Annotated in this window: 35 protein-coding genes and 3 riboswitches; of the genes, 27 read left to right on the top strand and 8 right to left on the bottom strand. The window is 37.5% G+C overall.

The window, feature by feature from the left end; translation table 11 throughout:
- The first annotated feature begins 223 nt into the window (after positions 1–223).
- Entirely contained in the window at positions 224–592 is a 369-nt protein-coding gene (locus ABNX05_RS23715; RefSeq protein WP_349661944.1) for an ion channel, read from the top strand.
- A 53-nt stretch (positions 593–645) separates the two neighbouring features.
- Here ABNX05_RS23715 and ABNX05_RS23710 read toward each other — a convergent pair whose 3' ends face one another.
- Positions 646–933, bottom strand: a complete 288-nt coding sequence (locus ABNX05_RS23710; RefSeq protein ID WP_197142883.1) for a DUF2653 family protein — start codon at positions 931–933, stop codon at positions 646–648.
- Positions 921–1,382 (bottom strand): hypothetical protein, encoded by a 462-nt coding sequence (locus tag ABNX05_RS23705; RefSeq protein WP_079563637.1) that lies wholly within the window; start codon positions 1,380–1,382, stop codon positions 921–923. Before ABNX05_RS23705 ends, ABNX05_RS23710 begins: the two co-directional genes overlap by 13 nt.
- Positions 1,383–1,663: 281 nt before the next feature.
- Between ABNX05_RS23705 and ABNX05_RS23700 the strand changes: the two genes are divergently transcribed.
- The 11 genes from ABNX05_RS23700 (at position 1,664) to ABNX05_RS23650 (ending at position 18,200) form a co-directional block, all read left to right on the top strand.
- On the top strand, positions 1,664–2,677 hold the full coding sequence (locus tag ABNX05_RS23700) for a YdcF family protein (RefSeq protein WP_349661943.1): 1,014 nt from the start codon (positions 1,664–1,666) through the stop codon (positions 2,675–2,677).
- A gap of 398 nt (positions 2,678–3,075) precedes the next feature.
- Entirely contained in the window at positions 3,076–4,362 is a 1,287-nt protein-coding gene (locus ABNX05_RS23695; protein ID WP_349661942.1) for an SEL1-like repeat protein, read from the top strand.
- Between the two features lie 596 nt (positions 4,363–4,958).
- A complete protein-coding gene (locus ABNX05_RS23690; RefSeq protein ID WP_349661941.1) occupies positions 4,959–6,248 on the top strand; it encodes a protoglobin domain-containing protein in 1,290 nt (429 codons plus the stop codon).
- A 280-nt stretch (positions 6,249–6,528) separates the two neighbouring features.
- Entirely contained in the window at positions 6,529–7,917 is a 1,389-nt protein-coding gene (locus tag ABNX05_RS23685) for a protoporphyrinogen oxidase (RefSeq protein WP_349661940.1), read from the top strand.
- Between the two features lie 125 nt (positions 7,918–8,042).
- Positions 8,043–8,142: riboswitch (SAM riboswitch) on the top strand.
- A 96-nt stretch (positions 8,143–8,238) separates the two neighbouring features.
- Entirely contained in the window at positions 8,239–10,086 is a 1,848-nt protein-coding gene (locus tag ABNX05_RS23680) for a bifunctional homocysteine S-methyltransferase/methylenetetrahydrofolate reductase (protein WP_349661939.1), read from the top strand.
- The gene (metH, locus tag ABNX05_RS23675) at positions 10,079–13,510 is read left to right on the top strand and encodes a methionine synthase (RefSeq protein ID WP_349661938.1); all 3,432 of its coding nucleotides are present in this window, start codon (positions 10,079–10,081) and stop codon (positions 13,508–13,510) included. Before ABNX05_RS23680 ends, metH begins: the two co-directional genes overlap by 8 nt.
- 79 nt (positions 13,511–13,589) lie before the next feature.
- On the top strand, positions 13,590–14,090 hold the full coding sequence (locus tag ABNX05_RS23670) for a GNAT family N-acetyltransferase (protein ID WP_349661948.1): 501 nt from the start codon (positions 13,590–13,592) through the stop codon (positions 14,088–14,090).
- A 413-nt stretch (positions 14,091–14,503) separates the two neighbouring features.
- Positions 14,504–15,535 (top strand): Delta(5) desaturase DesA, encoded by a 1,032-nt coding sequence (gene desA, locus ABNX05_RS23665; protein ID WP_349661937.1) that lies wholly within the window; start codon positions 14,504–14,506, stop codon positions 15,533–15,535.
- Positions 15,536–15,673: 138 nt separating this feature from the next.
- A complete protein-coding gene (locus tag ABNX05_RS23660; protein ID WP_432760169.1) occupies positions 15,674–16,822 on the top strand; it encodes a sensor histidine kinase in 1,149 nt (382 codons plus the stop codon).
- 16 nt (positions 16,823–16,838) lie between these two features.
- Positions 16,839–17,450 (top strand): response regulator, encoded by a 612-nt coding sequence (locus ABNX05_RS23655; RefSeq protein WP_349661936.1) that lies wholly within the window; start codon positions 16,839–16,841, stop codon positions 17,448–17,450.
- Between the two features lie 195 nt (positions 17,451–17,645).
- Positions 17,646–18,200: a methyltransferase gene (locus ABNX05_RS23650; RefSeq protein ID WP_349661935.1), complete on the top strand. Its 555-nt coding sequence runs from the start codon at positions 17,646–17,648 to the stop codon at positions 18,198–18,200.
- A 124-nt stretch (positions 18,201–18,324) separates the two neighbouring features.
- Here ABNX05_RS23650 and ABNX05_RS23645 read toward each other — a convergent pair whose 3' ends face one another.
- From ABNX05_RS23645 to ABNX05_RS23635, 3 genes are all read right to left on the bottom strand, one after another.
- Positions 18,325–19,299: a proline dehydrogenase family protein gene (locus ABNX05_RS23645; protein ID WP_349661934.1), complete on the bottom strand. Its 975-nt coding sequence runs from the start codon at positions 19,297–19,299 to the stop codon at positions 18,325–18,327.
- A 78-nt stretch (positions 19,300–19,377) separates the two neighbouring features.
- Positions 19,378–20,130: an ABC transporter permease gene (locus tag ABNX05_RS23640; RefSeq protein WP_349661933.1), complete on the bottom strand. Its 753-nt coding sequence runs from the start codon at positions 20,128–20,130 to the stop codon at positions 19,378–19,380.
- The gene (locus ABNX05_RS23635; protein WP_349661932.1) at positions 20,127–20,858 is read right to left on the bottom strand and encodes an ABC transporter ATP-binding protein; all 732 of its coding nucleotides are present in this window, start codon (positions 20,856–20,858) and stop codon (positions 20,127–20,129) included. Before ABNX05_RS23635 ends, ABNX05_RS23640 begins: the two co-directional genes overlap by 4 nt.
- Before the next feature lie 104 nt (positions 20,859–20,962).
- Between ABNX05_RS23635 and ABNX05_RS23630 the strand changes: the two genes are divergently transcribed.
- Positions 20,963–21,463 (top strand): methylated-DNA--[protein]-cysteine S-methyltransferase, encoded by a 501-nt coding sequence (locus ABNX05_RS23630; protein ID WP_349661931.1) that lies wholly within the window; start codon positions 20,963–20,965, stop codon positions 21,461–21,463.
- Between the two features lie 93 nt (positions 21,464–21,556).
- On the opposite strand, the gene ABNX05_RS23625 is transcribed toward ABNX05_RS23630, so the two are convergent.
- Positions 21,557–22,852 carry an ammonium transporter gene (locus tag ABNX05_RS23625; RefSeq protein ID WP_349661930.1) on the bottom strand — a complete coding sequence of 432 codons (1,296 nt, stop codon included), beginning with the start codon at positions 22,850–22,852 and terminating at the stop codon, positions 21,557–21,559.
- Positions 22,853–22,865: 13 nt separating this feature from the next.
- The gene (locus tag ABNX05_RS23620) at positions 22,866–23,207 is read right to left on the bottom strand and encodes a P-II family nitrogen regulator (RefSeq protein WP_197142910.1); all 342 of its coding nucleotides are present in this window, start codon (positions 23,205–23,207) and stop codon (positions 22,866–22,868) included.
- Positions 23,208–23,519: 312 nt separating this feature from the next.
- Between ABNX05_RS23620 and ABNX05_RS23615 the strand changes: the two genes are divergently transcribed.
- Both ABNX05_RS23615 and nadE read left to right on the top strand, forming a co-directional pair.
- Positions 23,520–24,980 (top strand): nicotinate phosphoribosyltransferase, encoded by a 1,461-nt coding sequence (locus ABNX05_RS23615; RefSeq protein WP_349661929.1) that lies wholly within the window; start codon positions 23,520–23,522, stop codon positions 24,978–24,980.
- Positions 24,981–25,002: 22 nt separating this feature from the next.
- Positions 25,003–25,827: an NAD(+) synthase gene (nadE, locus tag ABNX05_RS23610; RefSeq protein ID WP_349661928.1), complete on the top strand. Its 825-nt coding sequence runs from the start codon at positions 25,003–25,005 to the stop codon at positions 25,825–25,827.
- Here the strand turns inward: nadE and ABNX05_RS23605 are convergent.
- Positions 25,774–26,199, bottom strand: coding sequence for a hypothetical protein (locus tag ABNX05_RS23605; protein ID WP_349661927.1), 426 nt, complete (start codon positions 26,197–26,199; stop codon positions 25,774–25,776). The genes nadE and ABNX05_RS23605 overlap by 54 nt on opposite strands.
- 57 nt (positions 26,200–26,256) lie before the next feature.
- On the opposite strand from ABNX05_RS23605, the gene ABNX05_RS23600 reads away from it, so the two are divergent.
- The 12 genes from ABNX05_RS23600 (at position 26,257) to ABNX05_RS23545 (ending at position 40,269) form a co-directional block, all read left to right on the top strand.
- Complete coding sequence (locus ABNX05_RS23600) at positions 26,257–26,577, top strand: NAD synthetase (RefSeq protein WP_349661926.1); 321 nt, start codon at positions 26,257–26,259, stop codon at positions 26,575–26,577.
- A 376-nt stretch (positions 26,578–26,953) separates the two neighbouring features.
- Positions 26,954–27,592, top strand: a complete 639-nt coding sequence (locus ABNX05_RS23595) for a nitrous oxide reductase accessory protein NosL (protein WP_349661925.1) — start codon at positions 26,954–26,956, stop codon at positions 27,590–27,592.
- Between the two features lie 61 nt (positions 27,593–27,653).
- The gene (locus ABNX05_RS23590; protein ID WP_349661946.1) at positions 27,654–28,925 is read left to right on the top strand and encodes a right-handed parallel beta-helix repeat-containing protein; all 1,272 of its coding nucleotides are present in this window, start codon (positions 27,654–27,656) and stop codon (positions 28,923–28,925) included.
- Positions 28,922–29,374: a nitrous oxide reductase accessory protein NosL gene (locus ABNX05_RS23585; RefSeq protein ID WP_349661924.1), complete on the top strand. Its 453-nt coding sequence runs from the start codon at positions 28,922–28,924 to the stop codon at positions 29,372–29,374. Before ABNX05_RS23590 ends, ABNX05_RS23585 begins: the two co-directional genes overlap by 4 nt.
- Positions 29,374–30,186 (top strand): ABC transporter permease, encoded by an 813-nt coding sequence (locus tag ABNX05_RS23580; RefSeq protein ID WP_349661945.1) that lies wholly within the window; start codon positions 29,374–29,376, stop codon positions 30,184–30,186. The genes ABNX05_RS23585 and ABNX05_RS23580 overlap by 1 nt, the downstream gene beginning before the upstream one ends.
- A 227-nt stretch (positions 30,187–30,413) precedes the next feature.
- Entirely contained in the window at positions 30,414–31,094 is a 681-nt protein-coding gene (locus ABNX05_RS23575) for an ABC transporter ATP-binding protein (protein WP_349661923.1), read from the top strand.
- Positions 31,095–31,329: 235 nt separating this feature from the next.
- Positions 31,330–32,274: an AAA family ATPase gene (locus ABNX05_RS23570; RefSeq protein WP_349661922.1), complete on the top strand. Its 945-nt coding sequence runs from the start codon at positions 31,330–31,332 to the stop codon at positions 32,272–32,274.
- Complete coding sequence (locus ABNX05_RS23565; protein ID WP_349661921.1) at positions 32,271–33,452, top strand: DUF58 domain-containing protein; 1,182 nt, start codon at positions 32,271–32,273, stop codon at positions 33,450–33,452. The genes ABNX05_RS23570 and ABNX05_RS23565 overlap by 4 nt, the downstream gene beginning before the upstream one ends.
- Positions 33,449–35,635 carry a transglutaminase TgpA family protein gene (locus tag ABNX05_RS23560; protein WP_349661920.1) on the top strand — a complete coding sequence of 729 codons (2,187 nt, stop codon included), beginning with the start codon at positions 33,449–33,451 and terminating at the stop codon, positions 35,633–35,635. Before ABNX05_RS23565 ends, ABNX05_RS23560 begins: the two co-directional genes overlap by 4 nt.
- A gap of 36 nt (positions 35,636–35,671) precedes the next feature.
- Positions 35,672–35,773, top strand: a riboswitch (purine riboswitch).
- Between the two features lie 149 nt (positions 35,774–35,922).
- On the top strand, positions 35,923–37,473 hold the full coding sequence (guaA, locus tag ABNX05_RS23555; protein ID WP_349661919.1) for a glutamine-hydrolyzing GMP synthase: 1,551 nt from the start codon (positions 35,923–35,925) through the stop codon (positions 37,471–37,473).
- A gap of 344 nt (positions 37,474–37,817) precedes the next feature.
- On the top strand, positions 37,818–38,486 hold the full coding sequence (locus tag ABNX05_RS23550; protein ID WP_349661918.1) for an MOSC domain-containing protein: 669 nt from the start codon (positions 37,818–37,820) through the stop codon (positions 38,484–38,486).
- 243 nt (positions 38,487–38,729) lie between these two features.
- A riboswitch (purine riboswitch) is annotated at positions 38,730–38,831 on the top strand.
- Positions 38,832–38,964: 133 nt separating this feature from the next.
- Positions 38,965–40,269 (top strand): NCS2 family permease, encoded by a 1,305-nt coding sequence (locus tag ABNX05_RS23545; protein ID WP_349661917.1) that lies wholly within the window; start codon positions 38,965–38,967, stop codon positions 40,267–40,269.
- The last annotated feature ends 493 nt before the right edge of the window (positions 40,270–40,762 follow it).

Below are 40,762 nucleotides of genomic sequence, written 5' to 3'. Positions count from 1 at the left end.
GCGGCAGCAACAAATGTTTTAACTGTGCGAAAGCGAAGCGGCAGCAACAAATGTTTTAACTGTGCGAAAGCGAAGCGACAGCAACAAATGTTTTAACTGTGCGAAAGCGAAGCGGCAGCAACAAAGCGCCCAGCCAGAAACGGAAATCAACCCCACGTTATGGCAAGAAACGAATTTAGAATTGTAATAACGCTGAAGTGAAAATGGATCAAAGGAGAATGCGATGCTGTCATTTATTTTATCTGCAAAAAGATTGTTAGTAGGCATGTGGAAGTCATTCAAGCGTCCACAATTTCTATCTTTGTTTACAACATTATTTTTTATCATTCTTTCAGGGACAATGTTTTATAAAGGAACGGAAGGATGGTATTGGATTGATGCCATGTATTTTGCAGTAGTGAGTTTAATTCCAACCGGTGTTGAGACGGGATTGTATCCTACTAGTAATTTTTCAAAGATATTTACGATGATTTATTTAATCGTTGGAACAGGCGTCATGTTTATTACGCTATTAATGCTCGGCAGATCAATAGTCGATTTTACAATTGAGGAAGAAAAGAAAGAACAAGCAATAAAACGTCTGAAAAAATAAAAAAGCAGTTCAATAAATCTATAAGATTTACTGAACTGCTATTCTTTACTTAGTTACGATAGTCTAGCAATGATGCCTTCTTCATCGTCTAAGACTAATTCGATTCCTGTTGAAAATGGATCACCATGTAGGACGTCTTTAATCCATACACGTAGTGCACCAATCATTGCTGATGTATTGAACATCTCGACTTGACCATTCGTTTCAACTTCTGCACCGAAGCCTGCGTCATCATCGTATGTTAGTTCTACAAGTACATCCTCAGGGCGAATGTTTTTATAGTAAGCCTGAGATAAGCAAATTGCATTTATAATATCTTGTTCATTAATTATTTGTGCCATTGTGCTTCCTCTTTACGCTTTTTATCTTTAAACATATTAACAATTTTTACAACTAGCATTATGATAACCATGATGGCTGCAACGTTAATTAATAAGCCTAAAATATTACCAAGCATACCCATACCACTGAAAAGACTTCCGAATAATAAGCCAGCTAAACCACCAAGCATTAAGCCTTTCATAAGACCACCTGAGAAGAAGCCGCCTTTCTTAGCTGTTGAATCCGTTTTGTTTGTGCTTTTATTTGTTGTTGCATTATTTTGATCTTTAGATTTATCCTGAGATTTTTGGAAATTAGAGCTATTGTTATTATTATTGTTTGAGAAGCCTTTTTTACCTGACTTATAGGATTTAGCTTCTGCAGTTGGTGTATCTGAGATGAACAATGTTGCACCTACAGTTGCAAACATAAGTGTCGCTGCAAAAAGAGCGGCAAGAATTTTTTTCATTACTTACATTCCTCCAATATAATTTTTAGTTTTGTCATAAACTAATCTAATAGTAATTTTACATGAACCATCTCGAAAAATAAAATAAACGCTTTCATCAATTTAGGTATATGCACAAATTTGAACAAGTAGTGACAATGTTAATCCAAATGTTGGACATGCATTACTTATATCGTTAATTGTAGTGGAGGTTGGACGTCCGCCCCTAGTAGGAACGGAATTCAATCTTGAGTTAAGAGGATAAGCCTTAAAAGGGTATATGGAAAGAAAGGAGTGAAACGATGATTTCAACATTACTACTATTAATTTTAATTTTTTTAATTTTTTATATAACGGAAAGAAGACGTTTTTTCAATGCAGTAGTGCTGGGTCTTGTAGGGTTGTTTATTTTAGGCATTATACTTAGTCATCCTGTATTTCTCCCGAATGAGCAGGGGATTGTGTCGAAGATGGGTATAGTCGTAATACTTGGAAGTTTCCCGAGTATAATGTTTATTTTATCGATAGCTACGTTTTTTAATAGTAAAGTTTTACTTGAAAAAGAAGGACGTAAAGTACGAAATCTATTGTTAGCTGTTTTTGGTTTGAGTTTTTTTATTATGATGATTTGGTATGTATTTGTGATTTTTATGAATATCGAAAATAATCTTTGGCATATTCTTTTCTTCTATGGGTTCTTGGTTTTCGGATATACAATGTTTTTATATACAAGCATAATGGCCTACGCTACTCTATATCATTTTACGCCTATCTTTTATGAGCCTAACTATATTATTGTGTTAGGGTCAGGACTAATCGGAGATAAAGTACCGCCGCTTTTAGCTAGCCGTTTAGACGAGGCAGTAAAGCAGTTTAAAAAGTATGATGAACGACCTTACATTATCGTCTCAGGTGGACAGGGAAGTGATGAAAAAGTATCAGAAGCATATGCCATGAAAAAATATATAGTTGACGAACATCAAATACCGTCTCAAAAAGTATTTATGGAAGATCAATCGACAAATACTGAGCAGAATATGGCATTCTCTAAAGAAATTATGGATAAACATGCTCAGGGGAAAAAATATCGATCCTTATTCGTAACAAATAATTTTCATGTTTTTCGTGCAAGTATTTATGCCAAAAAGGTGAAGCTTGATGCACAAGGTGTTGGTTCAAAGACAGCCTTTTATTATGTACCTAATGCATTTACTCGTGAATTTATTGGTTTATTAGAAATGTATAAATGGATTCATGTCACTGTCTTTTTGTTTATTACATTGTTTATTGGCTTATTATTAAGAGCATATGTGTAACCAATATAGAGCTGTCTTCCATATAATAGTGGCAAGGTGCATTTTATTTCCATTCAGTAGAAGACTTCCACTTCAAGGTGGTGAAATGAATGCGGACGGGGTTCCTTTTTTAGAGTGTGTCTAAATACCTACTGAAATAGAGGGGCTCAGTTTAAGAGTGCCACGTCCTGTGGCAATTGATCTGTGCGAAAGCGCAGTGCAACGTAGCGACAGCAACAAATGTTTTCTGTGCGAAAGCGCAGTGCAACGTAGCGACAGCAACAAATGTTTTCTGTGCGAAAGCGCAGTGGCAACGTAGCGACAGCAACAAATGTTTTCTGTGCGAAAGCGCAGTGCAGTAGCGACAGCAACAATTATGCCAAGGCGAAATTGATAGTAGTGTGCGAGGGGGAAAACGAATGTATGGGCAATTTTTAGCAAAAAAAAATAAAGAGCGAATAGTGTCCCTACAAAAGCTCGCGCAAACGCAAGATACGTGTTTTGCGCAAAACATTGATTTGATAGCAGTCAAAGAAGTACAGTTAGCAGCCGTGCACAAAATTGTATATCAAGTTGTGCAGGGACTATTGAAAAAAAAACAACAACGACATTTACAAATTATACATCCAGAACAGACACAGTCAGTACAGGAGAATGTGCTAACGCTTTTAGCTGAATATGATGATTTACTGCGTGAAGCAATTCCACTCCCTATCTATATTTTCATTTGGCAAATTTCTTCATTGGAGAAGTTAGCTAATTGCGTTGAAGTTGTTGATGATGTACTTGATATATTGGAATGGTATTTTATTCATCAAAATGAGCAAGTTGAAGCATTTGACGAAGAAGTTCTTGATCATGAAGTAATCATAGACTTATACAAAGATGCCATCGAGGAACAGGATGCGGATGCACAGTTTCAACTTGGTGATTATTATAGTGCTATCGACGGGACATATTTCCAACCAGAAAAGTCTGTGAAGTGGTTCGAGTTAGCAGCATCACAAGATAATGCTGATGCACAATATGCTCTAGGTAATTTTCACTTTGAAGGTATAGGTGTAGAAGAAAACTATAACATGGCTTTTTCACTGTACGAGGCTGCAGCAAAGCAAGGGCATCCGGATGCCGCGAATAATTTAGCGGATATGTATTTTAACGGTGAGGGAGTGCCAGAAAATTTGGTACTTGCGAAGAAGTGGTTCGAATTTGCCGCACAACATGGTGTGGCAGAGGCCATGTTTACACTCGGAATTATATACGAGCAGGGATTAGGAGTCGACAAAGATGAGGAGCAAGCTTGTAGCTATTATAAAAAATCTGCTGAAGTAGGCTATATTGAGGCACAATATAGGTTTGGAGGAATCTATCTAGAGGGTCGGTTAGGGCAACCGAAAGATGTGAACCGTGGATTATATTGGTATGAAAGAGCAGCGAAGCAATATCATGTCGATGCCTTTTATGATTTGGGTTTTATTTGGAGCCAAGGGTTAACAGGTATACGGAATATTGAAAAAGGTATTCATTGGTTTAAACAGGCCGCCCTTCAAGGTGATTCGGAAGCAAAATTACAACTAGGGCACATATACAATAAAGGGGAAGGAATAGCTAGAAATATTAACGAGGCTATAAAATGGTATGGTCTTGCAGCAGATGCTGGAAGTGCGGAAGCGGCAATTTTACTGCAAGAATTGAAAGGGGAGTAAGTATTTTTTATTAAAAAGTAATAGGTTTTTAGATTCAATTATTACCCTTTTTGATATAGATATTAAGTTTTAGTTCTGTTGCTATGAATGAGTATATATTACCAGTTGTGGTTGGCCGTTAAAATATCAATATAATAAAGTGGTATTACCTCGAACTAAAACAAAGGAAAAATAAGCATAAAAAAAACAGAGATGATGTCAATTGGCTACCCAAAAGTATTGTGGTAGCTTTTTTGCTGTTTTAGATAATAAGTAAGACAACAGGTACTTTTTGTTCAATTAATGTAAAAAAATGTAATTATAAAAATTGACAGCTATTTATAAAATGTATAAGGTATATGAGGGATTTTGAAAGGTAGTTAGTAGCGATAGCTAATTATAAAGTTACCATTTTTAGTTGATTTAACAAAGGGACAGAGTCATAAGTAATACTGAGGGTGTTCTCACTAAAAGTTAGGGATGACAATTCCACAGGAAGGCGCCTAGCCCGAATGGAAATCAACTGTACGTTATGGTGATGTTTTTTTATTTTTAAGTGAATGGAATTAAATTTTTCTCAGCTTTTAAAAGTACACGGCATGAAAGAGGGTAAATGTGTGATTTTTCAAAAACAGAGAAAGACAACGGCGTTAGATTTAGAGCAATACATTGTAAAAATGGATATAGCGAATCGCAATTCAATAAAAAAGCAAATTGATTTGCTTAAATTGACGAAGCGGGATTTACAATATTTAAAAGCCTTTCAACCTTTTGTAGAAGGCAATATTGATAACATTGTTAATCGATTTTATGAAATGATTGTAACTGAACGTACTCTAGTAGATATTATTAATAAACATAGTTCTGTAGAGAAGCTGAAAATTACTTTAAGACGTCATATTATTGAAATGTTTAATGGTACGATTGATGATGATTTTTATCAAAGAAGAGTTAAAATTGCTAAAGTACATGTACATATCGGGCTTAAAACACAATGGTATATTTGTGCTTTTCAAGATTTAACGGCATCATTTATTGACTTAGTTGAAGAACATGTTCATCATCCAATGGATCAACTTAATACAATTAGGGCTATCTCAAAAATATCTAATTTTGAGCAACAGTTAGTTTTAGAGGCTTTTGAGCATACCATTGAGCAGCTTCATGAAAAAATAGAACGTAGAAAAGAAGTAATAGAGAAAAAAATCGTAGCGTCTTCGGAAGGTCTTGCCACAATATCATTGGAAACAAACAACTCGTTTCATCGCTTAAGTGAACAATCGGATGAAATTAAACAACTGGCAAAAAAATCACTTCAAGTGTCGACTATGGCTGAGAGTCAGGCATTAGAAGGTCGTGAACGATTAAAGAATCAATCGCAAAATATGAGTAATATTATTGATTCGCTTGATGGTATAGCGGAAAATATTACACAGTTGGCAGATATGTCAAGGGAAATGGAATCGATTATGAATGTTGTGACAAATATTGCTAATCAAACGAACTTGTTAGCTTTAAATGCGGCAATAGAAGCGGCTCGCGCTGGAGAATCGGGTAAAGGCTTTAGTGTTGTTGCAGATGAAGTGAGAAAACTATCGATTCAAACAAAGGAATCTGTCACATCGGTTGCGACTTTATTACATAAAACGAATGAGCGGACTGATAAACTTGTTCACTCGCTTAGTAATATTCAAGAAGAGGTAACTTCTGGTGAGGAAAACATGGTTCAAACGGAAGGCCAATTTACTAATATATTGGACGCTATGACCGAAGCCAAAGAACAAAATGGACAGATGGAAAAAGAAGTACAAGCAATAGTAGAAGTACTAAGTCAATTAGGTATTGCTTTTAATGAAGTGAAAAATTCCGCTGAAGAACTAGCTAGCTTTGCACAAAATTTAAATTAATGAAGTGAAAAGCAGGAGACAAAGAAAAATAAAGATGCTTTACACTGTAGTGTATAATAACACTATATCAACTGTTAATATATACGATCCGCTAGGTAGATAAAAATACCGGTGAAAATATGCTGTTAAATTCAATATATACTAATTGAACATAGAAAAGAATGGAGCTATCCTATGCGCTGGATAGCTCCATTTTTGCTAAATTTGTAAAGGGTTTAACGTAATTTTCGATAAAAAAAGTTTATACTGAAATAAAGAACTAAAAATAGGGGCGGTTAATATGAAAACAGTAGTTGTATTAGGTGGCGGAATTACGGGTTTGTGTACGATGCATTATTTACAACGTCAAGTTCAGGAGAAAAACTTAAATGTAAAGCTAGTACTCGTTGAAAAAAATACATACCTTGGTGGTAAGCTTCACTCTGCATATGAACAAGGCTTTATCATGGAAACAGGAGCAGATTCTATAGTAGCGCGTCATAAAGGTGTTATGGAGTTAGTAGAAGAACTTAATTTTGAACAAAATCTTGTGTATAACGAAACGGGTGTTTCGTATATTTTCACAAATAATGAGCTACATGCTATCCCAGCAGATTCAACGTTTGGTATTCCTATGAGCTTACAATCTCTAGAGGAAAGCACGCTTGTATCAGAGAAAGGTAAAAAAGAAGCATTAAAGGATTTAACCATGCCAAATGAAGAATTTACAAAGGAAAGTTCGATTGGAGAATTTTTAACGTACTATTTAGGTGAGGAGCTTGTTCAAAACCAAATAGCGCCCGTACTTGCAGGTGTATACTCGGGAGATTTAAATCAACTTTCAATTGCTTCCACTTTACCGTATTTAATCGATTACAAAAATGATTACGGTAGTATTATTAAAGGCTTTGATGCAAACAGGGAACAATTTTTGAAAGCCGCCAATAAAAAATTTATTTCATTTAAAAATGGTTTATCGTCATTAATTGATCGACTTGAAGAAACATTAACGGATGTAGAAATTATAAAAGGGATTGCCACTATAAGTGTTAAAAAGCAGGAGAATCAGTACTCCGTTACATTAGCAAACGGTAAAATAATTGAAGCAAATCATGTTGTCATGGCACTGCCAAATGAAGCGGTACAAAGCTTATTGCAGGATGAATCTTTGAACGGCTATTTTGAACAATTCAATACTGCATCCGCCATTACGATTTACTTAGGGTTTGATGTACCAGATAATAGATTACCCGCGGATGGAACAGGCTATATTGTGTCACATAATTCGGATGTTATTTGTAATGCAGCAACGTGGACAAGTCGCAAGTGGAAACACACGTCAGCAGAAGGAAAATTACTTGTACGACTTTTTTATAAGAGCATTAACCCTGAGTATGAGAGATTGCGTTTGATGTCAGATGAAGAGTTAGCAGCGGTTGCTCTAGAAGATGTAAGAAAAAGCTTGGGGATTGAGGAAACACCAACAATTGTGGACGTGACAAAATGGATCGACCAAATGCCAAAGTATGATTTGGCACATCGTGAAGCGTTGCAAGGTCTCGTACAAGAGCTTGAGAAAAACTATCCGAATTTATCAATAGCGGGTTGCTCTTATTTCGGAGTGGGCATAGGTGCGTGTATTCAAAATGGTAAAAAAATTGGTGAGGAGCTTGCTGAAAAACTATCGTAATTGTTTGATTTAAATCAAAATATGGTATTTTTCGTGAGATTTTACCTCTGTTCTGTGAAATAGTCTTGACTCAATCGTTCGTAAACGATATGATTCTTTTAATTATTTAAAAAATTCATACAACATTCTTATCAAGAGAAGCTGAGGGACTGGCCCTGTGAAGCTTCAGCAACCAACTTATTGTCAGGTGCTAAATCCAGAGGACCGTAGTGTCGAAGATGAGAAGGAAAAACAATGACGAAACGTTAAAGCCTTCTTTTTATGTAAAAGAAGGCTTTTTGCATTTTAATTTTTATAAATAAAGGAAGAGAGGCTAGTTTTATGGGATTGCTTGAAAGGTTAAAAACGCATGTTCTTACAGCAGATGGTGCAATTGGTACAGTTTTATATGGCTATGGCTTGGAGTATTGCCACGAGGAAATGAATATACAAAGACCTGAATTAATTGAAAAGATTCATAGAGAGTATATAGCGGCAGGTGCCGATATTATTCAAACGAACACTTACGGAGCTAATGCCATAAAATTAGCCCGCTATGGATTAGAATCTCGTGTGCAGCAGTTTAATGAAGCTGCTATAACGATTGCAAAACGAGCAGCGGCAGATGGTGGACAATTTGTTTTAGGTACTATTGGGGGAATCCGTGGTATTCGAAAAAGCGACGCAACGTTAGAGGAAATTTTAGCAACAGTTGATGAGCAGGCAACCGTTTTACTTGCAGGAAATCCAGATGGCCTTTTACTTGAGACATATTATGATTTTGAAGAGTTAACAGCGACTTTAGCAATGCTACGAGCTAAAACGAAATTACCGATTATTGCTCAAGTTTCTATGCACGAACCAGGAATTTTACAAAATGGAATGAGCTTAAATAACGCTTTACATGAACTTGAAGCGCTAGGTGCTGATCTCGTAGGTGTTAACTGTCGCTTAGGTCCTCACCATACAATACAAGCATTTGAAGGTGTGGAGCTTCCTAAGAAAGCATTTATGTCAGCGTATCCGAATGCTTCTCTTCTTGATGTAGAGGATGGCCGTGTCGTTTATGAGTCGGAGGCAGATTATTTTGGTCGAGCAGCTGTAGAGCTTCGTGATCAGGGGGTACGTTTAATTGGTGGTTGCTGTGGTACGACACCAAAGCATATTGCTGCAGCGAAAAAGTACTTAGAGGAGTTATCTCCAGTCGAAGAAAAGTATGCAAAGCCAGAAAAAGTAGAGATTGTCCGTGAGGCTGAGCCAGCAAATTACGAACCATTACATGTAAAAGTAAAACGAGAACGCTCAGTTATAGTGGAATTAGATACACCAAGACATTTAGAAATTGAAGGCTTTATTGCGGGAGCAAGAAAAATATATGAGGCGGGCGCAGATGTAGTCATGATGGCAGATAATTCACTTGCTTCTCCAAGGATTAGTAATGTCGCAATGGGTGCCTTACTGAAAGAAACACACGGGGTACGACCGTTAACTCATATAACATGCCGAGATCGTAATTTAATTGGACTTCAATCACATTTAATGGGATTAAATGCACTAGGTATTCACGATATTTTAGCAGTGACTGGAGATCCGACGAAGGTGGGCGATTTCCCAGGGGCCACAAGCGTTTATGACGTATCTTCAATGGAGCTAATCCAATTAATAAAACAGTTAAATGAAGGTGTATCGTTCTCGGGGAAACCACTTCGTAAAAAGGCGAATTTCTCTGTAGCGGCTGCCTTTAATCCTAATGTACGTGTACTAGATCGCGCGGTATCTCGATTAGAGAAGAAAATTGAATATGGGGCAGATTATTTTATTTCGCAGCCTGTTTATACAAAGGAAAAAATCGTGGAAATATACGAGGCGACAAAGCATTTAGAAACACCAATTTATATAGGTATTATGCCAGTAACGAGCTATAAAAGTGCGGAGTTTTTACATCATGAAGTGCCAGGCATCAAACTATCCGATGATGTGTTAGCCCGTATGAAGGCATGTGGCGATGATAAAGAACGCGCAACACTAGAAGGGATTGCAATTGCCAAGGAATTAGTAGAAGTAGCAGCGGAATATTTCAATGGTATTTACCTCATCACACCATTTTTACGCTATGACATGACACTAGAATTGATGAAATTTATTGAGCAATTGGATGAACAGAAAAAAGGGGTAAGTATAAATGGCTAAGCACTTGATTGAAGAACAACTAGAGAAACGAATTTTAATTCTTGATGGCGCAATGGGTACAATGCTACAAAATGAAAATTTATCAGCAGAGGATTTTGGCGGCGAGGAATATGATGGCTGTAATGAAAATCTCGTGCTAACTAGACCAGATGTGCTTGAAAAAGTTCATAGAAAATATTTAGAAGCTGGAGCAGATATTATTTGTACAAATACATTTGGAAGTACTCCACTTGTATTAAATGAATATGATCTTGGTGCGAAGGCAGAAGAAATCAATACACGTGCTGTGGAAATTGCACGCAAAGTAGTAGATGAGTTTTCTACATCCGATTGGCCACGTTTTGTAGCGGGGGCTATGGGACCAACCACAAAAACCTTGTCAGTTACAGGTGGTATTACATTTGATGAATTAGAGGAAAACTTCTATGTTCAGGCCAAGGCATTAATCGAAGCCGGAGCTGACGTTCTGTTGCTAGAAACTAGTCAGGATATGTTGAATGTTAAGGCAGGAACATTAGGGGTATCTCGTGCTTTTAAGGCAACTGAAAAAGAGCTACCTGTGATGATATCAGGAACAATTGAACCGATGGGAACAACATTGGCCGGTCAAACAATTGATGCTTTTTACATTTCCATCGAGCATATTAAGCCATTATCAGTTGGCTTAAACTGTGCAACTGGACCAGAGTTTATGACGGATCATATCCGTTCACTAGCAGAGCTTTCAACAGGCTATATTAGCTGTTACCCGAATGCAGGCTTACCTGACGAGGAAGGCTGCTACCATGAGTCACCTGATTCGCTGTCACAAAAGCTAAAAGGCTTTGCGGAAAAGGGGTGGTTAAATATTGTAGGAGGCTGCTGTGGTACAACTCCAGCACATATTGCTACTATTCGAGAAGTGCTAAAGGACCAAAAGCCTCGTCAATTACCAGATGCCACACATGGTCATGTAGTTTCTGGTATCGAGCCATTGGTGTATGACGATTCTATGCGTCCGTTATTTATTGGAGAACGGACGAATGTAATCGGTTCTCGTAAGTTTAAAAATTTAATTATTGACGGGAAGTTTGAGGAAGCTGCAGAAATCGCGCGTGCCCAGGTGAAAAATGGAGCACATGTTATCGATATTTGTTTAGCAAACCCTGACCGCGATGAACTAGAAGATATACGTGGCTTTATGCAGGAGGTTGTAAAAAAAGTAAAAGTACCTCTTGTAATTGACTCGACAGATGAAAAAGTAATTGAGGAAGCACTTAAGTTTTCTCAAGGGAAAGCCATTATTAACTCTATAAACCTAGAGGATGGCGAGGAGCGTTTTGACGCAGTTTTACCGCTAGTGAAAAAATATGGTGCCTCTTTAGTAGTGGGGACAATTGATGAGCAAGGCATGGCGGTTGATCGACAGCGCAAGCTTGAGATTGCTGAACGTTCCTATAAATTGTTAACAGAAAAGTGGGGTATTGCTCCTGAAGATATTATTTTTGACCCATTAATGTTCCCAGTAGGAACGGGAGATGAGCAGTATATTGGTTCAGCACTTGAAACGGTAGAAGGAATTCGCCTGATTAAAGAAAAAATGCCACGTACATTAACGGTGCTTGGTGTAAGTAATATTTCGTTCGGATTACCACCAGTAGGTCGTGAAGTATTAAATGCCGTATATTTATATCACTGTACACAGGCTGGATTAGATTATGCAATTGTGAATACGGAGAAGCTAGAACGTTATGCATCCATTCCTGAGGAGGAAATTAAGCTAGCCAATGATTTACTCTTCCATACAAATGATGAAACATTAGCTGTTTTCACGGATTTCTATCGTGATAAAAAGAAGGAAAAAACAGAGGCAGATATTCCGAAAACAGTAGAAGGTCGCTTAGCTTACTATATTTTAGAAGGTACAAAGGAAGGGCTTATTGAGGATCTAGATGCTGCTTGTGAAATTTTCGAAACACCGCTTGATATTATTAATGGCCCATTAATGGACGGAATGGCAGAGGTTGGCCGTTTATTTAACGATAATCAGCTCATCGTAGCAGAGGTGTTACAATCAGCAGGAGTTATGAAGGCAGCAGTGTCACATTTAGAGCAATTCATGGAGAAAAATGAAGAGAGTGCTGGCAAGGGGAAAATGGTACTCGCTACTGTAAAAGGCGATGTGCATGATATTGGGAAAAACCTTGTCGATATTATTTTAAGTAATAATGGCTATAAGGTAATTGATCTTGGCATTAAAGTAACACCTGCTCAGTTAATAGAAACGATTCGTAAGGAGAAGCCAGATTTCATCGGGCTTTCAGGTTTACTTGTAAAATCAGCACAGCAAATGGTTATTACAGCTCAAGATTTCAAGGAAGCGGGTATTGATGTCCCTATTTTAGTAGGGGGAGCGGCATTATCTCGTCGCTTTACTGAAACAAAAATTGCTGGCGAATATAATGGTCCTGTCATTTATTCAAAGGATGCGATGCAAGGATTAGAGCAAGTAAATCGGTTAATGGGGGCAGATACACGTGCTGATTTCTTAGTTGAAATTGAGGAATCTCGCAAAAAACGCTTAGAGGCAGACGAAAAAAGAGCGGCTCGCCCGGCTAAAGAAGTAACTGTTAAGCCTGTACGCACGGTAAAGGAAGCTTCTGTCTTTCTTCCGGCTGATTTGCGACGCCATGTAAAGAGAGATTATGCTGTTTCGCATTTATATCCATATGTTAATATGCGGACATTACTTGGACATCACCTAGGCTTAAAAGGTCAAGTACAGCAGTTGCTTGATGCTGGCGATGCAAGGGCAACAGAGTTAAAAGATTTAGTCGACGATTATTTACAAAGTGATTTATTGAAGCCTTCGGGTGTGTATCAGTTTTTCCCTGCACAAGCCGATGGGGATGATGTCGTTGTTTATGATCCAGCAGATAGCAAAACAGAAATTGAACGATTTACCTTCCCACGTCAGCAAGTTGAACCGTTTTTATGTCTTGCAGATTTCCTGAAAACAGTTGAAAGTGGTGAAATGGACTATATTTCTTTAATGGTAGTAACAGCTGGACAAGGGGTTATGACGAAGGCTCGTCAGCTAAAAGATGAAGGAAAATTCCTTGAAAGTCATGCATTACAATCTACAGCACTTGAGCTTGCGGAAGGCTTTGCGGAGCGTATGCACCAAGAAATTCGTGATCAATGGGGCTTCCCGGATGCGACAGATTTTACAATGCGTGATCGTTTCGCAGCAAAATATCAAGGGCAGCGTTTTTCATTTGGCTATCCTGCATGTCCGAACTTAGAAGATCAAGAGAAATTGTTTGGCTTATTAAAACCAGAAGACATTGGTGTGCATTTAACTGAAGGCTTTATGATGGAGCCTGAAGCTTCTGTTTCAGCAATAGTCTTTGCACATCCAGATGCTCGGTATTTTAATGTGTAATGCTAGGAAAAGTGGTATAACTTTATGTGAAGGGGTTAAGGTTAAAGCCTCGGCATAATTGAAGTAGGACGTGAGCATGATGATTCGATTAATGGAAGAAAAAGATTTACCTGGTGTTTTAGATATTTACAATGACATTATTTTAACGAGCAAAGCCGTTTATCGATATGAAACTCAATCGTTAGAAGAAAAAAGACGATGGTTCAAGGAGCAGCAAACAATCGGTAATCCACTGCTAGTCTTTGACGTAAATGGCACAGTAGCCGGCTTTGCAACATATAGTCAGTTCCGTCCATATCCAGGCTATAAGCACACAATGGAGCACTCTGTATATGTGCATAAAGATCATTATCAAAAGGGAATAGCTATCCAATTAATGCATGAGCTTATCCGAATTGCTAAAGAGCAAGATGTGAAAACACTCGTAGCGGGCATTGATGGTGAAAATATCGGAAGCATTAAAGTACATGAAAAACTAGGCTTTGAATATGTAAGTACAATTAAAAATGCAGGCTATAAATTTGATCAATGGCTAGATCTTGCATTTTATCAGTTACAGTTAACTGAACCAAAAGTATAGAAAGTATTCGACATGACATATCTTTTCAGCTTGCCTGCTTATACTAATGATTGAAGATGAAATACGGGTTAAATAATAGGTTGATTGGAGTGTAGGCTGGGCGACTCCTAGGGGATCAGCAATAAAGGAACGACGGCTAAAAACATCACGTCCTGTGATAACGCCTTCGTGACCAACATCATGTTGGCCCAAGCGGCTCATCGGACGCCCCCCCAGGAAAGCGCCCAGCCGGAACGGAAATCAACTCCACTTTATAGTGATGAGCCATATTAATTTATATTTATTCCTAAACACATTACAAAAGGATATGACAAATGTCATATCCTTTTTATGATGTTTGCTTCTGTTGCATGATTGTACTCTTGTTTTATGATGAGGTCATAAGAAAAAAAGGAAAAGAGGGAGTAAATATAATGGCAACAGATAAAGAAAAAACAAAAAAACTGCGCCAAGACGTAGCACCATTTGCGAAATCTGATACGGCTAAAAGTATCTTCCAAATGGTTAATACGATTATACCTTTAATTGCTCTTTGGGTAGCTGGCTATATGTTAGTGGATGTTTCACCATGGTTAACAGCTGGGTTAAGTGTAATTTCTGCTGGATTTGTCGTACGAACTTTTATTATTTTCCATGATTGTACACACGGTTCATTTTTCAAAAATAAAAAAGCAAACGACTGGGTTGGTTTTGTAACTGGGGTGTTAACATCATTCCCATATGAAAAATGGAAACGTGAGCATACAATTCACCACGCAACTAGCTCGAACTTAGATAAGCGTGGTATTGGTGATATTGATATGATGACAGTGGAAGAATTTTTACAAGCATCTAAAGGGCAACGTTTATGGTATCGTTTTTACCGTAATCCATTTGTAATGTTTGGCTTAGGTCCACTGTTTATGGTGTTCATTTTAAACCGTCGTAATCGAAGTGATGCTAAACAGAAAGAACGTATTAACACGTATTTAACAAATGTAGTCATGGCAGGAATCTGTGCAGCCTTAATTTTCTTTATGGGATGGCAAGCATTTTTATTAGTGCATGGAGTAACATTGTTTGTGGCTGCTTCTCTTGGCATTTGGTTATTTTTTATCCAACATACGTATGAAGATTCTTATTTTGAGCATGACTCAGAATGGGATTATGTAAAGGCTGCTGTCGAAGGTAGCTCGTATTATAAATTACCAAAGCTATTACAATGGGTTACAGGCAATATTGGTTTCCACCATGTACACCATTTAGCTCCACGTGTACCGAACTATAATCTTGAAAAGGCGCATAATGACATACCGCCATTACACACTGCAACGACAATTACGTTACGTACAAGCTTAGAATCATTACGCTACAAGTTGTATGATGAAGAGCAAAGCAAGTTTGTAACCTTTAAAGACGTTAATGAAATAATTAAGCGAAAAGAAAGAGGCAGTTTAGCTGCTTAGTAGAATTTTTCAGCCATCTCTTCTAAGGGATGGCTGTTTTACGTAAACATTGTACAACAAGCGCAGTAAATATCATGTGCAGGCATAAAATAAATTTTCTTGTTATAATGAGGGAAAAGTAGGAAAGAGCGTGAGATTATGTTGAGGAAATGGCAAAGTATTATTCCGAATAGTCCAGTGCTCAGTATATATTTATGGATTATTTTCTGTTTCCTACCGTTTTTCTTCATTTTTAGAAAATCATCCTATATAGAAATATCAGTTGGTATTACATTTTTAATGCTATATTTTATTTTCTATCGGTTTTCCATGAATTCGAAAAACGGTCTTGTTTATATGTGGATTAGCTTTGAAATGGTTATTAATATCGTTATGACGATATTGTATGGCTATGTGTATTTATCAATTTTCACAGCTTTCTTCATTGGAAATCTTCGTAAACCGGTTGGCTTCTATATTATATACGGTCTACATATCGGTTTTACGGTTATTTCTACAGGTGTTGGCTTCTTCGTTGAGCTACATTTATTTTTATCACAACTACCATTTGTTGTTTTAACAATTTTAGCGGTTGTGCTTCTCCCGCTTACGATTTATTCAAAAAATAAACGCGAAAATTTAGAGGGTCAGCTTGAGACTGCTAATGAACGAATAGCTGAGTTAATTGTTTTTGAAGAACGCCAACGTATTGCTCGGGATTTACATGATACTCTTGGTCAAAAGTTATCGATGATAGGCTTAAAAAGCGACTTAGCTTCAAGATTAATTGAACGTGATCCACAGCAGGCTCTAACAGAGATTAAGGATATTCGTCAAACGGCGAGTATTGCATTAAAAGAAGTACGTGAATTAGTATCAGGTATGCGAACGGCTAGGTTTGAGGACGAACTTATGCGTATTGCCCAAATATTAAAGGCTGCTGAAATGGAGTTTGTATTTGATGGTGATAAAGATGCATTGCAAGTTCCACCGCTTGTAGAAAATGTATTATCCATGTGCTTAAAAGAGGCAGTCAATAATGTCGTTAAACATAGTGGTGCTACAAAATGCGAAATCGCCTTCCATCAAAATTTTAAGGAAATATATTTAGTTGTTCGTGATAATGGACAAGGAATCACCAAAAAGCAAGCTTGGAAAACGGGTAACGGATTAAAGGGAATGCGAGAACGGTTAGAGTTTATAAACGGTTCTTTTAAAATCGAAAGTGAAGAGGGCACTACATTAACAGTGTCGATTCCAGTTGCGATTACGCATCAGAAGGTCAAAGAAAATCTGAAGAACATATAGAAATGAGGACTGTGACATGATACGAATTGTAATTGCTGAAGATCAGGGTATGCTATTAGGCGCACTCCGTTCATTACTTAGTATGGAGGATGATATGGAGGTCGTCGGCTTAGCAAAAAATGGCGAGGAAGCATTGGCGCTTGTTGAAGAGCATCAGCCTGATATTTGTATTATGGATATTGAAATGCCAGTAAAAACTGGATTGGATGCTGCCGAGGAACTGCATGCCACAGGTTCTAATTGTAAAGTGATTATATTAACGACATTTGCAAGGCCAGGTTATTTTGAGCGTGCAAGAAAAGCCAGTGTTCGTGGCTATTTACTAAAGGATAGTCCAATAGAAGAATTGGCCAGTGCCATTCGCACAATTATGGACGGCAAAAGAATATATGCGCCTGAACTCGTTGATTTTGTCTATGAGGATGATAGTGAAAATCCTTTAACTGACCGCGAGAGCCAGGTACTGACACTCGTTGCAGAGGGCAAGACGACAAAAGAAATTGCTGCAGAATTGTTTTTATCGGCAGGAACTGTCCGCAACTATATCTCCACTATTTTAGAAAAATTAAATGTTGGAAATCGTATTGAAGCCATCGCTCGTTTTAAGGAAAAAGGGTGGAATAAGTAAGTAGCTTAAGAACCTAGCATGAATATCCTTATACCTAAGAAAGTGTTTGGATTAAAAAAAGACAAAAGGCATTGAATTATTTAAATTCGGTGCCTTTTGTCATATAAAAAATATATTAGCATATTGTATATTTTGACTATTAATGATAATATTTAGAAAAACACGATCGCTTTAATGGGAAGGGTGGAAATAATTGTGGGAAAAATTATGAAAGTTACTTCAACAGCATTATTAGCAACAACATTTGTCTTTACTAGCGCATATCCTTCAGCCGTTTTTGCTGCAAGCAACGATATGGTTGATCCAGTAGTTGGAACGGAGACATCTAGCTCACTACAAAGTAATATGGATCTAGCTGTTCAAGCGGCATTAGTCGGTCCTGAAATTAAAAAATTAAATGTACTAGGTCATGAATTTAATGTAAAACCAGCTTCTATTTCGAAAAAGAATGATCTAACAGTTGTAAATGGGCAGATTTCCCATCACTTAAGCTGGCGTCCGGATGATCAGTTATACTACCGTATTGATATAGAAAATGGAGAAGTTAAGCAAGTAGAGATTAAAATTGATCGTGGAGGTTGGACGAGTTTATCTGCTCCATTTCTTGCTACATTAGCACAAAAGAATGATATCCCGGTTACGCTCGAAATGATACAAGAACTTGGGCAAAAATTAGGTAGTTTTATTGATGGTAAATGGGAATATGCAGCTGAAGCAATTGTTTCAACTATTGCTTTACATGTTGAATAATATAAAACTTTAATCAGTGGGGGGTCATCCCCACTGATTATTTTTATGACACGCAGAGTTTGAAAATCCACAACTAAAGCCAGAAGCTTATTCGATTAAGCTTCTGGCTTCTTTATTGGAATCTTTATTTTTTACGTTTTGTTAAACGTCCAAGAACGAATGCACCTGCTGCTACTGCAAGGACTGTGTTCGTTTTTTTCGTAAATACTTGTTTTGTAACAAGATTAAGATTTTGAGGACGCTCCGCTAAACGGCGCATAAAGTAGCCGTACCAATCTTCGCCGAATGGTACATATACACAGAAGTTATAGCCTTCTTTTGCAAGCTCTTTTTGCAGATCTGTACGGAAGCCGTAAAGCATTTGGAACTCGAATTTATCAAGTGGAATATTATTGTCTTCTACAAAGCGTTTTACGTGTGCAATAACATTATGGTCATGTGTTGCGATGGACGTAAATTTACCATGTAGTAAATGATATTCAATTAGCTCAATGAAATTTAAATCAATATCTAATTTATCTTGGAAAGCAACCTCTACAGGCTCCTTATAAGCACCTTTTACGATACGAAGGCGATAGTCCTTGAATTTTTCAATATCGTCCTTTGCGCGGTAAAAATAAGATTGGATAACAGTACCCACATTATTAAACGTTTTGGAAAGCTCTTCAACCATTTCAAAAGATGTTTGTAAACGATCATAGTCTTCCATGTCAAAGTTTACGAATATATCATATGCTGCTGCTTTTTCTACAATTTCATATAAGTTATCGTAGCAAAAATCAACATCAATATCTAAACCTAATTGAGATGGCTTTAACGAAATATGCGCATCAACGCTATTCTCATGAATAGCTTCAATAACAGCAAGGATTTGTTCTTTAGCTTTTGTTGCTTCTTCTTCGGTTGAAACAAATTCTCCTAAATTATCTACTGTACAAGAGATATTATGAGCGTTTAGCTCTTTGATACTAGCAATCGTTTCTTCAATATTTGTACCAGCTACTACACTTTGTGCTCCTAATTTTAGGCCGTATTTTTTTGCAGTATTATTTAATAGTTGGTTCTCAGATAGATGGATGAAAAAATCGCGTAATAACATGGTCATTCTCCTCACTGCTGCATTTTTCTTTTTATTATAACATAATTTAGAAAATATATATTGTTTTTAATATAACGATTATTTTGTTTCAATAACTTGCATGCGTTCATTAAAAAGTGCAGGATAACTTAAAAAACCTATCATTATGCTTGATAATGTCGCTGCGGTTAGCAGGGCGAAAATGATTAATAGTTGGAATTGCACCGCTTGAATAGGGTCTGCTCCACCGATTATTTGGCCACTCATCATACCTGGTAATTGAACAAGACCAATTGTTTTTTGGCTTTCAATCGTAGGAATCATACTTGCTTTTATCGCATGCATTAGCTGTCGTTGAATAGCCTGTTTTGGTGTGCCGCCAAGCGATAATATTAACTCGATTTCGTTCTGATGACTTGCAATTTCTGATGTAAAACGATTTAAAAATAGAACTGATAATACCATTGAATTACCAATCATCATGCCGCTAATTGGAATAATATACTGCGCTGTTGATGGTACAATATCAAAACCAAGTAATACCCCTTGTGTAACACATTCAACAGTAAGGAGAGTTAATGCTATTTTCCATGTAATTCCTTTAATGCCTTTCCCTTTTTTACGAGCATTGAGTGTTGCTACTAAAATCATTAATGCAATCATGAGGAAAATATAAATATAGCTTTGAGCATCGAAGACAAATTTTAAAATGTAACCGACGGCAAGTAGTTGAATAATAGAACGAATAGTAGCGATGAGCGTATCTTTTTCAAGTCCTAGCTTTAAGGTTTTTGATAGTAGAAGTGGAATTAACACAAAAATTAACGTTAAGGAAAGCGAAGTATATGTCATTCAATCACCCCCTGTACAAATTCAGCGACACGTGGATTTTTAGGTGCGTGAAGTAAGGAGCTTTGTCCAGTTTCAATTAGTTCCCCATCCATCATGACCCATGTATAGTGGCCGATTGTTAGTGCTTGCTGTAAATTATGAGTAATCCAAATTATTGTGACATTAAACTTTTTATTGATTGTAGCAATAAGCGTCTCAATTTCTTGCACGGATTGTCGGTCTAGTGCAGATGTGATTTCATCTAGCAATAAAATAGAGGATTGATTAATAAGTGTTCTAGCAATAGAAACCTTTTGTCGTTGTCCACCTGATAATTTATTCGTAGGGCGTTGTAAAAAGCTTTGGTCAAGTCCGACATCATGTAAATATTGGATCGCTTCCTGCTCTGTAAGCTTTTCTCCTTGTAACGAACGAGGAAGTGCAAGATTATCAAATACAGACCCTTCTATCATAGGGGCCGCTTGAAGAGCCATGCTCACATGTCTTCTTAAAGCGGTTGGTTCATATGTAGCAATGTTTTGATTATCAATTAATATTTGACCATCAGTAGGTGATAATAGTCCATTGCACAATTTAAGTAGAGTTGTTTTACCAGCACCGGAAGGACCGACTAATGTAGTGATTTTTCCTTTAGGAAATGACCCAGTAATTAATTGTAAGATTGTCTTGTCATTCGCTGAAAAGCTGACCTGTTGAAAGTGAATGGCAGGCTCATATGACGTATTCATAAAGTTAAAACTCCTTTATACTAATAGGTAAAATAACTGTAGCATGAAACAAAGGGAAGCTAAAGTTATTTAACATTGGGCAATAAAGTTAAGGGGGATAGAGAGTGGATATATTATATGTAGATACTTTAACATATGCACAAGGCACTATGTATATCATTGCCTCAGATGATGGATTAGTATATATCGGAACACCAAATGCACCATTCGAAGAGGTGGAAGTGTGGGCGAAAAAGCCGTTTAAAGGCTATCGTTTTGAAGAGAATAAAGAAAAGGTACAGCAATATGTTAAGCAATTATCTGCTTATTTTAATAAGGAACTTACTGAGTTTGATTTACCGATACATGTTAAAGGGACGCCGTTTCAACTAGCAGTATGGGATGCTTTGAAGGAGCTACCATATGGTACAACTACAACATACTCAGATATTGCACACCGTATCGGTAATCCGAAAGCAGTAAGAGCTGTAGGCAGTGCAATCGGCGCCAATCCAATATTAGCGATTATTCCTTGTCATCGTGTGATTGGCAAAGATGGGAAACTAACAGGCTTCCGTAGTGGGCTTGCTATGAAAGAATTTTTACTAGAGCTAGAGAGAGCATAAAACAAGAATCTGCATAATCTTTGGGTAAACAGTTTGCCGAAGAGATTGCAGATTCTTGTTTTTTATATTAAAGAAGACGAAGTTCAATAAATACTATACATGTTCTTCTTGGACATTGTTATTTGCTTTACCGAAATGAGTTAAACGATGAGCAAATGATTCTCCTCGCACTGCAGAGCCCTTGAAAATATCCTGAAACTCATAAGCCGGAGCACCGTGTTCGATGACATCTAGGCCAGTGACTTCATCTTCAGCAGAAACTCGTAATGGCACAAATGCTTTTATAACAAGTAAACCAACTGCTACTGAAACGCTAACCCAAGCAATGGTAGCAATAACCCCAATGGCTTGCACTCCTAATTGGTCGATACCTCCTCCATAAAATAATCCTTGACCACTAATATCAAACAAGCCAACTGCTAGAGTACCCCAAATACCACAGATACCATGGACGGCGATTGCACCAACAGGATCATCGACTTTTAACTTCCATTCAATGAAGCGGACGCCCTCGACCAATAATGGAGCAGCGATTAATCCGATAATGAGTGAACCTACAATACTAACGTTAGCTGCACCAGCGGTAATACTTACAAGTCCTGCTAAAGCACCGTTTAATGTGAGTGAGCCATCGATATGACCATATCGAAATTTTGTATAAAGGGCTGTAACCACAACTCCAGCAGCAGCAGAGAAAAATGTATTTGCAATTACGCTTGGTACAAGTTTAGGATCGGCAGCTAATGTTGAAGCACCATTGAAGCCAAACCAACCAAACCAAAGTAAAAATACGCCTAAAGCTCCTAATGGAATACTATGTCCTGTAATAACGTTGACACGACCATTTTCATATTTACCGAGACGAGGACCGACCATTACCGCAGCTACAAATGCCGCAACTGCACCTGTTAAATGTACAACGGTAGATCCAGCGAAGTCGGTAAAACCAATATTTGTTAACCATCCATGCCCACTCCAAACCCAATGACCAACAACAGGATAAACAAGTAACGACATGAGAATAATTACGCCGATATAAGCAAAAATATTAGTACGTTCTGCCACTGCTCCAGATAAAATTGTTGCTCCAGTTGCTGCAAACATCGTTTGGAAAATAAAGAAGGAGAGATTATCTACACCATTTAAGGCAAAGCCACTTGTACCGAAGATACCGCCAACTGAATCACCAAACATAATAGCGTAACCACAGAGGAAATAGACAATGCCACCAAGTGAAATAGTTAGGAAGTTTTTCATAATAATATTGACCGCGTTTTTTGAGCGTGTAAAGCCAGCTTCAACCATCGCAAATCCTGCATGCATAAAGAAGACTAAAATTGTACCGAGCATCATCCAAACTAAATTTACAGATAATGTTATTTCATCCATATATATCGCCCCCTTATTCTACTGCAATTGATCCGACTTCTTTTGTACGGATACGAATTGCTTGTTCTATTGGATAAACGAAGATTTTACCATCTCCAACCTTGCCAGTTGCTGCCTTACGTAATAAAACTTCAACAATAGGATCTACTTTCTCATCATCAACAATCATTTCTAATTTCAACTTTGGCAAAAATTCAATTTCATAGGTATTTCCACGAAATAACCCTGTACGTCCTAATTGACGACCGCAGCCAGCAATTTCTGAAACACTGAGCCCAGCAATTCCTTCCTGTGCAAGTCCGTCCCTGACCGAGCCGAAAACTTCGGGACGGATGATCGCTTCTATTTTTTTCATCAATATCAGCTCCTTGAGTAAATTTAATTTACATGTTAAAACGCTATGAAAAACGGCGCAATAATTATTTGAACATTCATGTTATGTTTCGTTACATGTAATATTTCGTCTTTCGTATTAGTTTGCTGAAAATGTTTTTAAAAGGGGAATGAAAGCGGTATTAAAATTTGTGTCTAAAATGTGAACATTTCTAAATTTTCTGATTATTAGTGTGAGGAAACCTAACATTAAAGTTGGAGAATGTAATACGCAAGAATTTGGGTATATAGTGTATACTAGGACTAATTATCAAAGCGGAAGAAGGGGTTTCTTGTGAGATCAAACTATGCAGATGACAGCTTAGCGCTACACACCGACTTGTACCAAATCAATATGGCAGAATCGTATTGGGCTGATGGTATACATAATAGAAAAGCAGTTTTCGAACTATATTTTAGAAAATTACCTTTTGGCAATGGTTATGCAATTTTTGCGGGATTAGAGAGAATTCTTGAGTATTTACGTGATTTTCGCTTCAGTGATTCAGACATAGCGTATTTGCGTGAAGAGGTTGGTTATAAAGAGGATTTTATCGAGTATTTAAAAAATATTCGTTTTACAGGGGATATGTATTCTATGGTGGAAGGAGAAACTGTTTTCGCTAATGAACCAATTATCCGTATTGAAGCGCCGTTAGTGGAAGCGCAACTAATTGAAACCGCATTACTTAACATTGTGAATTACCAAACCTTAATTGCAACAAAGGCTAGTCGTATTAAACAAATTATAAAAAATGAAGTGGCGATGGAGTTCGGTACACGACGCGCTCAGGAGATGGACGCAGCAATTTGGGGAACGCGTGCGGCGTTTATTGGTGGTTTTGCTTCAACTAGTAATGTGCGAGCAGGTAAACTTTTTAATATACCGGTATCAGGTACACATGCACATGCACTTGTACAGGCTTATAAAAATGATTATGATGCATTTCACTCCTATGCAAAACGTCATCGTGATTGCGTATTCCTTGTAGACACTTACAATACGTTAAAATCGGGTGTGCCAACAGCGATCCAAGTGGCTAAAGAACTTGGAGACAAAATTAATTTTATTGGAATTCGATTAGACAGTGGGGATATAGCTTTCTTGTCAAAAGAAGCACGTCGTATGTTAGATGAGGCAGGCTTCCAAAACGCTAAAATTATCGTATCAAATGACTTAGATGAATACACGATCTTAAACTTAAAGGCTCAAGGTGCAAAAGTTGATGTGTGGGGAATTGGTACGAAGCTCATTACTGCATATGACCAACCAGCTTTAGGGGCTGTTTATAAAATGGTCGCTATTGAAAATAACGATGGGCAATTAGAAGATACGATTAAAATTTCTGCGAATGCTGAAAAGGTAACGACGCCAGGTCTTAAAAATGTATATCGCATTATTGATAGAAAGAATGGTAAGGCAGAGGGAGATTACATTACGATGCACGATGAAAATCCTCAATCAGAGGAACGCATTAAAATGTTCCATCCTGTTCATACATTCGTATCAAAATTTGTTACAAACTTTGAAGCGAAAAACCTACATCAACAAGTGATTAAAAATGGCGAAATACATTATCAAAATCCTACTTTGGAAGAAATGCGCGATTATGCAGCAGATAATTTAGAACTGCTATGGGATGAATATAAACGTGCTATGAATCCTGAGGAATACCCAGTCGATTTAAGCCAAAAATGTTGGAATAATAAAATGCGCAATATTGAAGAAGTAAGTGAAATGGTCAATCGATTGTAAAGCGTAAGGAGTGAAGGACAAAATGACATTACAACAAGAAATCATAAAGGAATTACGTGTATTACCTACTGTTGATGCGCAGGAAGAGATTCGCAAATCCATTGATTTTTTAAAGGGATATGCGCGTCGCTATAGTTTTGTAAAAGGGTTTGTTCTCGGAATATCAGGTGGTCAAGACTCCACATTAACTGGAAAATTAACGCAGCTTGCGGTTGACGAATTAAATGCCGAAATGGGAGAAGCGAAGTACTCATTTTGGGCTGTTCGCTTACCATATGGTGTGCAAGCAGATGAAAAGGACTGTCAAGATGCGATTGACTATATCAAACCTACGAAAACTTTTACAGTAAACATTAAAGATGCAGTCGATGCAAGTGTTAGAGCATTAACGAATGCAGGTATTGAACTAAGCGATTTTGCAAAAGGGAATGAAAAGGCACGTGAGCGAATGAAGGTGCAATATTCTATCGCTGCTATGAATAATGCTGTTGTGCTTGGGACAGATCATGCTGCGGAGGCAATTACAGGTTTTTACACAAAATTTGGGGATGGCGGTGCAGATTTAATGCCTATTTTCCGTCTAAACAAGCGTCAGGGTAAGCAGTTGTTAGCGGCACTTGATTGCCCAGAGCACTTATATTTAAAAATACCAACTGCTGACTTAGAGGAAGATCGTCCTTCATTACCAGATGAAGTGGCGCTTGGTTTAACGTATGACCAAATTGATGATTATTTAGAGGGGAAGGCTATCCCTGAAGAAGCTCGTAAAACATTAGAAGGACATTATTTACGTTCACAGCACAAACGCCATATGCCAATTACAATATTCGATGATTTTTGGAAGTAATATATAGCTATCACCATAGCGTGGGGTTGATTTCCGTTCCGGCTGGGCGCTTTGTCGCTGCCGCTTTGATTTCGCACAGTAAAAACATTTGTTGCTGCCGCTTCGCTTTCGCACAGTAAAAACATTTGTTGCTGCCGCTTCGCTTTCGCACAGTAAAAACATTTGTTGCTGCCGCTTCGCTTTCGCACAGTAAAAACATTTGTTGCTGTCGCTTTGATTTCGCACAGTAAAAACATTTGTTGCTGCCGCTTCGCTTTGATTGATATAAATATTTAGGAAAAGAGTTATGAGAAAAAGTGGAAAATATTTTTTCTTATAGCTCTTTTCTATTTTTTTTAAGCAATTTGGTTCTGTATTATTAAGTTCGAGCATATAATGTCGATATATATACCTACAAAGTTGATAAAAAGTAAAGGAGGGTAATTATTTATGAGGACTTCTAGAGTAAGTTCGACGACTAGTAGTATATTTCGTAACGAACAACAGTATTTACATGCTGGGGATTTAAGCCATAATTTCGGACAAAATCCGAAGAAACAGTTTAAAAACAGTTTGCTAAAGAATAAAGATAAAAAGCATTTAAGTAACACTAAACAAATCCAGCAGCAACGTCCCAATAAAGTAGCGGCTAGTTTTGTGGACAATGCTTACGATTTACAAATACGTAATGAATTAAATGAAACTGCTGTAAAGCTAAGTATGGTCAGCAAGCAAAAGAAGTTTCTCAATAGTTACCGTTCTTCTATATAACATCATAAATTCAAACTCTCTACATCATTCAGGATGTAGGGAGTTTTTTTATATTGAAAACCAAAGTAGTGTCAATAAATCTTTATGAATTGTGAGGCACTTTGAATAGGGTGACTTCTGTTCCAGGCTACTCACTTTTCTGTAGACCAAGAAACAACAAAGCGCCCAGCCGGAACGGAAATCAACCCCTTGTTTTGCTGATAGCGTTATAAAAAATAGAAAGTATATATGTTTCATTCAAAATATTTGAAGTCGAGACGTTCAATGAATATTCAAGGTAATTTTTCCAATACTTCACAGTGATTTTTAACTTATTTCACAACTTATCTGTAAAGTAATTATTAGTAATAGAAAAACGAAATTGGGGGAAGCAATTGTGAAAAAAATATGGTTACCAGTACTAGCTGCATCACTTTTACTCGCGGCTTGTGGTACAGACAAAGATCAAGTGAAGAAAGAAGAAACGAAGCAAGATATCACGGCAAATGAGGCAGAAGCAAAGGATAAATCTACGCAAGTCGCTTCTTTAGTGGATCCACGTTTGCAAGAGCCAAAAGAAGATACAATGTGTGAAATGTGTAATATGAAAGTATATATGAAGGACGAAGAAATGGGGGAATTCTCTACTCAAGCAATAAAAGAGGATGGAACAGTTACCTTTTATGATGACATCGGCTGTTTAGTAAATGCCGAGGTTGCAAATAATGAAAAGAACGAAAAATTTGTACGTGATTTTAATACAAAAGATTGGGTAAAGGTTGATGATGCAACTATCGTCAAAACAGACCTAAAATCTCCGATGAATTGGGGATATGTTTATTTCAAAGATAAAGATGATGCAGACAAATATATCGCTGACAATCCAACTGCACATGTAGAGGAATTACAAAAAATAAAAGACGATGCATTAGAGCGTCGTGAAAAGAAAATGAAAGAAAAAGCTGAAAAAGAGGCCGAAGGTGAATCTGACTCCATGCATATGGAAGAAAAGAATCAAGACGGTCATAGTCATTAATTGAATGGACTAGGGGGAGATTCCTCTAGTCTTTTCGTACTGAACTGGGAGGTAAGGATTGGTGAAAAAAATAGGGTTGGCCTTATTATTTTTTCTATTCATGAGTCAGACAGTGTACGCTGATTTCGATGTACAGGAGGCGATTAATGTCGCAAAGCCAGGGGAGGTCGTTCATATTCCTGCTGGTCGTTACCGAGGTAATTTTATTGTGACAAAACCGATAACACTACAAGGCGAAGAGGGAACTGAACTAATCGGTGAAAGTGACAAACCAGCACTTCGAATTGAAAACACTACTAATGTCAGTGTGGAAAATATAACGTTATCAGGAAAAAGTAAAGCAATCGTTGTTAGTAATGTAGATGGACTTGAGCTACGTAAGTTACAAATGAAAGATGTTCATACAGGTGTTCATATACAACGCTCCAAACATGTGCGCATACAGGAAATCAATGTGACTGGTATCGAGGATCATTATTCCCAAAAAGGTAATGGGTTGGCTGTTTTTAAAAGTGAGGACATTACGCTCGAAGGCAATACTATTGAGCAAGTGCAGGATGGAATTTATGTAGAGGAGGTAAAGCGTATTGTTGTTCAACGTAATAAGGTGACGAGCAGTCGTTATGGTACGCATTTTATGTATACAAGTGATGCCAAAGCACTTTTTAATACATATGTTCACAATGTGACTGGCCTTATGATAATGATGACAACAGACATTCTCCTTGAAAATAATACAATAGCTAATCATTTTGATTTTAATGGCTACGGTATGCTGCTGTATGATGTGAAGCAAGCAAAAATTAAACATAATACAATCAAAAATAATCGGACTGGTGTTGCGATGCAGAAAAGTTCAACTATCCAAATTGAAACAAATGATTTTCAGATGAACCAAACTGCCCTTGAAGGTACAAAGGTCAGTAACGACACATTGGCTAGTAGTAATAACTTTACAGGGAATATTTTAACGGCGCGCTCCGATCAGCAAGGCTTTCAACTGAAAAATAATTATTATGATGATTACTCAGGGATTGATTTAAAAGACAATGGCATCGGTGATGTTCCATATGTGGCTGTGTCAAGCTTTGGTCAATGGATGGTACGCCAGCCTGTTTACCAATATTTTGTAGCATCCCCGAGCGTCCTTTTACTGACATCTCTGGATCAGCAAATTAATAAAACTGAAAAGAATATGCTTGTTGATCATACGCCGAAATTGGCGATGAAGCATGTGCAAGAGAAGAACAAGATGAACGTGGTACAAATGCTAGTAGGTTTATTCTTGGCACTAAGTAGTTTATGGCTATGGAAAAGAGGGATCACAGAATGAAAAAATGGCTGATGAGTGTATTGCTATGTTGTGGTGTATTGGTGGGCTGTAGTGAAAAAACATATGAGCCTCGTGAAATAGTTAGTGAAACTGATGTATGTAAAATTTGTAATATGAGTATCGTTCATAATGCATATGCTGGCCAGATTGCATTGAAAAATGGCGATTATGAAATTTTTGATGATATTGGTTGCCTTATGGAATATATGAAAGCGAACGGGGAAGAGGAGGTTGGAGCAGCCTATATTAAAGATGCGGCAAAAAATGAATGGATTGACGTTTTTAACGCTATTTATGTGTACAACAAAGATTATTGGACACCGATGAATTATGGGGTAGTTGCATTCGATTCGAAGGAATCGGCACAGGAATGGATGAAGACAGAGGGGGAAGGCCGGCTACTAGCCTATAAGGATTTACATGATTTTAAATGGGGGATCCATAATTGATGAATAGTATGCTTATTAAACTAGAATTAAAGCAAATGCTCAGAAGTCGATGGATGCAACTTGTAGGCTTACTTTTCACGTTCGTGTTTACAGCTATCATTGTCATTCAGCAAATGGCATTACCAGATGTAGACGGTTTTACACGACAAACAGCCTCCTTTTTAAATGTATTGTTGTTTTTATTGCCGCTGTTTATATTAACGATCGGTAGTATGAGTGTAGCTGGTGATGTGGAATCAGGATGGCTTTCTTTATTAAAGACATATCCAATGACACGTAGGCAATATATTGCAGGAAAGTATATTGCCTCTGTGCTTGCTTTTTTATTAGTCGTGGCTGTGGCGTTTGGCGTAATATTAGCGATGGGTGGTTTTCTTGGAGGAGTGCGTTTGCCACTTATCTTCATTGTTCTAACTTTGCTATGCATTTTCATTTTTGTGTCATTGGGCATTGCAGTAGGAGCCTTTGCAAAAACAAGATTATTTGCACTGTCGTTGTCACTTGTTCTTTGGTCCGTTTTTTTATTGCTTATCTCTTACGCTTTAATGGCTATCGGAACTGTTGTGGCTGGTCATACTCTTCAAAAACTGACGATTATAGGGATACATATTAATCCTGTGGAGTGGCTACGCTTTGGATACTTTATTTTTACAGATCAGGCGAGTGTTCTTGGGCCAGCATTTTATAAAGTAACGCAGTTTTATTCGTCGCCACTAGGTTATGCAGTATACATAGCTGTGACATTGCTTTGGATAGTATGTCCGTTAGCTTACACTAACTTACTTTTAACTTCTTTCAGTGAAAGAAGTTAAAGCCTCCGGCGGATGTCACAGAATCGGAAAGGAGTTCTTTGTGGATGTTAGCCTAAAATCATCGCATCCATGCGATAACGGCTAACTGACCTGCATCGGTAAAAACGCCACGTCCTGTGGCATGACCGAAATGACCGACATCGTGTCGGCCCTCGTGCAGGCCTAAGCACAAAGCCGATTCTGGACGCAATTATGCCGAGGCATAATTGATAGAAAGGGGATAGAAGATGATGCTATTAGAAACAAAGAAGTTATCGAATATCTATGATAATAATAGAGGTCTTCATGAAGCCTCCTTTTCTTTACAAACGGGGCGTATTTTAGCGCTTGTAGGGGGAAATGGCGCTGGTAAGAGTACTTTAATTCGCCTGCTAACTGGACAGGAAAAGCAAAAATCAGGAGAAATAATATGGCATAAACCACAAGCCATTCGATACATGCCTGATGATGTGGACTTTCCATCTATGTTAACAGCAGCAGAAATTTTGCAACTACTTGCCTCTTTAAAGAAGATTGGTAAAAATGAACAGGAGGAAGTACTAAGCCGCGTTGCTTTATGGGATGTTCGAAAGCAAAAAGTGAAGCATTTCTCGAAGGGGATGCGTCAACGGCTTAATCTCGCTCAAAGTTTACTCGGTGAAGGCTCTTTGCTTATTTTAGATGAGCCGACTAATGGGCTCGATCCTTTCTGGATTGCAGAGCTGAAAAAAATGATGCTAGAGGAAAAAGCAAGGAGCTGCACGGTCATATTTTCTACGCATTTACTGTCTTTTGCGGAAGAAGTAGCGGACGATGTGTTGGTTTTACACGAAGGAAACATACTTATTTCTGGTGAATTAGAGGAAATACTTTTACAAGAAAATTCATCTTCGTTAGAGAATTTATGGTTAAAAAAATTAAATCTGTAACATTCTGATAGATAATGACGTTATACTAAAAGATAGGTTTGCTTTGATTGTTTTCAGGCAGGCCTTCTTTTTCATGCTGAAGTATTATTACTTTTCTCGCTAAGTGCCGAACTATAGTGGTAAAGCAATAGATGAACGTCTCATATAATTGTGTTACTAAACATATTTCGTTATTCTTAGGTAGTTGTCGTACAATTCGAATAATTGTTGGGTGAAATAGGAGGTTTTTTAATTTATGAATTCACAAATACAAAATGTATTAGAAAATATAGAAAAAGTAATGATTGGCAAAAAAGAGGTTGCAGAGCTTAGCATAGTAGCCCTGCTAGCAAAGGGACATATCTTGCTTGAGGACGTACCAGGTGTCGGTAAAACAATGATGGTTCGAGCACTGGCAAAAACATTTGAGGCACAATTTAAAAGGATTCAATTTACACCGGATTTATTACCGTCAGATGTTGTAGGGGTGTCGATTTATAATCCGAAAACGCTGGAATTCGAATTTCGACCTGGTCCGATCATGGGAGATGTAATTTTAGCGGATGAAATTAACCGTACATCTCCAAAAACGCAATCTGCTTTACTTGAGGGGATGGAGGAAGCATCTGTTACTATTGATGGTAAGACCTTAACAATCAACCAACCATTTTTCGTTATGGCCACTCAAAATCCAATTGAGCATGAAGGAACATATCCGTTACCAGAAGCACAGTTAGATCGTTTCTTACTAAAAATAAAAATGGGCTATCCTTCAAGAGGGCAAGAAGTGGAGATTCTTCGTCGTGCTGAGCATGGTAAACCGATTGAAAAAATTGAAGCAGTACTAACAGTTGCGCAATTAATTGAATTGCAGGAGCTTGTACAGGGTGTGTATGTTGAGGATTCAGTCAAAAACTATATGGTCGAATTGGCGACTCAAACGAGGGAAAATAACTATGTACATTTAGGAGTAAGTCCTCGTGCAACGATTGCTTTAATGAAGGCTTCACAAGCGTATGCGTTTATAAAAGGGCGTAGTTTTGTTACTCCTGATGATGTTCAATATTTAGCACCATTTGTCTTTAGCCATCGTTTAATATTAAAGCCAGATGCTCGCTATGATAACGTAACGGCAGAAGAAATTATTGAGCGAATTATTGCGAAAGTACCTGTGCCAACAAAGAGGTTTGCAGAGCAATGAAGAAATGGCAAGCCTTAATAGAGAAAAGTAAACATTTCCTTTTAGTTTCTTTGTTAATGATTATAACGTTTTGTTATGCCATGTTCCAAGGTGGGTTTGTCAGTTGGTTTGTATTTTTTACAGTTAGTCCGTTTTTGTTATACGCACTTATTTTCTTACTAGTGAAAGAAGATATTTTACTGGTGGAACGCAAAATTGAGCCCCCCCGCGTAGAGAGTGGACAATCTGCTAAGGTAACAATTACGGTAGAGCGAAAAACACGCTTTCCGTTTGCTTATATGATGATGGAGGAACTTGTAAACAGTGAAGTCCTTATTCAATCGAGGGTACAAGGAACGAATACCATTAAGTTCGTTGGCTTCAGGAAAAAATTTAGCTGGAATTATGTGCTGGGAAATATGTCCCGTGGCGAGCATCGTTACTTAGGTGTTAATATTGTTTTCTGTGATTTTTTTGGCTGGGCAAAAAAGCGAGTTGTGGCAGACAAGGAACAAGTCATTTTAGTATACCCGAGAGTACGCGAAATGAGGTATGCCGCGCTTCAAACAAAATTTGATGTTGGTACAATGATGTCACCTTATTCAATTGTTAAGGATACATCAATGGCTGTTGGTTTACGTGAGTATGTTCCAGGTGACCGTTTTTCGTGGATTCACTGGAAATCATTTGCGAAAACACAAACGTTGCAATCTAAAGAATTTGAAGATCGACAATCACAGGAGTTAATGCTATTACTCCATGCCGGAAAGTCTTCCTTATTTGAAGAAAAAATTGAGCTTGTAGCATCGATGCTACAAACCATTGTCAAAGAACGTGGAGATATTTCATTTGTTTCAGCTGGTTTTAACACGAAGGTGTTTCCGATTATTCAAGGTAATAAGCAGCTAGATCAAGTAATGCACCATTTAGCTGCTATAAAACCTGCTGAAACTGTCAAATTCCAATTTCGAGATCAGCAAGTGTTTAAGCATGTTGCAACATTACTATATGTTACGAATGAAGTATCAGATGAATTAATTCATTCTCTTGCCAATATGGTGAAAAGCTGTATTTGTTTTGTAGTAGCGGAGGAGCCGCCTATGCAAACAAATTTGGCAAAGCGTTATAGGCAAATTCAAGTTGTACATGTAAATCCAACAGATTATTACCATTTGTTCACGGAGGTGATGAAGCCGTGAAAAAATCACTAGGAAATTTTATCGAATTAGCAATAGCATACGTAATTATTTTTCTGATTTTACGTGAATGGCTTATTCCTGTTATGCAGCTAACAAATACAGGAGTGTTTCATTTATTTTTAGTGTTCATCGGTTTATCATTGGTACTCAGTTTATTTCAAGTGCACCCAATACTGTCGGGATTAGTGAAATTTGGTTATATTACTTGGTTTATAGTGTTTGTTTATAGTGAAAGTCCCTTTTTTTCTGGACAGACAATACCGTTTTTAATGCATGAATGGAAATGGAATATGACTGCCTTCCTTTCGGGCGATTTTGGAAAAGTATCGGATTCATTTAGAACGGTGCTCTTCGTTGCGCTTATTTGGATGTTAATATACCTGATACACCACTGGATAACCGTGCGAAAAAATATATTCTATTTCTTTGCTTTAACAGTATTCTTTATTGCCACACTAGATACATTTAGTGACTATGATGGAAAGGTGGCAATTGTTAAGGTTATTGTGCTTGGATTAATAATGACAGGCTTGCTTTTTGTTAAGCGCTTATGGCTTCAAACAGATGCAGAGAGCAATTTCATAGGAAAATGGAAGCTGGTTATTCCGATGGTTGTTTCGGTAATGCTTGTTAGTGGAGTGGCATTCTATTTACCTAAGACAGGGCCAATTTGGGCTGATCCAGTCCCTTTTATTAAGGGGGTGGCAGGGCAAGATGGCATTGGAACAGGCGAAAAAACAGTTGGTTACAGCGACGACGATAGCCAATTAGGGGGACCGTTCCAAGGTGATAATACACTAATATTTACTGCATCTACCCGTGATCGTCATTATTGGCGTATCGATACAAAGGATACTTATACTTCGAAGGGCTGGATTCTTTCTGAGGGGAACTTTGGAAAAAATGTCTACGAGACCAATACTCCTATCCAAACTTCATTACAAGTTGGATCTCCTGAAACTGAGCGACAGGTTCACATGGACATTGCTGTTCCGATGCCTTTTTTAATTCAAACATATGGCATGATATCTGTTTCTACCCAGGATTCACCGCTCTTTATTCAAGATGAACACACTGAAAAAATAGCAATAGAACAACAGAATGGCGAGTCAAAATTATTATCTAATTATACGATCTCTTATAGTGAGCCAGTATTTAGCATGGAACAGCTCCAAATGGCAGACCCATCCACGCTAAAAACAGTAGATCCGTCATTTGACCGGTTTTTACAATTGCCAGACACACTTCCACAACGTGTAGGGAATTTAGCGCAAGAAATCACACAGGATAAAGATTCAGTCTATGATCAAATAAAAGCGGTTGAAAAGTATTTTTCATCTCATGGCTTTAGATACGATAAAAAAGAAGTAGCCATCCCTGCTGAGGGTCAGGACTATGTTGATCAGTTTTTATTCGATACTAAAATCGGCTACTGTGATAATTTCTCAACATCAATGGTTGTGCTCCTCCGTTCGGCAGGGATACCTGCACGCTGGGTGAAAGGCTTTGCACCTGGTAATCCTGGTCGAATATCAGATGGTTTACAAGAGTATCAAATTACAAATGATAATGCACACTCTTGGGTGGAAGCGTATATACCTGGAACAGGGTGGATGGAGTTTGAACCGACAATTGGATTTTCAGGAAATGTGAATATCGATTATGATATTGAGCAAGATACTCCTCAGCAGGAGCAAGTACTGGAGGCAGAAAAAAAGCAAGAGCAACCAAAGAAGGAAGAGCAAGAGCCGAAGAAAGAAACTTCTAACTCAACATCGTTTAGCTTTGATTCTGTGTGGACATGGATGAAAAAGCATATTTACGTATGGATTGCTCTAGTCATTTTGATGATTATCGCTAGTATCGCTTTGTTTATGCAACGTAAAACGTGGATACCTAAAATGCAAGTACGCGCATTTCGTAAAAAAGAAGCGGATTGGACAAATTTCGATGCATCATACCATGTTTTAACGAAGCAATTATCTCGTATTGGATTACGTAGGAAAGATGGCGAAACATTACGAGCATTTGCTCTAAGAGTAGATGCATCGCTTGAGACAGAGGAGATGCAAAAACTAACCGCTGTATATGAACAACATATTTATGGTAAGGACAAACGCGAGGTAGACTTTGTTGAGCTGAAAGAAAGTTGGGAATATTTAATCAATCGCACTATCGGTTGATTTTGATAGGTACAAAGAGTAAAATGAAAAAAATTATATATAGATGAGGATTGCTTTCATATAAGTTCGATAATAAGGTTCGGATGTTTCTACGAGATTACCGTAAATGATTTCTCTATGAAGGTGAATGTTTTGTTAGGTGAGAAGGTTAGTAAATCACTTTTCTTTGTGACGCATTCGCCTTTATACATCAAGAGCTTATGAACGCGTAGGAAGTTTTTACTTTCATACGCGTTTTCTTGAACATATGAAAAGTTCCTTTAAAAATAGTAGAAGAGGTGGAAATTTTGTCAGCTAGCCCTTTATTAGAGCAAGAAAAAATCGTTGTTCTTGACTTCGGTAGCCAATTTAACCAATTGATTACGCGTCGTATCCGTGAATTTGGTGTATTCAGTGAGTTACATCCTCATACGATTACAGCAGAAGAAATTAAAAATATGAACGCAACAGGTATCATCTTTTCAGGTGGTCCAAACTCTGTTTATGACGAAAATGCCTTCCATGTAGACCCGGCTATTTTCGAATTAGGCTTACCAATCCTAGGTATTTGCTATGGTATGCAATTAATGGCACATACGCAAGGTGGTAAAGTTGAAGGTGCTGAAACACGCGAATATGGTAAAGCAGAAATTAAAGTAACAGCTTCAAACAAGTTATTCGGTAACTTACCAACTGAACAAATCGTTTGGATGAGCCATGGTGACCATGTAACAGAAGTACCGGCTGGTTTTGAAGTAATTGCAACAAGTGCTGCTTGCCCTATCTCTGCAATGGCAAATGTAGAACGTAAACTATATGCAGTACAATTCCACCCAGAAGTACGTCACTCTGTATATGGTAACGACTTATTACGTCAGTTCGTATTTGACATTTGTGGAGCAAAAGGTGATTGGTCAATGGCAAACTTCATTGAACTTGAAATCGCAAAAATCCGCGAAACAGTAGGTGACAAAAAAGTATTATGTGCACTTTCTGGCGGTGTAGACTCATCAGTTGTTGCTGTTCTAATTCATAAAGCAATTGGCGACCAATTAACTTGTATGTTCGTTGACCACAACTTGAACCGTAAAGGTGAAGTTGAGCAAGTTATGAAAACATTTACAGAAGACTTTGACATGAATCTTATAAAAATTGATGCACGTCAACGTTTTATGGAAAAACTTGCAGGCGTTTCTGACCCAGAGCAAAAACGTAAAATTATCGGTAACGAATTTATTTACGTATTTGATGAAGAGGCGGCTAAACTTGAAGGTATGGACTTCTTAGCACAAGGTACTCTTTACACAGATATCATTGAATCGGGTACATCCACTGCACAAACAATTAAATCACACCATAACGTTGGTGGTCTTCCAGAAGACATGCAATTCAAATTAATTGAGCCACTTAACACATTATTTAAAGACGAAGTGCGTGCATTAGGATTAGAGCTTGGCCTTGACGAAAAAATTGTTTGGCGTCAACCATTCCCGGGTCCTGGTCTAGGAATCCGTGTACTTGGTGAAGTAACAGAAGAAAAACTAGAAATCGTACGCGAATCTGATTTCATCTTACGTGAAGAAATCGCAAAAGCTGGTCTTGATCGCGATATCTGGCAATACTTCACGGTATTACCTGACATCCGTTCAGTTGGCGTAATGGGCGATGCACGTACGTATGACTATGCAATCGGTATCCGCGCGGTAACATCTATCGACGGTATGACTTCAGACTGGGCACGCATTCCTTGGGATGTACTAGAAAAAGTCTCTGTTCGCCTAGTAAACGAAGTAAAACACGTTAACCGCGTACTGTATGATATTACATCTAAGCCACCAGCAACTATCGAGTGGGAATAATTAAATAACAACTATAAAAAGCTTGAAGATACTCATTTTATTGGGTTTTCTTCGAGCTTTTTATTTTTCGATTGGATAGCATAAATTTAAATAAAGGGAATATTTATTGCTTTGTTGAATATAAAAATTAGGGCTATTGCGGATCATGATCTACAATTTGATAAGTCGGGTTTTCTTAAGAATGTATTTGGAAAGATCAATATTGAATTTAATCCAAAGTATAATGGGCCCTTCAATGAAACAGATTCGTATTAAGAAATAGTTATACGATGAATCGTTAGGTATAGTAAACTAATAAATGTAAATAGGATTCTATGTCGTTGTTTAGCTTTAGGGGGGATAATATGGGGAAAGATATAGCGATGATACATACACTTGCTATTGGTATGCCAAAAGAATTGCATTATAGTAATGGGCGCTCGATGATTACAGGGATTGAAAAACGAAAAGTGGAAGAAGTTTATTTGTCCGCTCGTGGATTTGAGGGGGACGATGTAGCAGATAAAAAACATCATGGTGGTCCTGACCGTGCTGTTTGTTTATATCCTGCGGAGCATTACATACAATGGGAACAGGAACTGGGTAAACCGTTGCCGACATCGGCATTCGGTGAAAATTTAACAGTAACGAATATGTTAGAAGCTGATGTTTGTATTGGTGATATTTATAAAATAGGTGATGCTGTCATCCAAATTACCCAAGGGCGTGTACCATGTAGTACGATTGATAAATATACTGAGGCGAACATATTACTCAAACGTTTAATTGAAACAGGTTATACGGGCTTTCTTGCACGTGTACTGGAAGAAGGGACAATCCGTGCAGATTCAAAAATTGAATTAGTGGAAAAGCATTCTGCGTGTGTTTCAGTTTTGCATTGCAACGAAGTGTATTTTAAAAACAAAGACGCACTAGCGATGAAACGAATTCAAGCGGTTGATGCATTAGCAGAAGATTGGAAACAAAAATTGGAAAAAAGGATTCAGCTCTTGCAAAGTAAAGTGATGAATTAGATATATGTTGATCAAGGGAGAACTCCTACAGTCACTGTATTAAAATCCTCAAGAATTCGAATGAATTCTAGGGGATTTTTTATTTTATAACTATCGATAAAGCATTAAGACCTAAACGATTTCTTAAAATGGGACATCTACTGAAAGAGGTCAAATAAGAACTTTACACGAACTTTCTTGTGGTATTTATAAAAAATGTTCGGGAATAGGGTTGAAATCTAAAAAATGAAATGATATATTACGATTGTAAATTAAATAAGTCGTCGTATAATGTCGGGGATAAGGCCCGTGAGTTTCTACCAAGTTACCGTAAATAACTTGACTACGATTTTAGTTATATATATTAATGTATAGACACTAAATTAATTTCTCACAATAACTGTGATGAAATGTATCGTAGACATGCGACTAGTAGAGTAGTCAGTGTGTCTTTTTTGTTTTCGATATTGAAGACGACCATACGGAGGATTTCTTTAAAATGAAAAAGTATTTCATGTTCGATGAATTAGGAACTAATTATCGCCGCGAAATAATAGGTGGTATTACTACATTCCTTGCTATGGCTTACATTTTAGCTGTTAACCCTGGCATCTTAGAAAATGCAGGGATGGATAAAGGTGCTGTATTCGTAGCTACAGCATTAGCAGCTGCAGTCGGTTCTCTGATTATGGGTATATTCGCTAAATTCCCAATTTCCCTTGCTCCTGGTATGGGCTTAAACGCATTCTTTGCCTTCACTGTAGTTGGAGCTTACGGTATTCCTTGGCAGACTGGTTTAACAGGTGTTTTCTTCTCAGGGATTATCTTTATCTTCCTTTCACTAACGGGTATTCGTGAAACAGTAATTAATGCAATTCCGGTCCAACTTAAATATGCGGTTTCAGCAGGAATTGGTTTGTTTATAACATTTGTAGGGTTACAAGGAGCGGGTATCCTCGTAGATAGCCCAGCTACATTAGTAACATTAGGAACATTCACTGGTTCAACTTTACTAGCTGTATTTGGGATTGTCCTTTCGATTATTCTTATTATTAAACTACGCAGTATTGGTATTTTCTTAGGGATGGTTATAACAGCAATTGTTGGTATGATTACTGGTGTGATTGATCCACCTGCAGCAGTTGTTTCAGCTATTCCGAGCGTGGATTCAACATTTATGGTAGCTTTAGATCCAATTTTCCATGACTTCGATTCATTATTAAACGTTAAATTTTTAGTTGTTGTCTTAACATTCTTGTTTGTGGATTTCTTTGATACAGCAGGTACTTTAATGGCAGTTGCAACACAAGCAGGATTAGTAAAAGATAATAAATTACCACGTGCAAGCCGTGCATTGATGGCGGATGCTCTTGCAACAACAATTGGTTCTTTATTTGGTACATCAACAACTACAGCGTATGTAGAGTCAACTTCTGGTGTAGCAGCAGGTGCTCGTTCAGGTTTCTCTGCTGTTGTAACGGCAATCCTTTTCTTGATAGCGTTATTCTTCTCACCGTTACTTGCTGTGGTAACTCCAGCGGTAACAGCACCAGCTCTAGTTATTGTAGGTGTTTTGATGGTATCCTCATTGCGTTTGATTGATTGGGATAAATTTGAAATTGCAGTACCTGCTTTCTTTACAGTAATAATGATGCCTCTTGGTTACTCAATTGCTACTGGTATTGCTATAGGTTTTGTATTCTATCCAGTAACAATGCTTTTAGCGGGTCGTAAAAAAGAAATTCATCCTATGATGTACGGATTGTTCTTTGTCTTCCTTGCATACTTTATCTGGGTACGCTAATTATAAATACACAATAGAAATATAAACAGCACCTACAATTGTTAGAAACGAAACTAACAATTGTAGGTGCTTTCTTATTGGAGAATTAAAAACTATAAAAATATAAAACGATTTTAATGACTAGAAAAGGGAAGCTACTAATATGAGAGATTAGCGGTTATAGTTTCAATGTAAAGGATATCACTTTCATGTGTAGTTGAAGTTGATTCACATATTATAGAAGAAACTCCTTTTTTATTTAATTAGAATAGTTTTACTTTAATAATCTGCTTGCAAACTTACTATTAAGGTGATATATTTATAAACGTTGTTACGAAAGAAACAACAACAACAACAAAAACAAAACATTAACATAAATAGTTGACATAAAGTTAACAACATGTTAAAGTATAGAAAGTCACTTAAATGCGACAAACAAATGAACCTTGAAAACTGAACAAGCAAAACGTAATCAATAAAGTTTTTAGTAACCAACCTCGAGTTGGTGAACGAA

The sequence above is a fragment of the Lysinibacillus zambalensis genome, assembly GCF_040183165.1.
GTDB classification, from domain to species: domain Bacteria; phylum Bacillota; class Bacilli; order Bacillales_A; family Planococcaceae; genus Lysinibacillus; species Lysinibacillus zambalensis.
Note: the sequence above shows the minus strand (reverse complement) of the source record. Positions and strands in the feature narration are given on the sequence as shown.

Excerpts from the sequence above, each read along its gene's own strand:
- ABNX05_RS23715 (WP_349661944.1), top strand. The coding sequence starts at position 224 with ATGCTGTCATTTATTTTATCTGCAAAAAGATTGTTAGTAGGCATGTGG.
- ABNX05_RS23710 (WP_197142883.1), bottom strand. The coding sequence starts at position 933 with ATGGCACAAATAATTAATGAACAAGATATTATAAATGCAATTTGCTTA.
- ABNX05_RS23705 (WP_079563637.1), bottom strand. The coding sequence starts at position 1,382 with ATGAAAAAAATTCTTGCCGCTCTTTTTGCAGCGACACTTATGTTTGCA.
- ABNX05_RS23700 (WP_349661943.1), top strand. The coding sequence starts at position 1,664 with ATGATTTCAACATTACTACTATTAATTTTAATTTTTTTAATTTTTTAT.
- ABNX05_RS23695 (WP_349661942.1), top strand. The coding sequence starts at position 3,076 with ATGTATGGGCAATTTTTAGCAAAAAAAAATAAAGAGCGAATAGTGTCC.
- ABNX05_RS23685 (WP_349661940.1), top strand. The coding sequence starts at position 6,529 with ATGAAAACAGTAGTTGTATTAGGTGGCGGAATTACGGGTTTGTGTACG.
- ABNX05_RS23680 (WP_349661939.1), top strand. The coding sequence starts at position 8,239 with ATGGGATTGCTTGAAAGGTTAAAAACGCATGTTCTTACAGCAGATGGT.
- metH (WP_349661938.1), top strand. The coding sequence starts at position 10,079 with ATGGCTAAGCACTTGATTGAAGAACAACTAGAGAAACGAATTTTAATT.
- ABNX05_RS23670 (WP_349661948.1), top strand. The coding sequence starts at position 13,590 with ATGATTCGATTAATGGAAGAAAAAGATTTACCTGGTGTTTTAGATATT.
- desA (WP_349661937.1), top strand. The coding sequence starts at position 14,504 with ATGGCAACAGATAAAGAAAAAACAAAAAAACTGCGCCAAGACGTAGCA.
- ABNX05_RS23660 (WP_432760169.1), top strand. The coding sequence starts at position 15,674 with ATGTTGAGGAAATGGCAAAGTATTATTCCGAATAGTCCAGTGCTCAGT.
- ABNX05_RS23655 (WP_349661936.1), top strand. The coding sequence starts at position 16,839 with ATGATACGAATTGTAATTGCTGAAGATCAGGGTATGCTATTAGGCGCA.
- ABNX05_RS23645 (WP_349661934.1), bottom strand. The coding sequence starts at position 19,299 with ATGTTATTACGCGATTTTTTCATCCATCTATCTGAGAACCAACTATTA.
- ABNX05_RS23640 (WP_349661933.1), bottom strand. The coding sequence starts at position 20,130 with ATGACATATACTTCGCTTTCCTTAACGTTAATTTTTGTGTTAATTCCA.
- ABNX05_RS23635 (WP_349661932.1), bottom strand. The coding sequence starts at position 20,858 with ATGAATACGTCATATGAGCCTGCCATTCACTTTCAACAGGTCAGCTTT.
- ABNX05_RS23625 (WP_349661930.1), bottom strand. The coding sequence starts at position 22,852 with ATGGATGAAATAACATTATCTGTAAATTTAGTTTGGATGATGCTCGGT.
- ABNX05_RS23620 (WP_197142910.1), bottom strand. The coding sequence starts at position 23,207 with ATGAAAAAAATAGAAGCGATCATCCGTCCCGAAGTTTTCGGCTCGGTC.
- nadE (WP_349661928.1), top strand. The coding sequence starts at position 25,003 with ATGACATTACAACAAGAAATCATAAAGGAATTACGTGTATTACCTACT.
- ABNX05_RS23605 (WP_349661927.1), bottom strand. The coding sequence starts at position 26,199 with ATGCTCGAACTTAATAATACAGAACCAAATTGCTTAAAAAAAATAGAA.
- ABNX05_RS23600 (WP_349661926.1), top strand. The coding sequence starts at position 26,257 with ATGAGGACTTCTAGAGTAAGTTCGACGACTAGTAGTATATTTCGTAAC.
- ABNX05_RS23585 (WP_349661924.1), top strand. The coding sequence starts at position 28,922 with ATGAAAAAATGGCTGATGAGTGTATTGCTATGTTGTGGTGTATTGGTG.
- ABNX05_RS23580 (WP_349661945.1), top strand. The coding sequence starts at position 29,374 with ATGAATAGTATGCTTATTAAACTAGAATTAAAGCAAATGCTCAGAAGT.
- ABNX05_RS23575 (WP_349661923.1), top strand. The coding sequence starts at position 30,414 with ATGATGCTATTAGAAACAAAGAAGTTATCGAATATCTATGATAATAAT.
- ABNX05_RS23570 (WP_349661922.1), top strand. The coding sequence starts at position 31,330 with ATGAATTCACAAATACAAAATGTATTAGAAAATATAGAAAAAGTAATG.
- ABNX05_RS23565 (WP_349661921.1), top strand. The coding sequence starts at position 32,271 with ATGAAGAAATGGCAAGCCTTAATAGAGAAAAGTAAACATTTCCTTTTA.
- ABNX05_RS23550 (WP_349661918.1), top strand. The coding sequence starts at position 37,818 with ATGGGGAAAGATATAGCGATGATACATACACTTGCTATTGGTATGCCA.
- ABNX05_RS23545 (WP_349661917.1), top strand. The coding sequence starts at position 38,965 with ATGAAAAAGTATTTCATGTTCGATGAATTAGGAACTAATTATCGCCGC.